The 57,499-nt window shown below is 66.3% G+C and carries 52 protein-coding genes (1 of these 52 running past the window's edge); 22 read left to right on the top strand and 30 right to left on the bottom strand.

All coding sequences use genetic code 11. The features are described from left to right. Positions 1–301 precede the first annotated feature (301 nt). Genes hisH through hisD form a run of 4 tightly spaced genes read right to left on the bottom strand, consistent with a single transcriptional unit; the run spans position 302 to position 4,039 of the window. A complete protein-coding gene (gene hisH, locus ACQPXH_RS22750; RefSeq protein WP_433598544.1) occupies positions 302–937 on the bottom strand; it encodes an imidazole glycerol phosphate synthase subunit HisH in 636 nt (211 codons plus the stop codon). Next, a complete protein-coding gene (gene hisB, locus ACQPXH_RS22755) occupies positions 934–1,548 on the bottom strand; it encodes an imidazoleglycerol-phosphate dehydratase HisB (RefSeq protein WP_433598545.1) in 615 nt (204 codons plus the stop codon). Before hisB ends, hisH begins: the two co-directional genes overlap by 4 nt. A 23-nt stretch (positions 1,549–1,571) precedes the next feature. Continuing rightward, positions 1,572–2,705: a histidinol-phosphate transaminase gene (locus ACQPXH_RS22760; protein ID WP_433598546.1), complete on the bottom strand. Its 1,134-nt coding sequence runs from the start codon at positions 2,703–2,705 to the stop codon at positions 1,572–1,574. After that, positions 2,702–4,039 carry a histidinol dehydrogenase gene (gene hisD / locus ACQPXH_RS22765; RefSeq protein WP_433598547.1) on the bottom strand — a complete coding sequence of 446 codons (1,338 nt, stop codon included), beginning with the start codon at positions 4,037–4,039 and terminating at the stop codon, positions 2,702–2,704. The genes ACQPXH_RS22760 and hisD overlap by 4 nt, the downstream gene beginning before the upstream one ends. A 188-nt stretch (positions 4,040–4,227) precedes the next feature. Between hisD and ACQPXH_RS22770 the strand changes: the two genes are divergently transcribed. Continuing rightward, on the top strand, positions 4,228–4,416 hold the full coding sequence (locus ACQPXH_RS22770; protein WP_433598548.1) for a hypothetical protein: 189 nt from the start codon (positions 4,228–4,230) through the stop codon (positions 4,414–4,416). On the opposite strand, the gene ACQPXH_RS22775 is transcribed toward ACQPXH_RS22770, so the two are convergent. The 3 genes from ACQPXH_RS22775 to ACQPXH_RS22785 form a co-directional block, all read right to left on the bottom strand. Next, complete coding sequence (locus tag ACQPXH_RS22775) at positions 4,413–6,065, bottom strand: protein kinase domain-containing protein (protein WP_433598549.1); 1,653 nt, start codon at positions 6,063–6,065, stop codon at positions 4,413–4,415. The two genes, ACQPXH_RS22770 and ACQPXH_RS22775, sit on opposite strands and share 4 nt — an antisense overlap. 114 nt (positions 6,066–6,179) lie before the next feature. Next, positions 6,180–7,922, bottom strand: a complete 1,743-nt coding sequence (locus ACQPXH_RS22780) for a penicillin-binding transpeptidase domain-containing protein (protein ID WP_433598550.1) — start codon at positions 7,920–7,922, stop codon at positions 6,180–6,182. Between the two features lie 55 nt (positions 7,923–7,977). Next, positions 7,978–8,835 carry an arylamine N-acetyltransferase family protein gene (locus tag ACQPXH_RS22785; RefSeq protein ID WP_433598551.1) on the bottom strand — a complete coding sequence of 286 codons (858 nt, stop codon included), beginning with the start codon at positions 8,833–8,835 and terminating at the stop codon, positions 7,978–7,980. Between the two features lie 53 nt (positions 8,836–8,888). Here ACQPXH_RS22785 and ACQPXH_RS22790 point away from each other — a divergent pair, with 53 nt between their 5' ends. Together ACQPXH_RS22790 and ACQPXH_RS22795 are read left to right on the top strand one after the other, a co-directional pair. Continuing rightward, complete coding sequence (locus ACQPXH_RS22790) at positions 8,889–9,122, top strand: TerB family tellurite resistance protein (RefSeq protein WP_433598552.1); 234 nt, start codon at positions 8,889–8,891, stop codon at positions 9,120–9,122. A gap of 16 nt (positions 9,123–9,138) precedes the next feature. Continuing rightward, entirely contained in the window at positions 9,139–10,317 is a 1,179-nt protein-coding gene (locus ACQPXH_RS22795; RefSeq protein WP_433598553.1) for a winged helix DNA-binding domain-containing protein, read from the top strand. Positions 10,318–10,320: 3 nt separating this feature from the next. Here ACQPXH_RS22795 and nadC read toward each other — a convergent pair whose 3' ends face one another. The 3 genes from nadC to nadA all read right to left on the bottom strand — a co-directional run bounded on the left by nadC (position 10,321) and on the right by nadA (position 14,124). Further along, the gene (gene nadC, locus ACQPXH_RS22800) at positions 10,321–11,181 is read right to left on the bottom strand and encodes a carboxylating nicotinate-nucleotide diphosphorylase (protein ID WP_433598554.1); all 861 of its coding nucleotides are present in this window, start codon (positions 11,179–11,181) and stop codon (positions 10,321–10,323) included. A gap of 42 nt (positions 11,182–11,223) precedes the next feature. Beyond that, entirely contained in the window at positions 11,224–12,966 is a 1,743-nt protein-coding gene (locus tag ACQPXH_RS22805; RefSeq protein ID WP_433598555.1) for an L-aspartate oxidase, read from the bottom strand. Positions 12,967–13,080: 114 nt separating this feature from the next. Next, the gene (gene nadA / locus ACQPXH_RS22810) at positions 13,081–14,124 is read right to left on the bottom strand and encodes a quinolinate synthase NadA (RefSeq protein ID WP_433598556.1); all 1,044 of its coding nucleotides are present in this window, start codon (positions 14,122–14,124) and stop codon (positions 13,081–13,083) included. A gap of 92 nt (positions 14,125–14,216) precedes the next feature. On the opposite strand from nadA, the gene ACQPXH_RS22815 reads away from it, so the two are divergent. Further along, on the top strand, positions 14,217–14,975 hold the full coding sequence (locus tag ACQPXH_RS22815; RefSeq protein ID WP_433598557.1) for an NUDIX hydrolase: 759 nt from the start codon (positions 14,217–14,219) through the stop codon (positions 14,973–14,975). Positions 14,976–15,055: 80 nt separating this feature from the next. Here the strand turns inward: ACQPXH_RS22815 and ACQPXH_RS22820 are convergent, their stop codons facing one another. Beyond that, positions 15,056–15,244, bottom strand: a complete 189-nt coding sequence (locus ACQPXH_RS22820; protein ID WP_397087997.1) for a hypothetical protein — start codon at positions 15,242–15,244, stop codon at positions 15,056–15,058. A gap of 1,084 nt (positions 15,245–16,328) precedes the next feature. Between ACQPXH_RS22820 and ACQPXH_RS22825 the strand changes: the two genes are divergently transcribed. Next, positions 16,329–17,234 carry a helix-turn-helix domain-containing protein gene (locus ACQPXH_RS22825; protein WP_433598558.1) on the top strand — a complete coding sequence of 302 codons (906 nt, stop codon included), beginning with the start codon at positions 16,329–16,331 and terminating at the stop codon, positions 17,232–17,234. Beyond that, positions 17,224–17,430 (top strand): DUF397 domain-containing protein, encoded by a 207-nt coding sequence (locus ACQPXH_RS22830; RefSeq protein WP_433603542.1) that lies wholly within the window; start codon positions 17,224–17,226, stop codon positions 17,428–17,430. Before ACQPXH_RS22825 ends, ACQPXH_RS22830 begins: the two co-directional genes overlap by 11 nt. 495 nt (positions 17,431–17,925) lie before the next feature. Here ACQPXH_RS22830 and ACQPXH_RS22835 read toward each other — a convergent pair whose 3' ends face one another. From ACQPXH_RS22835 to bioB, 4 genes are all read right to left on the bottom strand, one after another. Next, on the bottom strand, positions 17,926–18,459 hold the full coding sequence (locus tag ACQPXH_RS22835) for a DUF1353 domain-containing protein (RefSeq protein ID WP_433598559.1): 534 nt from the start codon (positions 18,457–18,459) through the stop codon (positions 17,926–17,928). Positions 18,460–18,551: 92 nt separating this feature from the next. Beyond that, positions 18,552–19,232 carry a DUF2567 domain-containing protein gene (locus ACQPXH_RS22840; protein ID WP_433598560.1) on the bottom strand — a complete coding sequence of 227 codons (681 nt, stop codon included), beginning with the start codon at positions 19,230–19,232 and terminating at the stop codon, positions 18,552–18,554. A gap of 50 nt (positions 19,233–19,282) precedes the next feature. Further along, complete coding sequence (locus tag ACQPXH_RS22845) at positions 19,283–19,498, bottom strand: hypothetical protein (RefSeq protein ID WP_174415049.1); 216 nt, start codon at positions 19,496–19,498, stop codon at positions 19,283–19,285. Positions 19,499–19,535: 37 nt separating this feature from the next. Next, on the bottom strand, positions 19,536–20,549 hold the full coding sequence (gene bioB, locus ACQPXH_RS22850) for a biotin synthase BioB (RefSeq protein WP_063042115.1): 1,014 nt from the start codon (positions 20,547–20,549) through the stop codon (positions 19,536–19,538). A gap of 180 nt (positions 20,550–20,729) precedes the next feature. On the opposite strand from bioB, the gene ACQPXH_RS22855 reads away from it, so the two are divergent. Then, positions 20,730–21,314 carry a TetR/AcrR family transcriptional regulator C-terminal domain-containing protein gene (locus ACQPXH_RS22855; protein WP_433598561.1) on the top strand — a complete coding sequence of 195 codons (585 nt, stop codon included), beginning with the start codon at positions 20,730–20,732 and terminating at the stop codon, positions 21,312–21,314. Positions 21,315–21,702: 388 nt separating this feature from the next. Here the strand turns inward: ACQPXH_RS22855 and ACQPXH_RS22860 are convergent, their stop codons facing one another. The 7 genes from ACQPXH_RS22860 to ACQPXH_RS22890 form a co-directional block, all read right to left on the bottom strand. Beyond that, complete coding sequence (locus tag ACQPXH_RS22860) at positions 21,703–23,046, bottom strand: LLM class flavin-dependent oxidoreductase (protein ID WP_433598562.1); 1,344 nt, start codon at positions 23,044–23,046, stop codon at positions 21,703–21,705. After that, positions 23,043–23,792: an ABC transporter ATP-binding protein gene (locus tag ACQPXH_RS22865; RefSeq protein WP_433598563.1), complete on the bottom strand. Its 750-nt coding sequence runs from the start codon at positions 23,790–23,792 to the stop codon at positions 23,043–23,045. Before ACQPXH_RS22865 ends, ACQPXH_RS22860 begins: the two co-directional genes overlap by 4 nt. Beyond that, a complete protein-coding gene (locus ACQPXH_RS22870) occupies positions 23,768–24,634 on the bottom strand; it encodes an ABC transporter permease (RefSeq protein ID WP_433598564.1) in 867 nt (288 codons plus the stop codon). The genes ACQPXH_RS22865 and ACQPXH_RS22870 overlap by 25 nt, the downstream gene beginning before the upstream one ends. Positions 24,635–24,636: 2 nt before the next feature. Beyond that, a complete protein-coding gene (locus ACQPXH_RS22875) occupies positions 24,637–25,725 on the bottom strand; it encodes an ABC transporter substrate-binding protein (RefSeq protein ID WP_433598565.1) in 1,089 nt (362 codons plus the stop codon). Positions 25,726–25,836: 111 nt separating this feature from the next. Further along, positions 25,837–27,003, bottom strand: coding sequence for an alpha/beta fold hydrolase (locus ACQPXH_RS22880; protein ID WP_433598566.1), 1,167 nt, complete (start codon positions 27,001–27,003; stop codon positions 25,837–25,839). 104 nt (positions 27,004–27,107) lie between these two features. Beyond that, complete coding sequence (gene bioD, locus ACQPXH_RS22885) at positions 27,108–27,776, bottom strand: dethiobiotin synthase (RefSeq protein WP_433598567.1); 669 nt, start codon at positions 27,774–27,776, stop codon at positions 27,108–27,110. Between the two features lie 73 nt (positions 27,777–27,849). Beyond that, the gene (locus tag ACQPXH_RS22890) at positions 27,850–28,998 is read right to left on the bottom strand and encodes an 8-amino-7-oxononanoate synthase (protein WP_433598568.1); all 1,149 of its coding nucleotides are present in this window, start codon (positions 28,996–28,998) and stop codon (positions 27,850–27,852) included. Positions 28,999–29,130: 132 nt separating this feature from the next. On the opposite strand from ACQPXH_RS22890, the gene ACQPXH_RS22895 reads away from it, so the two are divergent. Next, positions 29,131–29,451, top strand: a complete 321-nt coding sequence (locus ACQPXH_RS22895) for a hypothetical protein (protein WP_433598569.1) — start codon at positions 29,131–29,133, stop codon at positions 29,449–29,451. 4 nt (positions 29,452–29,455) lie between these two features. Here ACQPXH_RS22895 and ACQPXH_RS22900 read toward each other — a convergent pair whose 3' ends face one another. Continuing rightward, entirely contained in the window at positions 29,456–30,760 is a 1,305-nt protein-coding gene (locus ACQPXH_RS22900; RefSeq protein ID WP_433598570.1) for an adenosylmethionine--8-amino-7-oxononanoate transaminase, read from the bottom strand. Between the two features lie 156 nt (positions 30,761–30,916). Here ACQPXH_RS22900 and ACQPXH_RS22905 point away from each other — a divergent pair, with 156 nt between their 5' ends. From ACQPXH_RS22905 to treY, 4 genes are all read left to right on the top strand, one after another. Further along, entirely contained in the window at positions 30,917–31,849 is a 933-nt protein-coding gene (locus tag ACQPXH_RS22905) for a bifunctional helix-turn-helix transcriptional regulator/GNAT family N-acetyltransferase (protein ID WP_433598571.1), read from the top strand. Positions 31,850–31,984: 135 nt separating this feature from the next. Then, entirely contained in the window at positions 31,985–32,137 is a 153-nt protein-coding gene (locus ACQPXH_RS22910) for a hypothetical protein (protein WP_433598572.1), read from the top strand. A gap of 60 nt (positions 32,138–32,197) precedes the next feature. Next, entirely contained in the window at positions 32,198–34,318 is a 2,121-nt protein-coding gene (gene glgX / locus ACQPXH_RS22915; protein ID WP_433598573.1) for a glycogen debranching protein GlgX, read from the top strand. A 36-nt stretch (positions 34,319–34,354) separates the two neighbouring features. Then, positions 34,355–36,769, top strand: a complete 2,415-nt coding sequence (treY, locus tag ACQPXH_RS22920) for a malto-oligosyltrehalose synthase (protein WP_433603543.1) — start codon at positions 34,355–34,357, stop codon at positions 36,767–36,769. Here the strand turns inward: treY and ACQPXH_RS22925 are convergent. Next, positions 36,755–37,939, bottom strand: a complete 1,185-nt coding sequence (locus ACQPXH_RS22925; RefSeq protein WP_433598574.1) for a DUF2235 domain-containing protein — start codon at positions 37,937–37,939, stop codon at positions 36,755–36,757. The genes treY and ACQPXH_RS22925 overlap by 15 nt on opposite strands. Positions 37,940–38,346: 407 nt before the next feature. Then, on the bottom strand, positions 38,347–38,586 hold the full coding sequence (locus ACQPXH_RS22930; RefSeq protein WP_433598575.1) for a hypothetical protein: 240 nt from the start codon (positions 38,584–38,586) through the stop codon (positions 38,347–38,349). A gap of 85 nt (positions 38,587–38,671) precedes the next feature. On the opposite strand from ACQPXH_RS22930, the gene ACQPXH_RS22935 reads away from it, so the two are divergent. Together ACQPXH_RS22935 and ilvA are read left to right on the top strand one after the other, a co-directional pair. Continuing rightward, positions 38,672–39,106 carry a nitroreductase family deazaflavin-dependent oxidoreductase gene (locus tag ACQPXH_RS22935; protein WP_433598576.1) on the top strand — a complete coding sequence of 145 codons (435 nt, stop codon included), beginning with the start codon at positions 38,672–38,674 and terminating at the stop codon, positions 39,104–39,106. A gap of 84 nt (positions 39,107–39,190) precedes the next feature. Then, positions 39,191–40,549: a threonine ammonia-lyase IlvA gene (ilvA, locus tag ACQPXH_RS22940; RefSeq protein ID WP_433598577.1), complete on the top strand. Its 1,359-nt coding sequence runs from the start codon at positions 39,191–39,193 to the stop codon at positions 40,547–40,549. Positions 40,550–40,608: 59 nt separating this feature from the next. Here ilvA and ACQPXH_RS22945 read toward each other — a convergent pair whose 3' ends face one another. Together ACQPXH_RS22945 and treZ are read right to left on the bottom strand one after the other, a co-directional pair. Next, complete coding sequence (locus ACQPXH_RS22945; protein ID WP_433598578.1) at positions 40,609–41,859, bottom strand: serine hydrolase domain-containing protein; 1,251 nt, start codon at positions 41,857–41,859, stop codon at positions 40,609–40,611. Positions 41,860–41,958: 99 nt separating this feature from the next. Then, a complete protein-coding gene (treZ, locus tag ACQPXH_RS22950) occupies positions 41,959–43,683 on the bottom strand; it encodes a malto-oligosyltrehalose trehalohydrolase (protein WP_433598579.1) in 1,725 nt (574 codons plus the stop codon). Between the two features lie 110 nt (positions 43,684–43,793). Here treZ and ACQPXH_RS22955 point away from each other — a divergent pair, with 110 nt between their 5' ends. Then, positions 43,794–44,408: a class I SAM-dependent methyltransferase gene (locus ACQPXH_RS22955; RefSeq protein ID WP_433603544.1), complete on the top strand. Its 615-nt coding sequence runs from the start codon at positions 43,794–43,796 to the stop codon at positions 44,406–44,408. A gap of 71 nt (positions 44,409–44,479) precedes the next feature. On the opposite strand, the gene dnaE is transcribed toward ACQPXH_RS22955, so the two are convergent. From dnaE to ACQPXH_RS22970, 3 genes are read right to left on the bottom strand one after another with little or no spacing between them, the layout of a single operon-like run. Further along, complete coding sequence (gene dnaE / locus ACQPXH_RS22960; protein ID WP_433598580.1) at positions 44,480–48,031, bottom strand: DNA polymerase III subunit alpha; 3,552 nt, start codon at positions 48,029–48,031, stop codon at positions 44,480–44,482. A gap of 46 nt (positions 48,032–48,077) precedes the next feature. After that, a complete protein-coding gene (locus ACQPXH_RS22965) occupies positions 48,078–48,230 on the bottom strand; it encodes a hypothetical protein (protein WP_433598581.1) in 153 nt (50 codons plus the stop codon). Positions 48,231–48,245: 15 nt separating this feature from the next. Next, complete coding sequence (locus ACQPXH_RS22970; protein WP_433603545.1) at positions 48,246–48,644, bottom strand: DUF3052 family protein; 399 nt, start codon at positions 48,642–48,644, stop codon at positions 48,246–48,248. Positions 48,645–49,089: 445 nt separating this feature from the next. Here ACQPXH_RS22970 and ACQPXH_RS22975 point away from each other — a divergent pair, with 445 nt between their 5' ends. From ACQPXH_RS22975 to acs, 7 genes are all read left to right on the top strand, one after another. Then, positions 49,090–50,289, top strand: a complete 1,200-nt coding sequence (locus tag ACQPXH_RS22975) for a histidine kinase (protein WP_433598582.1) — start codon at positions 49,090–49,092, stop codon at positions 50,287–50,289. 262 nt (positions 50,290–50,551) lie between these two features. After that, positions 50,552–51,349 carry a LytR/AlgR family response regulator transcription factor gene (locus tag ACQPXH_RS22980; protein WP_433598583.1) on the top strand — a complete coding sequence of 266 codons (798 nt, stop codon included), beginning with the start codon at positions 50,552–50,554 and terminating at the stop codon, positions 51,347–51,349. Next, positions 51,346–51,711 carry a hypothetical protein gene (locus ACQPXH_RS22985; protein ID WP_433598584.1) on the top strand — a complete coding sequence of 122 codons (366 nt, stop codon included), beginning with the start codon at positions 51,346–51,348 and terminating at the stop codon, positions 51,709–51,711. The genes ACQPXH_RS22980 and ACQPXH_RS22985 overlap by 4 nt, the downstream gene beginning before the upstream one ends. Positions 51,712–51,881: 170 nt before the next feature. Then, positions 51,882–53,633, top strand: coding sequence for a cation acetate symporter (locus ACQPXH_RS22990; RefSeq protein WP_433598585.1), 1,752 nt, complete (start codon positions 51,882–51,884; stop codon positions 53,631–53,633). Between the two features lie 139 nt (positions 53,634–53,772). After that, positions 53,773–54,135 carry a DUF485 domain-containing protein gene (locus ACQPXH_RS22995; RefSeq protein ID WP_433598586.1) on the top strand — a complete coding sequence of 121 codons (363 nt, stop codon included), beginning with the start codon at positions 53,773–53,775 and terminating at the stop codon, positions 54,133–54,135. Further along, complete coding sequence (locus ACQPXH_RS23000; RefSeq protein WP_433598587.1) at positions 54,132–55,769, top strand: solute symporter family protein; 1,638 nt, start codon at positions 54,132–54,134, stop codon at positions 55,767–55,769. Before ACQPXH_RS22995 ends, ACQPXH_RS23000 begins: the two co-directional genes overlap by 4 nt. Positions 55,770–55,824: 55 nt before the next feature. Further along, on the top strand, positions 55,825–57,499 hold the 5' portion of the coding sequence (acs, locus tag ACQPXH_RS23005; protein WP_433598588.1) for an acetate--CoA ligase. The gene runs 254 nt beyond the window's last position; the window shows 1,675 of its 1,929 coding nt (coding positions 1–1,675); its start codon is at positions 55,825–55,827; the stop codon falls past the right edge of the window.

The raw sequence follows: 57,499 nt of genomic DNA on the forward strand, positions 1-57,499 counted from the left end.
CATTCATCGACACACTATTGAGTTCTCAAAGAACACACGCACACACATTCACTCCGGCATTAATCCGGGGCTTCAGTGAGGCAACTTGGTGAAGCTTAGCCCAGCCAGCTCCCGACACAAAATCAGGAACCTGCCGAACCAGTGTGATCGCCAGGCGTTCCTCGTCCTACCTCGTTTCCCAGGCCGCTGTGCTCAACGTTTCCGCTGCGCTTTGGGCTCCGGGTCGGTGTCCGTGTCGCTCTGACTCGAATAAAGTTACTTATCGGCGTGCACGATGTCAAATCGCCTGGCCAGCGGGTGTTTACAGCGAGTTCACCCAATTGCGGAGCAACTGCGCGCCCGCATCCCCGGACTTTTCGGGATGAAACTGCGTCGCCGACAACGGACCGTTCTCGACGGCCGCCAGGAATGGGACGCCGTGTTCGGACCAGGTGAGCTTCGGCGCGGCGAAGTGTTCGCTCGGCGGCAGGTCCCAGGTCTGCGCGGCATAGGAGTGCACGAAATAGAAACGGGTATCGCTTGCCATTCCGGCGAACAGGACGCTGTCGGTAGGAGCCGACACGGTGTTCCAGCCCATGTGCGGGAGCACAGGTGCGGACAGGCGCTCGACCACGCCCGGCCATTCGGCGCACCCGTCGGTTTCCACACCGAATTCCACCCCGCGCTCGAACAGGATCTGCATGCCGACGCAGATACCGAGCACCGGACGACCACCGGCCAGCCGCTGACCGATGATGCGCTCCCCTTTCACCTCGCGCAGTCCGGCCATGCACGCGGCGAACGCACCGACACCGGGGACGACGAGGCCATCGGCAGCCAGCGCGATATCGGCATCGGCGGTCACCTCGACGTTCGCGCCCGCGCGGATCAGCGCGCGGTGCGCGGAGTGCAGATTGCCGGAGCCGTAGTCGAGCAGAGCGACGGATTTCGTTGTCACAGTGTCCCCTTCGTCGACGGCACACCGCTCACCCGCGGATCCGGTTCGACCGCGGCGCGCAGAGCCCGCGCGACCGCCTTGAATTCGGCCTCGGTGATGTGATGCTGGTCGCGGCCGTACAGCACGCGCACGTGCAGTGCGATGCGGGCGTTCAGCGCGATCGACTCGAAAACGTGCCGATTGAGCACTGTCGAATACGGGGCACCAGGGCCGGAACCGGGAATCACCGCGTGCAGCAGGTGATCGGGTTCGCCGGTGTGGACGCAGTACGGGCGACCGGAGACGTCTACCGCCGCGTGTGCCATGGTCTCGTCCATCGGTATGAACGCATCGCCGAAGCGACGGATGCCGGACTTGTCGCCCAGCGCCTTACCCAGCGCCTGGCCGAAGACGATGGCGGTGTCCTCGACGGTGTGGTGCGCCTCGATCTCGATATCGCCCTCGGCGCGCACCGTCAGATCGAAGCTGGCGTGTGCGCCGAGCGCGGTCAGCATGTGGTCGTAGAACGGGATACCGGTGGAGATGTCGGTCTTGCCGGTGCCGTCGAGGTCCAGTTCGACGACGATATTCGATTCCTTGGTGACGCGCTCCACCCGCGCGGTGCGATTCATCTTTGCTTCCTCCACAGGCGGATTCATCGGATGGTGAGGTCGGTGTCTGCCAATGTGCCGCTGACGCGCAGGAATTCGTCGTTCTCGGCGGCGAGACCGATGGTGGCGCGCAGATATCCCGGAATTCCGACGTCGCGGATCAGCACGCCGCGGTCCAGGTAGTGCTGCCAGGCGCGGGGGGCGTCGGTGAAGCGACCGAAGAGCAGGAAGTTGGCGTCGCTTGGGATCACCTCGAAACCCATGGCGGCCAGCGCTGCCGCGACCCGGTCCCGCTGTGCCGCCAGTTCGGCGACGCTGGCGAGGGTTTCGTCGGCGTGGCGCAGGGCCGCGCGGGCGGCGGCCTGGGTGACCACCGACAGGTGATAGGGCAGTCGCACCAGCAGCATCGCGTCGATCACCGCCGGGGCGGCGACCAGATAGCCCAGACGGCCGCCCGCGAAGGCGAAGGCCTTGCTCATGGTGCGGCTGACCACGAGTTTCGTCGGATACCGGTCGATCAGGGCGATCGCGCTCGGCTCGGCGGAGAATTCGCCGTATGCCTCGTCGACGACCACGATGCCCGGTGCGGCGGCCAGGATCCGGGCCAGGTCGGCCTGCGGAATGCTGTGTCCGGTCGGGTTGTTGGGGCTGGTCACGAAGACCACATCGGGTCGGCGCTCGGCGATGGCGGTGAGCCCGTAGTCGATATCGAGGGAGAAGTCGGCATTGCGCGCGGCCTCGACCCACTCGGTATCGATGCCCTCGGAAATGATCGGGTGCATCGAGTACGACGGCACGAAACCCAGCGCGCTGCGGCCTGGTCCGCCGAAGGCCTGTAGCAGTTGCTGCAGGATTTCGTTGGAGCCGTTGGCCGCCCAGACATTGGCGGTGTGCACCGCGGTGCCGGTCTGGCGAGTCAGGTATTCGGCCAGGTCGGTGCGCAGGGCGACGGCGTCGCGGTCGGGATAGCGGTGCAGGTCGGTGGCGGCGGCGCGAATGGATTCGGCGACGTCGTCGATGAGGGCCCGGCTCGGCGGGTGCGGGTTCTCATTGGTGTTCAGCTGTACCGGCACCGTCAGTTGTGGTGCGCCGTAAGGCTTTTTGCCGCGCAGATTCTCGCGCAGCGGCAGGTCGTCCAGGCTGATGTCGGAGCCCGGCACGGTGATCTCGGGGGTCATGCCAGTGCCTCGAATCGCGCTTGTACCGCCTGGCCGTGTGCGGGCAGGTCCTCGGCAGTGGCCAGGGCGACCACGTGACCGGCGACATCTTTGAGTGCGGTCTCGGTGTACTCGACGACGTGGATTCCGCGCAGGAAGGTCTGCACGCTCAGGCCCGAGGAGTGCCGCGCGCAACCCGCCGTCGGGAGTACGTGGTTGGAGCCCGCGCAGTAGTCACCCAGGCTGACCGGGGCATACGCACCGACGAAGATCGCGCCGGCACTGCGCACTCGGGCCGCGACACCCGGCGCATCGACGGTCTGGATCTCCAAGTGTTCGGCGGCGTAGGCATTCACCACCCGCAGGCCCTGCTCGATATCGTCGACGAGCACGGTGCCGGATTGCTTGCCGGACAATGCCTCTCGCACCCGATGCGCGTGCTTGACCACTGTCATCTGGGTGGTGAGCGCGGCGTCCACCGCATCGGCGAGTTCGACGCTGTCGGTGACGAGCACGCTGGCCGCGAGCACATCGTGTTCGGCCTGGCTGATCAGATCGGCGGCGACGTGGACCGGATCGGCGGCGGCATCGGCCAGAATCGCGATCTCGGTGGGGCCCGCTTCGGCATCGATGCCGACCAGGCCGCGGCACAGCCGCTTGGCGGCGGTCACGAAGATATTGCCGGGACCGGTGATCAGGTCGACCGGCTCGAGCTGCGCTCCATCGGTATCGATACCGCCGTAGGACAGCAGCGCGATGGCCTGCGCACCGCCGACGGCCCACACTTCCTCGACCCCGAGCAGCTTCGCGGCCGCCAGAATGGTCGGGTGCGGCAGCCCGCCGTGCTGCGCCTGCGGCGGCGAGGCCACCACCAGCGAGTCGACACCGGCCGCCTGCGCGGGCACCACATTCATCACGACGCTCGACGGGTAGACGGCATTGCCGCCCGGCACGTAGAGCCCCACCCGCTCGACCGGAACCCACCGCTCGGTGACCGTGCCGCCGGGCACGACCTCGGTGGTGGTATCGGTGCGTCGCTGATCGGCGTGCACCTTGCGGGTCCGTTCGATCGCGACCTCGAGTGCACTGCGCACGGCCGGATCCAACTTCTCCAATGCGGCTTCCAACTCGGCTGAGGGCACCCGCACACTCGCCGGAATCACGCCGTCGAACTGCTCGCTGAACTCCAGCGCCGCGGCGACCCCGCGATCCCGGATCGACTCCACCACCGGTCGCACCTGATGCAGCACCGAGTCCACGTCGACTCCCCCGCGCGGCAGCGCGGTGCGCAGCTCGGCAGCGGAGGGAGTACGGCCGCGCAGATCAACGCGGGCGAGCTCGATGCGGGATGTCATGAGGTCTGCGATCCTGTCTGTCCTGATCCTTGGACGCCGTGCCCGACGCCGAGCGGTCGGTATTCTCCGCTCCGCTCCAGCTACCAGCCTATCGGTCCGGTGCCACCCGTTATCCGCTGCGGTCGCCGGATGTGGCGCGGGGTGCGGCCGCCCTGGCTCGGTCCCGATAGTGGACCGGGGCGCGACGGGTGTCAGGCCGACTCGATCTGGGCTGCGAAACCCTGCGCCTGCCCGACGATCCGGATCAGGCGCTGATCATGCCCACCACCGAAGCGGATTCGCCGAGCGCCACCGCCCTTGCGCTGCTGGCCAATTGGGCGCAAGACCTAGGTGCGGTCCGTTGCCCGATAGCGCACCGCACCCGCCGCCGTGACTAGCGCGCGTCGCCGCTGCGGGTGTCGCTGTCGATGAGTGGGGAGCCGCTGCCAGGGTTGATCAACCGCAGCGTCACCGACCTGTTCTGGCCCGCATAGGTCACGCTGGCCACATTGACTTCCATCGAACCGTCTGGGTTGGTACCCGTACCACTGCCGGCCGCATCAACAGTGTTGAAGCCCGTGACCCGATTCTGCGTCCAGTAATCCTGGAAGGCCGACTGACTGCCGTAGACCCGCTGGGCAGCGGGAGTCAACTGTTTCCATGCAGACGCGAAACTCATATAGGTGAGGTTGTTGTAGAAATCCACCACTTGATCAATGGATTGGCGCGAGTCTGCCGTGCCGACGCTCTTCGTTTGCCCCGGCGCGCCCGCGGCAGCCGTGGAAGTGGTCCCCTTGGACACCGACGACGAAGGCGGACTCGCTTGCACCGACGGCGTATTGGTGCCCGACTGATTCAGCGCACCGATCAGGATGGCCACGACCGCCACCACCGCACCGATGCTCGCACCGACCAGTACGGCCTTGCGCTTGCCACCGGACTTGCGCTGCGCCGGACGCGGCTGCGTCGCCGTCCGCGGATGTGCGGCGGCCGTCGGATGCGATGCACTGGAGTTGGCGGGACGGACAGAATTTCGCGGCGGCGGCGCCGGACGTGGCTGCCGTGCGGTCGCCTGGTGCTCCGGCATCGGATCGGCCGGTGGCCGCAGCGTACGGGTTGCGGATTCGCCGCGCCGGCCGAAAGCCTCACTGGCCGGTACGAATCCGGCGGTGACCGGTCCGGAATCGGCGAGCGCGGAAAGGTGTTCGCGGGCCGCACGCATGGTCGGCCGCTCGGCGGGATCCGGGCTGAGCAGATCGAGCAGGAAGTCGGTTGCGGGGCCGGCGTGCCGAGGTTCGCTCACCTGGCCGTTCGCCGCGGCGTAGAGCACGGCGAGCGGGTTGGCGCTGGCACCGTACGGCGGTTCGCCCTCGAGAGCGTGGAAAAGCGTTGCACCCAAGGCGAATACGTCGGCGGCCGGTGTCGGGTCGGCGCCGCGCGCGACCTCCGGCGCGAGATAGGCGGCGGTACCGCAGATCAGACCGGTCTCGGTGAGGGTGACGTCACCGGTGGCGCGGGAGATGCCGAAGTCGGTGATCTTCACCGTGCCGGTGTCGTCGAGCAGGATATTGCCCGGTTTGACATCGCGGTGCACGATCCCGGCGTGATGTGCGGCGATGAGCGCCGAGGCGACCTGTTCGCCGATCCGCGCGACCTGGGTCAGCGGCAGCATCCCCTGCGCGGAGATCACTCCCGCCAGACTCTTCGACTTCAGGTACTCCATCACCAGGCACGGGTCGCCGTTGTGCTCGGTGATATCGAAGACGACGATCGCATTCGGATGCTGGAAACGCGCCGCATTGCGCGCCTCGCGGATCGCGCGCTGTCGCACCACGTCGCGCTCGGCTTCGGGCAGGCTGGGCTTGATGTGGATCTGCTTCACCGCGACCGAGCGCTGCAGGCGTTCGTCGATGGCACGCCAAACCACACCCGTGCCGCCGCTACCAATCCGCTCGACCAGGCGGTAGTGCTCCGCGATCAATTGACCGGTATCGATGGCGCCTACTCCGAACCTTCTCGAAATCGTGACATCACGCGTATTGACCATCAACGCGTTCCGCCGACGAGTGTAGCGGGGCGCAATCCTCTGCACGCGGCAGCGGGGTATGTTCGCCGCCCACACGCGCCGAACGCTGATGCCGTGCTGATTCGGCAGTGACGCTCAATGTCTTGCACGCAGCATACGGCCTGCGGCCTCCACGGCCGGACCCGAGCTGTTGGCATCGCTGACGAATACGGCGAAGGCCAGGTCACCGTCGATGCCGACGAACCAGCCGTGGGCGTGCTTGTCATCGATGTACTCGGCGGTGCCGGTCTTGCCGATCAGCCCCGGAATATCGCGCAGTGCGGTGGCGGTGCCGCCGGTTATGGTTTCGCGCATCATGGTTTTCAGCTGCTCGTCGGTGGTCGGCGGCAGCGGCGCCGGAGTGTGGTCGGCCACGCCGGGCTGCCCGTCGACGACCATCGGCAGCGGCATCGATCCGCGCGCGATGGATGCGGCGACCAGCGCCATACCGAACGGTGACGCCGTCACCTTGCCCTGGCCGATACCGGATTCGACGCGCAGCGCCGGGGTGTCCGCGGTCGGCACCTTGCCGGTGACGGTGGTCAGACCGGGTGTGACGAAGTCGATGCCGATGCCGAGTTGTGCCGCGGCATCGGTGAGGCCGTTCGGTGCGAGATTCACCGCGAGTTGGCCCATGGTGGTGTTGCAGGACTGGGCGAAGGCGGTGTGCAGCGCGACATTGCCGAGGTCGAAGTTGTTGTCGTTGGGGATGCGGCGGCCCTCGATATTCGCGGTGGCCGGGCACGGCAGCACGGTGTCGGGTGTCACCGCGCCGGATTGCAGAGCGGCCGAGACCGTGACGGTCTTGAAGGTCGAACCCGGCGGATACAGGCCGGTGAGCGCGATCGGTCCCTGAGCGTCGGCGGCCGCGTTCTGCGCGACGGCGAGCACCTTTCCGGTGGACGGTTGCATTGCGACGATCGCGGCGGGCTGTGTGATCGGCGTCAATGCGCTCTCCGCGTAGCGCAGCAGATCGGTGTCGAGTGTGGTCACGATATCCGCGGTGGGTTTCGGATCCTGACCGGCGACGCGTTCGGTGCCGTCGGCGGTCTGCGCCCGCACCGCCCAGCCTGCCGCCGCGTCGGCGGAGTTCTGCCACAGGTCGGCGAGGCCGGACAACACCGGTGACGCGAGGGATTTGTCGGTCGCGAGCAGGCGGGTCTGCGGCGCGAGGGTGACGCCGGGGACTGCGGCCAGTGCCGTCTGGATCGGAGCGATATCAGCGTCGCGCAGCGTGACCGCCGTGATCGACTTGCCCTGGGCCGCAGCCAGATCCGATTGCAGCGACTGCGCGGTGATGTCGGCGGCGACGGGAGCGAGCACCGCGGCGAGCGCGGCGGTATCGGCACCGGGGGCGACGTTCACCAGGGTGACCACCTGCTGGGTCATCAACTCACCGCCCGATGACTCCAGAATGCGCGCGGGCTTCGGATAGGTGGTGGCGTAGCTCAGCGGGCCGAGGGCGAGACCGGGTGCGATGGCATTGGGATCCCATTTGATCTTCCAGCCGTCGCCGAAATCGCCTGCGGAACCGTTGGTGGTGTAGCTCCACTCGTTCTTGCCGAACTTCCAGGTGGCGGCGAGGGTGAAGGAGTTCTTGTCCGCGCTGCGGACCTCGTATTTCACATCCTTGCCGAGTCCGTCGTAGAGCTTGCCCAGCGCATCCGATGCTTTGGTCGGGTCATCGGTGAGTGCGGCAGCCGCGGCGATGTCGTCGCGGCTGAGCGCATCGGCGAACTGCCCGGCGACGGTATCGGGCTGGGCCCGCCCTGGGCTGCAACCACTCAGGGCCAGGGCGGAGGCTGCGAACAGAACGAGAAGATTCCGGTAAGCACGCACCTGGCCGACTCTAGTGCCGCAGGGCAACGAGCCTGGGTAACCGCACGGAGCGAATTCAGGCGAGCCAGTGCCCCTGAGCGAGGGCGGTGGCGTCGGGTTCGGACAGGTCGATGTCGAAGACCTCGGTGAGGATTTTCGGAAGTTCGGCGAGTTCGAGTTCGCGGGTTTCGCTGGAGCCGTTCGGATATTCGGTGATGAGGGTGAGGTTGTCCAGCACGTGGTGGACGTCCGGGTGGAAGCGCTGCACGAACGGCCGGGCCGTGAACGGTGAGCGCGGCGAGGTGGAGACGAAGTGGTTACCGACCGCGAAATCGATGCGGTACTGCGGATTCAGCGTGAAGGTGTAGCGGTCGATCCAGCCGTCGCGGCCGAATTGGTGCAGCACCCACAGATCGCTGTCGAGTTCGCCGGTGGTGTGTTCGAGCCGGAAACGCCATTCGCCGAGGCTGAATTCACCGCCCTCGACCAGTTCATAGGGTGCGAGCGGTCCGGCACCGAAGCCGACATCGCAGATCCGGACGCGATCGTCATCGCTGGTGGTGACGCGCAGCAGGGCGTGGGTAGCCGGACGCAGACCCTCGGAAACGCCCATCGTGACCCGGCCGCTGAGACCGGTCACCCCGAAGCCGAGCCGTTCCAGCGCGGCGGCGAACAGGCCGACGTTCTCGTAGCAGTAGCCTCCGCGCCGGTGCCGGATCATCTTGTCCTGCAAGGATTCCAAATCCAGCGGCACGGGGCGGCCGAGAATGGACTCCAGGTTCTCGAACGGGATCGTGGTGGTGTGCGCGTGGACGATGGCGCGCAGGGTGGCCAGCGTCGGGGTGCGGTCGCCGGTGTAACCGACGCGCGCCAGGTACGCGTCGAGGTCCAATTCCGCGCCGCTCCAGTGGTAAGCGGGGTCATTCGGCTTCATCGCACCTCTCCTCGTATCCGATCCTGCCCGAATAAACCACAACGCACCGACAGGTGTTCCCTACGCGGCGCATTTGGCGTTCGGCGGGGCCGGGGCGCGGTCACGATGGGGCGCATGTACTGCAGCAGATCGCCAAGGCGGCGGGGAAGCAGACCGAGGCGCATGCGGTCGTCCAGATCGGCATCATGATCGGCAATGCGGACGGGAATTTCGATCAGAACGAGATCGCGGCGGTACGGGAGGCATGCCAGACGCTGGGCGTGGATCCGCAGCAGTTCGGCATCTGACCGCTAGTATTCGCATATGCGTTCGATTGATGCGGCAGAACGGCGGGCGCGGCTGGCGCGGCGGCATCGGCTGACACCAGCGTGTCGCACCGATGACGTTGCCGATATCGTCCGATCCCTCGTCGTCCTGCATGCGACCGATCCGGCAACGGTGTACCTGTCGGTGGGCGCGCGCAGTCTCACCGCTGAGCCCGCACATGTCGAGAAGGCGCTGTACGACGATCGGACGCTGCTGCGCCTGCTGGCGATGCGGCGCACGATGTTCATCGCACCGGTCGAATTGCTGCCGGTATTGCAGGCGTCGTGCGCGGATGCGTTGGCGGACAAGCAACGTCGCACCTACGGGAGGTTCATCGAGCAGGCCGGTGTGGTCGACGGGGATGTGCGCGCGTGGCTGGCCGATGTCGAAGACGAAACGCACAAGACGCTATTGGCGCGCGGGGCGGCGACCGGCGCACAGCTGAGCAAGGACGTGCCCCGGCTGCGCACGCAGGTGAATCCCGCTCCGGACAAGGCATATTCGCGCCCCACCAGCATTACCACCTGGGTGCTGGTGATCCTCGGTGTCGAGGGGCGCATCGTGCGCGGACGGCCGAACGGCAGTTGGACGAGCAGCCAATACACCTGGGCGCCGATAGAAACCTGGCTGCCGCAAGGTGTTCCGACCATGCCCGCCGATGCGGCACGCGCCGAACTCGTCCGGCAGTGGCTCTACGCCTTCGGACCCGCGCCCATCACCGATATCAAGTGGTGGACCGGCTGGACACTCGCGGAGGTCCGCAAGGCCCTCGCCGAACTCGATGTGGTGGAGGTCGATCTCGACGGCACCACCGGTCTGCTACTCGCCGACGACCAAGACCCGACCCCCGAGTCCGAACCCTGGGCTGCCCTGCTCCCCGCACTCGACCCGACCCCCATGGGCTGGCAGTCTCGCGATTGGTACCTCGGGCCCCACGCTTCAAACCTCTTCGACCGCAACGGAAACGTCGGTCCCACCATCTGGTGCGACGGGCGCATAGTCGGCGGCTGGGCCCAGCGCAAAGACGGCGAAATCGTCTACCGCCTACTGGAAGACATCGGCTCGGAAGCGGAATCTCTCATCGAAGCCGAAGCCGCCCGCATCACCACCTGGTACGGCGACGTTCGCGCCATCCCCCGCTTCCGCACGCCGTTGGAACGCGAACTCACCGCCTGACGGTCACATGTCCAAGCCGAGGTCGAGGACGCGCACCGAGTGGGTCAGTGCGCCGACAGCCAGGTAGTCGACGCCGGTGCGCGCGTAGTCGGCAGCGTCGGCGAGGGTCAGCCCGCCGGAGGATTCGAGTTTGGTGGTGGGGGCCTGGGCGTTGCGGCGTTGGACGGCGGCTTGGGTTTGCCAGAGGGGGAAGTTGTCGAGCAGGACCAGTTCGACGTTTTCGGCCAGGACGGCGTCCAGCTGTTCGAGGCTGTCCACTTCGACCTCGCAGGCGATATCGGGGGCGAGTTCGCGCACCGCGCGGAGGGCGGCGACCACCGAACCTGCGGCTACCACGTGATTGTCCTTGATCAGGGCGGCATCGCCGAGGCCCATGCGGTGGTTGACGCCACCGCCGACGCGGACCGCGTACTTCTGCAGGGCACGCAGGCCGGGCAGGGTTTTGCGGCTGTCGCGGATGCGGCAGTCGGTGCCCGCGACCTCGTCGACCCAGGCGGCGGTGGCGGTCGCGATGCCGGAGAGGTGGCAGACCAGGTTGAGCATGGTGCGTTCGGCGGTGAGCAGGCCGCGGGTCGGCGCGACCAGCCCGAGCACCGACCGGCCCGGCTCGACCCGGGTGCCGTCGGCGACCCGATCGGTGATTTCGTAATTGCCCGCACCGATCACCTCGTCGAGCACGAGCAGGCCGATATCGAGCCCGGCCACCGTGCCCGGTTGGCGCGAAACCACCGATGCCTTCACCGCCGCATCGGCGGGAACCGTTGCCGCCGTGGTGATATCGGGGCCGTAGCGCAGATCCTCATCCAGTGCGGTGCGAATCAGGGCCAGCACCTCGTCACGATCCAGGCCGGTATCCAGTCCCATCAGTGCACTCCTCGTCCTACTTGTTCTCGTGCATTGCCGCGGTCATGAGGCGCTGGGGATGGCGTCCTGGGTCCAGGTGGTGAGGTCGAGACCGTCGGGGGCGGGGACGGGGTGACCTTCTGGGCCCAGACGTGCTGCGCGGCTGCGGCGTTGGTGATCGTCGGGGGTCGGGTGATCGGAGCGGGTGTGCGAGCCGCGGCTTTCGGTGCGGGCTGCCGCGGCGAGCAGGAGCACCTGGGCGGTGAGGGTGAGGGCGGCGTCCTCGAACGCGGTGATGCGTTGTGCCGCAGCCGCACCCTTGCGGTCTTCGGTGTCGTGCGACGCCGCACCGGTATTCACCGCCCCGCCGCTGTTCAGTGCCGAGAGTTCGATCGCCGCACCTGTCAACCGCTGTTTGACAGTGGTCAGCTCGGCACGCAAGCGACTTGCCGCACTGTGTGACACCGCATCCCGCAACCGCACGGCCGCCTCCGCCAGTCCGGCGGCATCGCGAACCACGGAGGCATGCGATGTCATCGACTGCTGCACCAAGGCTCGGGCGGCACGCGGAATGGTGTGGAAGGACACGTCCGTCACGTGCGCTTCCTCGCCGAGGCGTTCGGCAGCGGCCACCCCGGCCCGCTCACCGACCACCAGTCCCTCGAGCAGACTGTTCGAGGCCAGCCGGTTGGCACCGTGCAGTCCCGTACGCGCCACCTCGCCCGCGGCATACAGACCGGGAACCGCGGTCCGGCCGTGGGTGTCGGTCACCACCCCGCCGCATTGGTAGTGCGCGGCGGGTGCGACCGGAATGAGCTCGGTATGCGGGTCGATCCCGGCGGCCAGGCAGGATGCGGTGATCGTCGGGAACCGTTGCGGGAAGCTTTCGATCGCTCGGGCGTCGAGGTAGACGTGATCGGTGCCGAGGGCGCGCATCCGCGCGGCGATCGCACGCGACACCACATCGCGCGGTGCCAGATCACCACGCGGGTGCACACCCGCGGTCACCGAATTCCCTTCGGAATCGACCAGTGTCGCGCCTTCGCCGCGGACCGCCTCGCTGATCAACGGTCGTCTGCCGAGTCCGCCGGGGGTGTACAGCACCGTCGGATGGAACTGCACGAATTCGAGATCGGCCACCGTGGCGCCGGCCCAGAGCGCCAGCGCGATGCCGTCGGCGGTCGCACCGGGCGGATTCGTGCTCAGCGCGTACAGCTGACCGAGCCCGCCGGTGGCCAGCAGCACCGCCGGTGCGTGCACGACCCCGAATCCGTTCTCCGACACCGCGATCACACCTTGCACACCGCTGCGCCCGGTGACGACTTCGAGTGCCGCGGCACCGAACAGGACCGGCAGCCCGGCCGCGTTCAACGCGCGCTGTACCTCGGCGCCGGTGGCGTCACCTCCGGCGTGAATGATCCGCCGCGTGCTGTGACCGCCTTCGCGGGTGCGTGAGATCTGGCCGTCCCGAGCGAGATCGAAGACCGCACCCAAATCGGTCAGTGCGGCGACGGCGGCTTGACCGCCCTCGACGATCGAACGCACCGCCGTCTCGTCACACAGTCCGGCACCGGCCTCGACCGTGTCGCGCACATGCGATTCCACCGAATCCTCATGCGGCGCAACGACGGCGATACCGCCTTGGGCGTACTGGGTTGCGGTATCCGTCGGGCCGCCCTTGCTGAGGATGAGCACCCGTAGTCCGCGCAGCGATGCCGTCCGTGCCGCGGTCAACCCGGCGACGCCCCCGCCGATCACGACCAGATCGGCGGCGGCCTCCCAGTCGATTCGCGGCGCGGCGCTCATGCGCCTCGCCCCTTCTCGACCTGGTCGGCAGTGATATCGCTACCGACCACCCCGGCGATCACTCCGCACCGCCACTCCGGACGAGCGCGCAAGTCGCGCTCCGTTCGCGGCCGTTCATTCGCCACCGCCCGGGTTACCGATTTCGATCATGCGCTGCACCGAATTACGGGCCAGCGCGGCAGTTTCCAGGTCGACGTGCACCTCGTCGGTGTTCTCCACGAGCGAGCGCAGCAGCGCCGCCGGGGTGATCATCTTCATGTACTTGCAGGATGCACGATCGTTCACGGCCTGGAAGTCGATGCCGGGAGCGGCCTTGCGCAGCTGGTGCAGCATGCCGACCTCGGTGGCCACCAGGACCTGATTCGACTTCGCTGCCTTGGCGGCGTCGATCATCCCGCCGGTCGACAGAATGTGCACCCGGTCGGCCGGGAACGAGCCCTCGCCCGCGAGGTACAACGCCGAAGTGGCACAACCGCATTCGGGGTGCACGAACAGCTCGGCATCCGGGTGGGTGCGGGCCTGTTCGGTCAGCTCGTCGCCGTTGATCCCGGCGTGCACGTGGCATTCGCCCGCCCAGATGTGCATGTTCTCGCGGCCGGTGACCCGCTTGACGTGCGCGCCGAGGAACTGATCCGGCAGGAACAGCACCTCGCGGTCGGGATCGATGGAGGCGACCACGTCGACGGCATTCGAGGAGGTGCAGCAGATATCGGTGAGCGCTTTCACCGCGGCGGTGGTGTTCACGTACGAGACGACCACCGCATTCGGGAACTCGGCCTTCCAGGCCCGCAATTCGTCGGCGGTGATGGAATCGGCCAGGGAACAGCCCGCCCGCTGGTCCGGAATGAGTACGGTCTTCTCGGGGCTGAGGATCTTGGCCGTCTCGGCCATGAAGTGCACACCGCAGAACACGATGGTGTCCTCGGTGGCCTCGGCCGCGATGCGGGACAGCGCCAGCGAGTCACCGACATGGTCGGCCACGTCCTGGATCTCGGGCAACTGGTAGTTGTGCGCGAGAATCGTCGCGTTGCGCTCCCTGGCGAGGCGCTTGACCTCGGCCGCCCACTCCGGTGTGGCCTCGACACCGGAGAATCCGGTCGGACCGTCGACTACCTGTCCCATCAGCGGGGGCGCCAGCTTCACACCCATCGTCGCCATGATGGCTCCTCTCCTCGTGCGCTCGGCCCTTGTGCCTTTTCACATGCCGGCCGATTCGCACCAAACCAGGTTTTCGACTTACAATCGAAAACGTGGCCCATAGTAGCACCATCCACGAAACGCTCACCGCGGTGTTCCAGGTTCGGCGCTTCTCCGACGACATCACCGCAGGTAGTGGCCCTGCGCGTATGACAGATGAGCTGATTCGATCATGTCCGCCCGGTCAGCGGACCGAACTCGCGGTGCTGCTGTGGGAGCGGGCACTCGACCCGCAGAAGGACACCTGGTCGCTACCCGGCGGGCGACTGCGCGACGACGAAGACCTCAACGTCTCGGCCCGTCGCCAGCTCGCCGAGAAGGTCGATGTGCGCGAGCTCGCGCATCTGGAGCAGCTGTCGGTATTCAGTAGTCCGGACCGCGTGCCCGCCCCGCGGCGAATCGCCTCGGCCTATCTGGGTTTGGTGCCGCTGACCGCGGACCCGCAACTGCCCTCGGACACCACATGGCATCCGGTTTCCCAGCTGCCGCGCATGTCGTTCGATCACGGCACGGTCGTCGAGCACGCGCGCACCCGGCTCGCCGCGAAACTCTCGTACACCAATATCGCCTTCGCGCTGGCCCCCGAGTGGTTCACCATGTCCACGCTGCGCGAAATCTACTGCGCCGCACTCGGTTACGATGTCGACACGACGAATCTGCAGCGAGTTCTCACCCGCCGCAAGGTGATCATGCCGACCGGCGCGACGGCATCCCCCGGCCGGGCGGGTGGGCGCCCCGCGGCGGTCTATCGGTTCACCGACTCCGAAATCCGAGTCACCGACGAATTCGCCGCACTGCGCCCACCCACCTGACCTCCCGCGATCGCCTGCCCCACGATCGCCCCTCCCGGTTCGGCGAGCGCTCCCCCGAAGCGATCACACGGGACGCGACCTCAATCCCGCTCCCGCCCCTTGTGTTTCGCCTTCCGCCGATACCGCCGCGCACTGGGTATCGGCTGCGCAGCACTGGACCGGCGCAACGCATCCCGCCGCCGCCACGCCACCAGATCCGCCCGCTCCGACTTTCCGACCTCCGGAACCAGCACCCCCTGCCCATGCCTGGTCAACACATCCTCGCTCATCGCCACCTCCTTCCCACGCTCGACCTTGTGCACCAACGGTATCCGCGCCCCCGACACCGCCACCAGCGATTTTCACCCGCACGGCGGTTCGTACGGGAGCTGCGGCGCGTGATCCCGCCACACTGTGGTGTCAGCACATCGCGGGTGATATCGCAGACGCGATCCGCGGCGTGCTGGAAGTCCAGATCCACTGTCGGACGCCGCCCGGCCAGCTCGCGGTCATCAGGTACCCGCCCGCAGGATGGAATGCCAACTTCCGCAGATCATTCGGATACCGCATGGATTGATTCATCGGGGCGTCGAGTGTGCCGCTGGATTACTCTTGATGGCCTTCGAATAACTCCGCGCCAGTCATCTGAGCGCCTGTCACCAGCCCAGCAGACGTGAGCGATTCCAGGACTTCACCTATATCTTCGCCGCGAATAGCGAGCATTTGTGCGAATGAGAACGGTTCGCCGACCACGCCGTCCGGGTAGACAGCCGACCATGTCCCATCGTCGCGCCGAAGCCAAGACGACGGGACATCGTCGGGTTCCGGGTCGCGCGGCGGCAGCTTCCGCAACTCCTCCGCCAGCCGGGTCAACTCATCCGGAGACATCATCAGAACCCGAAGCGTGTACGCGGAGTCGACTGGGGCACAAGCCGTTTGGTGTGGACAAGGAACGTCTTGGCTTGCAACTTGACCGCGCACACCGTGATCGGGCAGCCGATATGCTGCTGCATGACTTGGTGCGCGAGTTCGCGGGTCATCTCGCCGCACGGGTTGTGGTCGAGAAGGTGATCCATAGTCGGCCTTCCAAAGGTGTTGGAGGCACCCAGAACCGGGGCGGAGGAGGTCGCCACTAGCCAGCGCGCTCCATGTGCGCTGGCCGGTGTGCCCTAGCAGACTGCGGCGGCGGATAGCTGGAGCCTTTCCCGGTTCTGGGTGCGCGTCCAGGGTGTGCCAAGAGCCAAGGTGGGTGCGTACCAACATGATGACTTGGGAAAACTCGCCCAAATCACCTGATCGGGTTGTACAACGCCATCTATGATCGTCGCGTTCTGCAACATGCAAGTACTTCAGCGTGCAACGAGAGGGGGAGACGTGACCGATGACGACGAGTCAGAGGCGGTAGGCAGCACATTGCCGCGCAGACAGCTCGGCCGGTATCTGAAAGATGCGCGTGAGGGTGCCGGGCTCACTATGGAACGGGCCGCCACGCTCATGGAGTGGAACAAGTCCACCCTGAGCCGTCTGGAACGTGGATTGACCGAAAAGGTCAGAGTCCGTGATGTTTTGGGCCTGTGCGAGGTGTACGGACTCGATCAAGAGAAGATCGCCGCGGCCAAAGAACTGGCCGGGCAGACCCCGGCCCGTTCGTGGTGGCGAAGCTATGGTGACGTTATCGCAGCGAAGTTCAATACGTACGTCGGGTTGGAAGGTGGCGCTAGCGAATTGGCGATCTTCCAGCCGCTGATCGTGCCTGGAATCCTTCAAACCGCTGATTACGCGAGAACCCTTGATAAGCAGTACTTTCCGAACGATTCGGATGAGGAACTGGAACGTCGCGTAGCGCTCCGAATGCAGCGGCAGCACAGCGTCACGCGCCAGCGTCAGCCGATGCAGCTCTTGGTCATCCTGCACGAGAATGTGTTGCGGACCGTCGTCGGAGGGCCGCGAGTTATGGCTGCCCAGTTGCGCCACATCGCGGACCTGAGCACTCGAGAAAACGTCCAGGTGCGAGTCCTGCCGTTCCGTGCAGGCTTCCCCACCGGCATCGTGGTGTCCCAGTTCATCATCATGACGTTTCCCAAGGACAGCAGGGGCAAGCCAGTCGAGCCGACCATAGTGTTTGCCGAGAGTTTCACCGGAGACGTCTACCTTGAAGGCATGGACGACGTACGTAGGTGTCGTCAGACGTTCCGTAGCCTGCTGGCAGCGACGCTGGACGATCGCCCGAGCAGAGACCTAGTGAGAGAGATAGCAAGGGAGTATGAGCGTGAAAACTGACCTGACCGGGGCGCAGTGGTTCAAGTCCAGCCACAGTTCCGGGGGGAGCGAATGCGTTGAGGTCGCCTTCCTCGACGGGGACATGGTCGGCGTGCGCGACTCCAAGAATCCGACCGCTCCGGCGCTGGTCTTCACTCCCGGTGAGTGGGACGCCTTCACCTCTGGCGTGAACGATGGCGAGTTCGAGCGTCCCTGAGAACACAACCAAGCCCGGCACCGTTGGATTTGGTGCCGGGCCTTCTCGTGTCCTTGGGAACGCCGAAGGAACGGGCTTGCGGAACAAGCCCGTGACCTTCGTCAATACAGGGCCCTCGGCAGGATTCGAATGTGGCGGGCACATTGCGGACCGCCTTCCAATCGCTGATGCGCTGAACCGATGCGCCGCACTTCTGGCCGGCCGCTCGTGCCGCCCGCGTCCGCGCCTCCGCCCACTCGCGTCCGCGCCTCCGCCGCAGCCGCCACCCGACGCAAGGTCGGATTGCTCGCGGCCTCGAACAGCGCGGCGAAATTGCTGTGCGAAAACGGTTCTCGGCGACGGTCGCAGACGCGATTCCATCTGTCCTCCTGCATGTTCCGATAGCGGGAGCGACACCCCCTTGGTGTGCAATGAGATCAAGACAGGTCGCGAACCTCGATGAGGACATGCGAATGCGCAGGTTGAACTGCTGGAAGAGAGTTCCGGGCCGGACGGTCAGGCGGTCTTCATCTGGGGTTGTGGTGGCGGGGCTGCGGTGCGCTGTCCGACGCGCGCCGCAGCCCAGAACACCAACTCCACCAACCAGAACAACCACAGGAACACCTGCACCACGACGACCGGGATAGCCAGGAACAGGATCGAGGGGATCGCGATGAGCAGAAAGCGCGCGATATCACCGAGAGTGGCGCCGCGCAGTCCGCTCCCCAAACGCACTGCGGCCCACATCATCCAACGACGCGGTACCGATACGTTGAACTCGTGCAGGCAGCGGCGGAACAGGCCGTCCGCGTCGCCGGCGCTCACCTCGTGCGAGCTGAGCAAATAGTCGTGCAGGATGGCGGCGCGGGTATAGGCGCCGTAGCGGGGTATCAGCCAGACCAATGCTCGTGGCACCGACGCGAAGTCGGTGCGGAAGCCCGCTGGGATGACGAATTCCTGTGTGGCACCGTGATAGACGAGCGGCTCGACGACCCGCCAGAATTTCGCGTCGAGTTCTTCGACCACTGGCCCGCTACCAACGAACGCCATGATCCGTTCCTCTCTGAACGCACAGCGTGTCCCACAATTCTAGGCCATTCTGGTACGTCTGTGCCGCCGCGCGGGCAACGGTTCGGATAACGTCAGCGCGCACGATCCGAACCGGGCGGTCCGAAGCCGCCATACGGCACACCATAGGGCACCGGCCCGCCGTTCGCAGCGCCACGAATCGAATCGGCATTGTCGACGGACGCGAATCCGCTTGCCGCAGTGAAGTATGGCCGCGAATCGCCGAGCGGGCCGCTGAAGCCGGTGCCGAGATCCTCTGTGGGACTGAGCGCAGCGAGGAACAGCACGATCAGCGAGGCGAGCAGCGGTTGCACGAGCAGCGCCAGCCAACTGCCGACCTCCACCGGCAGCCGAACGATCTGGCCGACCGCGGGGTCGTAGGGCATCGGATGCTGCCACTGCACGATCTGCTCGCCGACCTTCGACATCACGTAAGCGCCTGCGCCGGAACCGATCAGCAGCCCCAGTTGCAGCAGCGGTCCGCGCACGCGACGCCAACGCCATGCGCCGATCGCCGTCAGCACACCCAGCACCGCGCCGATGCAGACGAAGATCGCCAGCGCGTCGAACTGGTGCACGCTCTCCCCGGTCAGGGCCGCGCCCTTGGCCGGTTCCGCGCCTGCACGCGCCTTGACCACCAGATACTGCTCGGTGGGTGCCACGAAGGCCCACACCACACCGCCGAGCACGCCGAGCAGCACCACCCCGACCGCGATCAGCGCGGATGCCCGCAGCTCACGCCGCACGCCCGCCATCCGGGCCGATCCTGTCGGCGCGGTGACGACGTCGCCGTATTCGGCCACCACTAGCGGTGTTCCAGATTCTTCGAATCCAGCACGCCGTGTCGCGAGCACTTCGCCCACCAGCCATCCGGGCTGACCTGCACGATCATGCGCCGACCGCACTGCTCGCAGAAGCGCGGCGGCTCCAGTCCCAGTGCCGCGGCGGCCGGGACCGGATCGTCGAGCCCCGGCACGATGCGTTTGCCGGTGAACGGGTTGTAGCGCTCGTCCATATCCATGACAGTACTCACGGCGCCAGCCTCTTTCGTGACCGATTCAGAGTGTTTCGTTGAGCGCCTTGATCGGCATCTTCAGCTCACCGAGCAGATCCAGGTCCGCTTCGGCGGGCCGACCGAGGGTGGTCAGGTAGTTGCCCACGATAACAGCGTTGATACCGCCGAGGATGCCCTGCTTGGCGCCGAGGTCGCCGAGGGTGATCTCGCGACCGCCCGCGAAGCGCAGGATGGTGCGCGGCAGCGCGAGCCGGAATGCGGCAACGGCGCGCAGTGCGTCGGCGGCGGGCAGCACCTCGAGGTCGCCGAACGGGGTGCCCGGACGCGGGTTGAGGAAGTTCAGCGGCACCTCGTCCGGCTCGAGCTCGGCCAGATTCGCCGCGAATTCCGCACGCTGCTCCAGGGTTTCGCCCATGCCGAGGATGCCGCCGCAGCAGACCTCCATGCCGGCCGCGCGCACCATGCGCAGGGTGTCCCAGCGCTCTTCCCAGGTGTGCGTGGTGACGACGTTCGGGAAGTGCGAACGGGAGGTCTCCAGGTTGTGGTTGTAGCGGTGCACGCCCATGGCGGCGAGCTGGTCGACCTGCTCCTGGGTGAGCATGCCGAGCGAACAGGCGACCTGGATGTCGACCTCGTTGCGGATGGCCTCGACACCGGCGGCGACCTGCGCCATCAGCCGCTCGTCCGGACCGCGCACGGCCGCGACGATGCAGAACTCGGTAGCCCCGGTCTTCGCCGTCTGCTTGGCGGCTTCGACCAGGCTGGGGATATCGAGCCAGGCCGCGCGCACCGGCGACTGGAACAGGCCCGACTGCGAGCAGAAGTGGCAGTCCTCGGGGCAGCCGCCGGTCTTGAGGCTGATGATGCCCTCGACCTCGACCTCGGGACCGCACCACTTCATGCGCACGTCGTGCGCGAGGGCGAGCAGTTCCTCGAGCCGGTCGTCGCCGAGCCGCAACACCTCGAGGGTCTGCTCCTGCGTGAGGCCTTCGCCGCGCTCGAGCACCTGCTCGCGGGCGGTCGCCAGAATGTCGGTTTGGACGGGTGCCTGGGTCACTGCACGAATCCCTTCGTCCGGCCGAGGTGGCCGTGCAACTTGAACGGTGTTCAGGCTAGGGTAGCGGTAACAAGTGAGTCAAAGCACGCGCGGTATGAGCGACGGGCCTGGAGGCGGCAGCGAGCGTAACCACGGAAGGCCCCGGGAATGCCGCAATCGAATACAGCGGAAGGAAACAGCGTGCAGCTGCACCGCGCGGACGTGGTCGACGGCGCCATCGCCATTCTCGACCAGTACGGTCTCGCCGACCTGACCATGCGCAGGCTCGCCGGTTCACTCCAGGTCCAGCCCGGTGCGCTGTACTGGCACTTCCCCAATAAGCAGGCGCTGCTCGGCGCGGTCGCCGACCGGATTCTGGCCCCGATGGAGGATCCGATCGAAGCCGAGGACTGGTCGGGCCAGATCACCGAATTGGCGCACCGATTGCGCGGTTGCCTGCTCGCCTATCGCGACGGCGCCGAATTGGTCTCGGCGACCTATGCCTCCCGACTCACCACGAGCAAGGGGCGGGAACGACTCGTCGGCGCCGCGATCCGGGGCGGGGTGCCGCGGCCGGAAGCGGAACTCGCGGCATACACGCTGCTGTACTACGTGCTCGGACAAACCGTGGACGAACAGTCCAGAATGCAGATGGATTCGGCCGGTGCGCTCACCGACGACGCCTCACCGCTCAACGAAACCCCCGACGCGACAGCACGTTTCGACTTCGGTCTGCAACTGTTCGTCGGCGGCGTGCGTCATCTGCTCGGCACCCGCGTGCGCTGAATCCTTCGTCGGCGCACACGCCTGGAAGGAACGTCCAGATGCCTGATTCGGATGTTGGCCATCCGCTCGCTCACAGCGCCGGCGCCGATGGAAGCCGGCATCGGAGCGTCCGCACACGAAGATGCCGCCGGGCACCTTGCGTCAGCGCTTCGAGATGCTCATCGCCGACGGTGCGGACGACGCCGGTACGCACGCGCTCGACGCGCCGATGGCCCCGCGCCCGGCGACAATGGCCAGGTCGCTTACTCCGAAAGTTCACGCCGCACCCGCCACGGTCGACCGGCTTCCGCAACGGCCGCCGGACCCCGGCTGGCAGCGTTTTCCTGCCGGAGCCTGGGCCGACGACGCCGATCATCGCGCCGGGCTCGATGCGGACCGATACAGTCGCTCACCGCGCGAGCGCCGGTCGCCGGGCATGCCGGCTCTCGGGTCGCGGCAGACCGAAGTGGTCGCGCAGTGTCGTTCCGGTGTATTCGGTGCGGAACAGGCCGCGCCGCTGCAGGATCGGGACGACCTGCTCGGCGAAGACCTCCAGACCACCCGGGTAGTAGGGCGGCATCACATTGAAACCGTCGGCGGCGCCATTGCGGAACCATTCCTCGATGGTGTCCGCGACCTGCTCCGGCGTGCCGGCGAAGACTCGATGTCCCCTCGCACCGGCAAGGCGATGCAGCAGCCCGCGCAGGGTGGGCCGCTCCCGCTGCACGATTCCGGCGACTACCTGCCGACGGCTGCGCTCGTTGTCGGTGACATCGCCCGCATCGCTGAACAATTCGAGCGGCACCGGTTCATCCAGCGGCAGGTTCCGCAAGCTCTCCCCGGCGATGCCCTCCAACTGCTTCAGCCCGTATTCGGGCACCGTGAGCTCGTTGAACTCCCGCTCCAACTGTTCGGCCGCCGCCTCGGTATCGCCGATGAACGGGCTGATACCGGGCAGGATCTTGATCTGCTCGGCGTCCCGGCCGAATTCGGCGGCCTTGGCCTTGATATCGGCATAGAACGCCTGCGCATCCTCGAGCCGCTGGTGTGCGGTGAAGATCGCCTCGGCGTACTGGCCCGCGAAGGCCCGGCCGTCATTCGACGCACCGGCCTGTACGAGCACCGGATGTCCCTGCGGGGTGCGCGGCGCGTTGAACGGTCCTCGTACGCTGAGGTATTCGCCGACGAAGTCGATCGGGTGAATCTTGTCCGGATCGGCGTAGATGCCCGCCTCCTGGTCCAGCAGGATGGCGTCGTCCTCCCAGCTGTCCCACAGCGCGACGACCGCATCGACGAATTCTCGCGCCCGCGCGTATCGCGTCGCGTGATCGGGATGTTTGTCGAGCCCGAAATTCGCCGCGGCGAGATCGGTTCCGGTAGTGACGATATTCCAGCCCGCCCGGCCACCGGAGATGTGATCGAGCGTGGAGAACAGCCTGGCCAGGTTGTAGGGCTCGTAGTAGGTGGTGGACGCGGTGGCGATCAGACCGAGATGGGTTGTGGCCGTCGCGATCGCGGTCAGCAGGGTGATCGGTTCCAGACCAGAGGCCGCATTGTGCTTGACATTGGTGCGCAGCGCGGGCCCGTCGGCGAAGAACACCGCGTCGAGTTTCGCGGCTTCGGCCGTGCGGCCGATCTCCTGGTAATAGGCGACATCGTAGATCCGGTCGGGTCGGCTCTGCGGATGCCGCCAGGCCGCCTCGTGATGTCCGGAAGGGTAGATGAACGCATTGAGGCTGAGTTGGCGGGTCATGAGGCCTTCTTCTCATCGTGCAGGACCGCGGCATCGACGCCGAGGCTGGCGAGCAGCAGCTCGCGCAGGCGATTGAAGTCCGGATCGAGGTGGCGGCGTGGACGTTCCAGATCGATGCGCTGGTCGACGGCGATGCGTCCGTCGTCGAGGACGAGTACGCGGTCGGCGAGCAGCACCGCTTCATCGACATCGTGGGTCACCAGCAAGACGGCCGGCTTGTGCCTGGCGCACAGATCCTGCAGCAGCACATGCATTTTGATGCGGGTAAGCGCATCCAGCGCACCGAAGGGCTCATCGGCAAGCAGCAGCTCCGGTTCCCGGACCAGGGAGCGCGCCAAGGCGACGCGCTGTTGCTCACCTCCGGAAAGCTCCTTGGGCCAGGCCTTTTCCCGCCCGGCGAGGCCGACTTCGGCCAGCGCGGTGCGACCGCGCTCGGCGGCATCGGCACTCTTCAAGCCGAGAGTCACATTGTCCAGAACCCGATTCCACGGCAGCAGCCGCGAGTCCTGGAACACGACCGCACGTTCGGTCGGCACCCGCAACTCACCCGAGCCGAGGACGTCGCGATCCAACTCGGCCAGCGCGCGCAGCAAGGTGCTCTTACCCGAACCGCTGCGCCCGAGCAGTGCGACGAATTCGCCACGCGCAATATCGAGATCGATACCGTGCAACACGACGCGGTCGCCGAAACCCCTGCGCAGACCGCGGGTTCGGACCACATTCAGTCCGCGATCGTCTGCCGCCATGACAGCGCCCTCCGTTCTGTCGCGCGCACGGCGAGATCGCCGAACAATCCGAGCAGGCCGTAGATCACCAGGCCGACCACGATGACGTCGATCTGGCCATAGGTACGCGCCTGCGTCATCAGATAGCCGATGCCGCTGGTGGCATTCACCTGTTCGACCACGACCAGGGCCAGCCAGGAAATGGTTACCGCCAGCCGCAGTCCGGTGAAGAATCCGGGCAGCGAAGCGGGCAATGCGATCCGGCGGATGAATCCCCATCGCGAAAGACCCACCGTTGCGGCCAATTCCACATACCGGCTGTCGACGCCGCGCAGTTGCGCGTGGGTATTGATGTAGATCGGAATCGCCACACTGGTCGTGATGACGATGAGCTTCATGTCCTCACCGATGCCGAACCACACGATGAACAGCGGGATCAGCGCCAGCGTCGGAATCGAGCGTTTGATCTGAATCGGCCCGTCCAGCAGGGCTTCACCGACGCGGCTCAATCCGGCGATCAACGCGAGCACCACACCGATCACCACGCCGAGGCCGAGGCCCCAGGCCGCGCGCTTCAGCGAGGTCAGCAGGTTCGACTGCAGCCTGCCGTCGGCGAGCAGATCGCGTGCGGTCTCGGCGACCGTCCACGGCGCGGGCAGTGTCTGCTCATCCAGTGCGCCCGAGGCGGATCCGATCACCCATGCCGCGATCAGCAACACGGGTCCGATGGCGATGCCGAACGGAATCGGGCGGCCGGGGCCGAGTCGGGGCCGAGTCGGCTTGCGGCGGGCGAGAACCGGCGCCGCGGCGGTGTGTGAACTTCGTCCGAGCCGGCCGAGTACACCGGCATCCAAGGTAGCCATTGCTATTTCGCCTTCGGTTCGAATGCGGCGCCGCTCTCGGAGACGGCCTGGGTGATGACGGCGTCGAAGCGCAGATCGAAATCGTCCGCTGCGCGGACCTTCTTGGGCAGTTCGCCCGCGTTGTCGATCGCGTCGATGGTGCCCTGCTGGCGATCGATGAGCTGCTGATCCAGATGCGGGAAGGTGTAGGTGCCGGACGAGTCGACGATGCGTTTGGCATCATCGGCGCTGACCTTCTGGTTCTCGACGTAGTACTTGCGCGCCCACTCCTCCTGGTGGGTATTGACCCACTGGTAGGCGCGAATATAGGCGGCGACCACCGCCCGAGTCGCCGCTGCCTTGGCCGGATCGGTCACTGCGGCACGGCGCGCGTACAGGTAGCCGACACCGCCGTAGATGCCGGTGGTCTCCGAATCCGGGATCAGCGAGGCGCCCGGGGTACGCAACAGCCGGGTGACGTTCGGTTCGGCCAGCGGCGCGATATCGACCTGGCCGGTGCGTACCGCGTCGAGGAATTCCGCGAGCTGCAGCCGGACCAGTTGCACATCAGTGGGTTTCAGCCCGGCCTTGGCAATCGCCCGCAGTACTGCGGCCTGCTGGGCGGTGCCCTCCGCGTAGGCGATCTTCTTGCCCTTCAGGTCGGCGAGCGTGGTGGCCGTCTTGCCCGGCGCCACCGCGAGTTTCAGTGCGTTGGGATCGGATTGGTAAGCCGCGACGATCGGCACATCCTGACCGGCGACCTGTGCATGGATCGGCGGGACATCGCCGACGATCGCGACATCGGCGGCGCCGGCCCGGAATGCCTCCAGGATGGCCGGTCCACCGATGAAATTGGCGAACTCCACCGTGAACGGCAGCTTGTCGAGCTCGCCGGAGAACTGGAGGACCGACTTGAACCGCTCTTGTTGATCGGCGAGCACGAGCTTTGTGCCCGCGGGGATTTCGGTGGGCAGCGGAGCGTCGGTTTTACCGACCGGCTTGTCGTCGCTCGCGCAGCCGGTCACACCCAAGCTCGCAACGGTCACCGCAGCGAGCAAGGCGGCGATAGCGCGGCCGCGCGGGCCGGTCAGGAACGTACGTGGTCGGAACATGCGGTGATTCAATCAAGACGAAACCGGCACGCATACGGTTTGCCTTAGCCTGATTCCAACGCAGCGCCCGATGCCGACTGTGTTCACCCACCCCGCCGGCTGCCATCCCCCTCAGCGCGGCGCCGCCGCGGAAGTCGTCGCGCGCACCTGTTCCTGATATCGCTCGATGAACGGCAGGATCTGCTGATCGATGATTCGGTTGTACTCCTCGGGACGCTGCATCGGATTGGCGTGCCCGGTATTTCGCGGCATGACGACCAATAGCGAGCCCTCGACGCCACCGGCCCGCTCGATGAGTACCTGATGGGAGTACTCGACATCCACCACCCGGTCATTATCCGGATTGCGCGGGCGGATGAAGACGATGGCCGGGCGTGGTTTGCCGTCGGCGGGCCGGGACAGCGCGCGCAGATCATTGATCGCACCGCCCGCCACGATCGCCAGGAACTGTGTCTCGATCAGGCCGTTGCTCGCCACGTCTTTGGAGAAGACCTTCTCGCGCAACACTTCTTCGACGACATCGCGCAATGGCTCGAGCCGGACCCCGGGCAACCCGTTGGCCCCGCGATCGACGAATCGGTCACGGCGCGCGTAGGTTTCGACCGCCAGCCGCAGGGTACGGCTTTCCCGCGCCCCCGGCAGCCAGCCCATCCAGCGCACCATATCCTCGCCCGCACCGCGACTCTCCGGACGCACCGCATTCAAATCCACCGGCGTGCAGTCCAGCATCACTCCCGCCAGGCGCAGGTCGCTGTCGAGATGGATATGCCGCGCGACCTCGAGCGCGATGACCCCGCCCATACTGTGTCCGACCAGCACAACGTTCTTCAGCCCCGACATCTGGGCGGCGCGGATGATCAGATCCGCGATCACCTTGGTGTCGATACCTTGATTGTCGTATTTGATGGCCCATACCACTCCCATATCGCTGAGGGCGGGCAGCGCGGCCGCGGTATTGCTGGCATTGAGTCCACCGAGACCGACCATATCGACGACGACCGTGTCCCAGTCGCGATCGTGCGCGGGGGTTGCGATCGGCAGGACGGCGGGTTCGGTGCGCGCGAGACGATCGCGTTCCGGGGTGACGTCGTGCACCCAGTACTGGGCGAACACGATGAGCCCAGCGAGCAATATCAAGGCGACCCGCAGCAGCGCCAACCTGGTACGGCGCAACGTCTGCCACCCGTGCCCGAGACGAGTGTCCCGAAGCCGGGCCCTCCGTCGCGCGTCGTCCCAGTCCGAGACGGTGGACGGGTGCCGATCGTCCAACGGCGACATCTTCTCCACTGTAGGTACGGTTCGCGAGTGCTGCCAGGCGAGTGCGCGTGACGATCACCGAGTCGGCGGCGGAAATGTTCGCCGACTACTGGGCCCGATTCGGGTCAGTTCGCCCAACCGGGAGTGAACCAACCGGGTGCGGCGGCAGAGAACCGCTCGCGATCCCACCCACCCGCACCCGCAGGCACCGCGCCGACCAACTCGACTCCGGTAACCCGAGGTAGATCAGTACGATTGCACTCGTCCGCCAACCCCGGCTCGTCCGGCCAGGAGCCGATAACCAGCCCGGCACAGCGGACACCGGCGGATGACAGTGCACGCGTGGTCAATTCGCTGTGGTTGAGAGTCCCGAGCCCGGCCGCCGCGACAACGAGCACTGGAGCGTCGAGCTTTTGCGCCAGCTCGAGCAGGGTGAATTCGCCGAGGCGGACCAGCAATCCGCCTGCGCCTTCGACCAGCGTCAGATCGGCATCGGCGAGTGAGTCGATGGCGGTGGCGGTTTCACTCAACGTCAGCAGCGGCTGCCCGCACCGCCGCGCGGCGGTATCCGGAGCCAGCGGATCTGGATACCGGGCGATCTCGACCGTTCTCGTAACACCGGTGAGGCGTTCGACCTCGGCTAGATCGCCGGGTTCCCCCGGCGCCACACCGGTTTGGGCCGGTTTGCACACCGCCACCGACCGACCGGCGGCCAGCGCGGCCGCGGCGAGCGCGGCGGTCACCACGGTCTTGCCGACCTCCGTCGAGGTACCGGTGACGAACAGCACGCTCATGGCTCGCCTCGCCGACGCTCGGCGACGCCATGCGCGAGGCGCGCTGTGTCGATGATTCGCTCACTTCGTTGGCTCATGCCGTCACCAATCCACGGGCCTGCGCCAGCACCTCGCCGAGGACCGTTGCGATGGTGTCGAGTTCGCCAGGAGTCAGATTCGCCCGTGCGGTGAGCCGCAGTCGCGATGTCCCCTCGGGCACGGTCGGCGGACGGAAGCATCCGACATCGAGTCCCAGTGCGCGGCACGCCTGCGCGGCGTCATACGCGACCTGCGCCTCGCCGAGCACCACCGAGACAACCGCCGAATCCGGTTTCGCCACACCGGCAATGCGTGCGATATCGGCGGCCCGCTCCAACACCCGACCCGCCATCTCGGGTTCTCGACGCAACAACCGCAGCGCCGCCCTGGCCGCACCGACCGCGGCGGGTGCGAGTCCGGTATCGAAGATGAACGTGCGCGCCGCATCGATCAGATGCGCACGCACCCGCTCGCTGGCCAGTACCACACCGCCCTGCGCGGCAAGGGCTTTCGACAGCGTGGCGGTGACGACGAGATCCGGTTCCCCGGCCGAGCCGACCTCGTGCACCAGCCCGCGCCCACCCACGCCGCGCACACCGAGCCCATGCGCCTCATCCACGATCAATACCGCGCCATTCGCCCGGGTAACCCGGTGCAGCTCGGCCAGCGGGGCCATATCGCCGTCGGCGCTGAATACCGAATCGGTAAGTACCAGTGCCCGTTCCTCACTCCGCTCGGCCAGCAACCGCTCGACCGCCTCGACATCACGATGCGCGGCGATCTCCACGCGCGAACGCGAGAGCCGACAGGCATCGACCAGCGAAGCGTGGCTAGCCGCATCGGAGACGACCAGCGCGCCCCGCCCGGCGAGTGCGGTCACCACTCCGAGATTGGCGGCGTAGCCGGAGGCGAAGACCAAACCGGCCTCGGCACCGACGAATTCGGCGAGTTCGGTCTCGAGCTGCTCGTGTTCGGCGGTGGTGCCGGTGACGAGCCGAGATCCGGTGGACCCGGTGCCCCAGCGTCGCACGGCCTCGATCGCGCCCTCGACGACCTCTGGATGACGTACCAGCCCGAGGTAGTCATTGGAGGCGAGGTCGATCGACGGCGACTGTGCCGCACGGGGTCGCAGCTCACGGCGCAGCCCGACGCGCACGCGCTCGGCGGCGCGTTCGTCGAGCCAGCCCAACGGATCGGTAGTCACAGCTCCGCAGCGTACTTGAACACCGTTCAAGCCGCATGGGCAGGGTCTGGTGCTGGTACCGTTGGAGCCAATCGTTGAAGGTCGCCACCGACCGACGGTGGCGCGGCATTTCGCCAGAGGGAGTAGGGCCGAGTGCCACGGTGGGCGATAGTCGTCGAAGAGACAACAGGTTCCGGCGAGCACAAGCGTTGGTCGCCGCGGGTTCTGGCGGAGGTAATCGGCACGCGCGAGCAGGCCTTGGCCAAATTGCACTCGCTCGTGCCCACTTTCACTCCGCAGCATCCGAGACTTCCGGGACGCCGTGTCCTGCTGCGCGACGGCGACACCTATCTGTTGATCGCCTCCGGCTGGGCCGACGACTACCACTGCGTCTTCCGGGTCTGGGAGATCGTCTCCGACACAGACCGTCCCGAGAACGCCGAAACCGCGCCCGACGCCCGCAGGCGCGCCTGACATGTCAGGCCTGGGCGGCGGCGACCATACCGGCGGTGATGCTTTCGATGTCCTCGGTCGTACTGATGAAGGGCGGCATGGTGTAGATCAGATCGCGGAAAGGGCGCAGCCAGACGCCGGCTTCGACGGCGGCGTGGGTGGCCTTGCGCATATCCACCGGATGATCGAGTTGCACGACGCCGATCGCCCCCAGCACCCGCACATCCGACACCCCGGGTAGCGAACGCGCCGGGGCCAGACCGGCATTCAGCTCCGATTCGATACGGGTCACCTCGGCGCGCCAATCCCGTTGCAGCAGTAGCTCGATCGAGGCCACCGCGACCGCACAGGCCAGCGGATTACCCATGAAGGTCGGACCGTGCATGAGCCCGCCGTGCTCGGCGCTGATGGTTTCCGCGATCCGGGAGGTGCAGAGCGCGGCGGCCAAGGTCAGATACCCGCCGGTGAGCGACTTGCCGACACACATGACATCCGGGCTCACCCCGACGTGATCGGCCGCGAAAAGCGCTCCGGTGCGCCCGAATCCGGTCGCGATCTCGTCGAAGACCAGTAGCACCCCGTACTCGTCGCTCAGGCGCCGCAGATCGGTCAGATACCGCGGATCGTGCCAGCGCATCCCGCCCGCGCCCTGCACGACCGGCTCCACGATGACGGCCGCGAGTTCCGCCGCATGCGCGGCCAGCAACCGCTCGAACTCGGCCACGTACTCGGTCGAATACTCACGCGGCGGCGCCGGTGCGAAGATCTGCTCGGCGAGCACATCGGTCCACAGCGCGTGCATGCCACCCTGCGGATCGCACACGCTCATCGGCGTGAAGGTATCGCCGTGATACCCGCCGCGCCAGGTGAGCAGCCGCCGCTTTCCCGGCTTACCCGCCGCGCGCCAATACTGCAGGCACATCTTCACCGCGACCTCGACCGATACCGAACCGGAGTCGCACAGGAATACCTTGTCCAGACCGCCGGGCGTCAATTCGACGAGCAATGCGGCAAGCCGAGCCGCCGGTTCATGGGTGAGCCCGCCGAACATCACATGACTCATCCGCTGCGACTGCGCCACCAGCGCGGCGTCCAGTACCGGATGCCGATAACCGTGGATGGCCGCCCACCACGAACTCATCCCGTCGACCAATTCCCGACCGTCGGCGAGGGTGAGCCGGGTTCCGGAAGCACCGGAAACGACCAGCGGTTCGGTCGTCGCGGGAAAGCCGCCGTAGGGATGCCAGACATGTTCGGCGTCGACGGCGGTGATCTCGTGCGGGGTCAGGGGGGTGGCAGCCGGCGGAGCCGACGGGGTGGGTGAACTCATGCCACAGGATTCCTCGCGGTCGCGTGACAGCCCAGATGGGCTTGAACGGTGTTCAAGTTACCACTCGAGCTGGGCGCACACGATCCCCCGTCGAATTCCACACCGACACGACCGTTCCGACGTATTCTTTGACTCAGTCAAAGAATAGGAGCCGCCGTGACCACCGTTGCCGCCACCGATATCGACGCTGTGCGCGAATTCAACCGCCGTTACACCCGAGTCATCGGTGTGCTGCGCGAGGGCCTGCTGGACAGCGAATATTCACTCACCGAAGCGCGAATCATGTTCGAACTGGCCAACTCCGGCGCGAGCGAGGCCGTCACGCTGCGCCGCACACTCGACCTGGACCCCGGCTATCTGAGCCGCATCCTGGCTCGCTTCGAAAAGGACGGACTGGTCCAGCGCAATCGCTCCGAAAGCGATGGGCGACGCCAAGAGGTTCGGCTGACCGACCGCGGCAGGGAGATCTTCGCCGTGCTCAATCAGCGCTCGAGCGCCGAAGTCGGCCACCTCCTCAATGCGCACAAACCGGCCGAGCGCGCGCGACTGATCACCTCCATGCGCACCATCCAGCGCATTCTCGACGGACCAGGCCTCGGCGAATTGGTGCTCCGCGCGCCGAAACCCGGCGACTACGGCTGGGTCATCCAGCGCAATGCCGCGCTCTACACCGCCGAATACGGATGGGACGCCAGCTACGAAACGCTCGTGGTCCGCATTGTCGCGGACTATCTGGACGACCACGACGAGCATCGCGAACAGGCCTGGATCGCCGAATACGACGGCGAGCCGGTGGGCTGTGTTTTCTGTGTCGCGGAGAACGAGACCACGGCCCGACTGCGGCTATTGCTGGTCGAGCCGACCGCGCGCGGCCTCGGCGTCGGCTCCGCACTGGTCGAGCGCTGCGTGCGATTCGCCACCGAGGTCGGCTACCGCGACATGGTGCTGTGGACCAACGACATCCTGACCTCCGCGCGGCATATCTATCGGCGCGCGGGTTTCGAACTCGTCGCATCGAATCCGCACCACAGCTTCGGCCACGACCTGGTCGGCCAGACGTGGCGACTGACGCTGCCCGCGCGGCAGTGAAACTCAGTCGCTCAGCGCCTCGTGTACGCGGCTCAGCGATTGTCGCGGCTCAGCCAGCCCTCGAGATGTTCCAGCTCTGGCACGATCTCGACGCCGCACACAAGACCACCGTCCGCTCCCGGATGCCGCGACCCGTTGGCGCCCGCATTGCTGTGGAATTACCAGGACGGCCATCTCGCGGGCATCCCGGTCCGGCTGCAGCATGGGGTATTCGGCGGACTCGCCCGGCTGTCCACCCGGATCGGCTACCGACGGCGCTGGCTCGAAACCGGCCCCGACCAGGACTGACTCGCCCCGGCCGCAACCACCCGCACGGAGCGCCTTCCGGCTGACGCTAGTGTCGTTGACATGGCTCAGCCCGACGCAGCGCCCGGTGAGGTGACACCCTTAGGTGTCTGGCCCGGCACCGCCTACCCACTGGGCGCGACCTACGACGGCGCAGGCACCAATTTCTCGGTGTTCTCCGAGGTTGCCGACGCGGTCGATCTGTGCCTGATCGCCAGGGACGGCACCGAAACCAGAGTGCCGCTGGAAGAGGTCGACACCTACGTCTGGCACGCCTATCTCCCGACCATCGGACCCGGCCGGCGCTACGGCTTCCGGGTGCACGGGCCCTACGATCCCGAGCACGGATTGCGCTGTGATCCAAGCAAATTGCTGCTCGATCCCTACGGCAAGGCGTTCGACGGCGAATTCGACAACGACTCCTCGCTCTACACCTACGGCGAGGATTCGCTGGGACACACTATGACCGGCGTGGTGATCAACCCGTTCTTCGACTGGGGCGCCGACCGTCCACCGAATCGGCCCTACCACGAGACGGTCATCTACGAGGCGCACGTCAAGGGCATGACGATGACGCACACCGACATTCCAGAGGAATTGCGCGGCACCTACGCCGGTATCGCACATCCGGCGATCGTGGAACATCTGAAGGAACTCGGCGTCACCGCGATCGAGCTGATGCCCGTGCACCAATTCCTGCACGACCGCGTCCTTTTGGATCAGGGCCTGCGAAACTACTGGGGTTACAACAGCTTCGGCTACCTAGCCCCGCACAACGAATACGCGGCCAGCCCGCGCGGCGGTGCGGCGGTCACCGAATTCAAGGCCATGGTGCGCGCACTGCATGCCGAGGGCATCGAGGTGATCCTCGATGTCGTCTACAACCACACCGGCGAGGGCAATCATCTCGGGCCGACCCTGGCCTTCCGCGGGATCGACAATGCGGCCTACTATCGCCTGGTCGACGAGGACCCGTCGCACTACATGGACTACACCGGCACCGGTAACAGCCTGAACGTGCGCCACCCACATACGCTGCAGCTGATCATGGACTCACTGCGCTACTGGATCCTGGATATGCACGTCGACGGCTTCCGCTTCGATCTCGCCGCCACGCTGGCCCGCGAACTGCACGATGTGGACCGGCTCTCGACCTTCTTCGATCTGGTGCAACAGGATCCGGTAGTCAGCCAGGTGAAGCTCATCGCGGAGCCCTGGGACGTCGGCGAGGGCGGCTACCAGGTCGGCAATTTCCCCGGCCAGTGGACCGAATGGAACGGCAAGTACCGCGACACCGTCCGCGACTACTGGCGCGGTGAACCCGCCACCCTCGGCGAATTCGCCTCCCGGCTCACCGGATCCTCGGATCTGTACGAGGCCACCGGGCGCAGGCCGAGCGCGAGCATCAACTTCATCACCGCACACGACGGCTTCACGCTGCGGGATCTGGTGTCCTACAACGAGAAACACAACGCGGCCAATGGTGAGGGCAATCGCGACGGCGAGAGCTACAACCGCTCGTGGAACTGCGGGGTGGAGGGTCCCAGCGACGATCCGGAGATTCTCGCGGTGCGCGCCAGGCAGAGTCGCAATCTGCTGGCCACGCTGGTGCTCAGTCAGGGCACCCCGATGCTCGCCCATGGCGACGAGATGGGCCGCACACAGCAGGGCAACAACAATGTGTACTGCCAGGATTCACCGCTGGCCTGGATGGATTGGTCGCTGATGCAGACGAATTCGGACCTTTTCGAATTCACCAAGCGGGTGATCGCACTGCGCACAGCGCATCCGATATTCCGGCGCCGCCGCTTCCTCGCGGGCCGGCCGATCCGCTCGAAAGAGCACGCCCGCGACATCGCCTGGCTCACCCCGGCGGGTGAGGAGATGACACCCGCCGATTGGGACAGCGGTTTCGGCAAATCGCTGACGGTCTATCTCAACGGCCTCGGCATCAACGAACCCGGCCCGCGCGGCGAGCGCATCACCGACGATTCGTTCCTGCTGTGCTTCAACGCCCACGACAGCGGTCTCGACTTCGTACTGCCCGATCCGGATTACGGTGCCGAATGGACTGTCGCACTGAATTGTTCGGTGCCCGACGGCCGCGCCGATGCCACCTATCCGGCGGCGAGCACCGTCGCCGTCCCGGCCCGCTGTCTGCTCGTCCTCCACTGCCCCGCATAACCGAAACCGCCGATGACCGAGACGCCCGAGTCCGATATGCAGACCCACCACACCGACCCCATCTCCCGTGGCCGCACCCCGGCCCGGCAGACGACGGTCCGCAGCACCTACCGACTCCAGCTGCGCCCCGACGTGTTGACCTTCACCGATGCCCGCGCGATCGCGGAATACCTACAGCAGCTGGGTATTTCACATCTGTACCTGTCGCCGATCCTCACCGCGACGGTCGGTTCGACGCACGGGTACGACGTCACCGATCCCACCACGGTTTCGGCGGCCCTCGGCGGGCCGGCCGGACTCAAGGCACTCGCGGACGAAGTGCGCAGTCGCGGTATGGGTTTGATCGTCGATCTGGTGCCCAACCACGTCGGCGTGGCCGATCCCCGGCAGAACCCGTGGTGGTGGGATGTGCTGCGCAACGGCCGCGAATCCCAGTTCTCGCATTTCTTCGATATCGACTGGAGCGCCGGCAATGGCGCGGGCGGCCGGCTGGCGCTGCCGGTGCTGCAGAGCGAAAACGATCCGGCCGCACTGACGGTGGACCGGACCGGTTCGGAACCGATGCTGGCACTGCACGATCTGCGCTTCCCCATCGCGGCGGGCACCGACGGCGACAATGCGCTGCGCATCCACGACAAACAGCACTACCGGCTGGTCAGCTGGAAGGCCGGGTTGTGCACCTACCGGCGGTTCTTCGCGGTCGGCAGCCTAGCCGCGGTGCGCCAAGAGGATCCTGAGGTCTTCGAGATCACCCACCGCGAACTGGCCGCATGGTGCGAACACGATCTGATCGACGGCGTCCGGGTCGACCATCCGGACGGATTGTCCTATCCCACCGCGTACCTGACGAAGCTGCGTCGGCTCATCGGCCCGCACCGGCTACTACTCGTGGAAAAGATCCTGGCCAACCGCGAACCACTGGACAAGACGCTGCCGGTCGACGGCACCACCGGCTACGATGCCCTGTCCGACTACGGCGGCGTACTGATCGACCCCGACGGCGAACAGGCGCTGACCGAACTGTCGCGCAAAGTCGCCGGGCACGGCAGCGACCGCGCCTGGATCGGCGAAACCGAACACCGCATCAAACGCGCGGTGGCGGAGAACATCCTGGCCCCGGAGATCCGGCGCCTGGTCGCCGCGATCAAGCGCGACGCGCATGCCGAAAGCTTCGACACCATGGCATTGACCAATGCCACCATCGAGGTGCTGGCCTTCATGCCGGTCTACCGGGTGGACTACGCGCCGCTGGCCGGTATGACCGGCGCGGTGGTCGCCGAGGTGGAGAAGCGCAATGGCGAACTGACGGTGCCGCTGAGCGTGCTGGTGGCGGCGCTGGCGTCCGACGGCGAGGCGGCCGTTCGATTCAGCCAGGTCTGCGGTGCGATCACCGCGAAGGCCGTCGAAGACACCATGTTCTACCAGGCGGCGCGGCTGGTATCGCTGCAGGAGGTGGGCGGCAATCCGGCCCGATTCGGCCACTCGCTCAACGAATTCCACCTGTCCAATAGCGAACGCGCGCAACGCTGGCCCGCCACCATGACCACACTGTCGACGCACGACACCAAGCGCGGAGAGGATGTGCGCGCCCGGATCGGGTTGCTGTCCCAGGCCGCGGAGACCTGGGCGCGCGCCGTCGAATCCTGGCAGGAGATCACCCCGGGTCCTGACGGCGCGACGACGTTGTTCCTGCTGCAGAACATGTTCGGCGTCTGGCCCGCCGACGGCCGACCGGCTTCGTCCGTGGCCGGACTGCGCGAGCGACTGCATCTGTTCGCGGAGAAAGCGATTCGCGAGGCCGATGTCCATACTTCCTGGGAGGAACCGGATGTCGGATTCGAGAAGAAGGTGCACGGCTGGCTCGATGCGGTGATCGACGGGCCGGTCGGCTCCGAGATCGGTGATCTGGTGCACGAACTCGCCCCGCACGCCTGGTCGGATTCACTGTCGCAGAAGCTGCTGCAGCTGTGCGGGCCGGGAATTCCCGATATCTATCAGGGCTGCGAGCTATGGGAGGACACGCTCGTCGATCCGGACAACCGCCGCCCCGTGGATTTCGCGGCCCGTGCCGGACTGCTGCAATCACTCACCGGTACACCGGCTCTGGATACCACCGGCGCGGCCAAGATGTGGATCGTCGCCTATGCGCTGTGGTTGCGCCGCGAACGGCCGGACTGTTTCGTCGGCGGCACCTACCTGCCGCTGTTCGCCACCGGCGAGCAGGAAAGCAGGCTGGTCGCCTACGCGCGCGGCCGGGCCGGTGAAACGCCCGAGGTGATCGTGGCCGCCACCCGGCACAGCCTCGGCCTGGCCGAAACCGGGTGGGCCGATACCACTTTGGAGTTGCCACAGGGCAACTGGACCGACCGCCTGACCGGCCACACCTTCCAGGGCCGGGCGCGATTGGAAAAGCTGTTCGCCCGGCTGCCGGTGGCGCTACTCGTGCGCTGAGGGCTCCTCCGGTGTGATGGCCGTTATCGTGCCGGTCTTCTCGATCAGCGTCTCGGGCACCATTCCGTCGTTGTCCTTCAACCAGCGCCGCAGATTCGCGGGTCGGTAGTCCGTGGCGTCGTGCGCGGTGGAGGCCAGGCGCACGCCACGGTCCCCGTCGGTGTACAGCCGCCGCCAGGAATCCCAGTAGAATCGCGGGTTCCTCGGCTGGCGAATGGCGCGCAGCACATTGAGGATTCGGTATCCGATGCCGAGCGAGCGATGCAATTCCATATGCTTCGCACCCGAGGCAGCGCACCGCTGGGACAGGCCCTCGAGCCGCTCGCGGTCGAAGACGAGTCCGACCGCCTCGGCCTGTTCGACCATCCAGCGCAGCGTGATATCGGAGAGTCCGCATTCCTTGTAGCCGCCGCCGACATCGCTGTGCACGCCCTCGAACCAGACCTGCTTCACCCGGTCGTAGTCGTGGGAGTACTTCACATCCGGTTCGATCGGCACATCCCAGAGGCACGGTTCGAAATTGCGTCGCCGCTCATCGAGTGCCAGGGCCTGCCGCGCGCAGTAGACATTGCGCCCGAGCTTCACATCGTGGAACCGGTGTCGCAGCGACGTCAGTCCGGGCACGCCGAGTGCGCCGACGGTATCGAAAACCCCGATGAAGTCGATCTTGGCCGGAGCGTCCCAGCAGTTCGTCTTGCGGAAGTCGATCCACTCCTGCGGCTCCTTCGGATCCGGATTCTCCGGGGTCCGCGGTGGCGCGGGCTGATGATGAATCCGCAAGGCCTCCGGGTACTTTCCCTCGATCATCGCATCGGGTGTCATGATTCCGATGCGGCCGATCAGACCGGCCAGGCTACGCGCGGTGTACGCACCGCGGCTGAATCCGAAGATATAGATCTCGTCCCCCGGCTGCCAGTTCAGTGCCAGATGCCAGTACGCAGAGGACAGATTCGCCTCGAGTCCGAGTCCGAACGCACCACCCATCAGGCGGTCGGCCAGGAAGCCGCGTGCGCCCGGCCCGGATACGTAGCTGACCCACTGCGGGATCGACTCCCCCGAAGGTCCCGGCGCCTCGTACCGGATCGTCTGCGCGATCTTGATGATATTCGATACCGTGCTGCTGGATTCGGCCTTCCAGGTGCCGTCGCAGCAGACCACCAGTCGTTTCATGAGTAGATCCTCCGCCCCGATTACCGTCGAATCCTGCGTACTCGACTACCCGAATCATCGAGGCGTCTGCGGCGGATGTTAATTAAAATGTTGTCTTTCAACGCATAAGGCCCGCTCCGAACGGGATCTTCGCGAGTCCCTGGCGCGGATGCGTTGGTGCCGCACCTGGCCTACCTTCCGCAGTCGCGTGGACAGGCCCGCAGCTTCCAGCTCAGTCGACCGGCTGTGGTTGCCGTTCTCGGGCATAGTCGAATGGTCGTTGGTGGGTGGGGTTATGGGCCACCAATCGACTGCGCTCGATGAACTCGGGCAGCCATTTGACTCCCTCGGTGGGCGCGCCGGCTGTTCGATGGTTCCGGCCCGCGGAGAGCGGAACTGCTCAGGGACAACTGCTCAGGGACAACTGCTCAGGGACGATGCACCGTTTGCCTAGGTGTGCCGCGCGCGGCTACTCGGCCGATGACCCAGCGGCCGGTTCCGACTCCGGCAGCGACCAGCACGGCGACCTGCAGCGACCCCGTGATCAGCGCGAGGACAAGGCAGATGACCAGACCGAGGGCCATCGCCTCGAGTTTGTACATCGGCCACGCGCTGCCGGCGATATCCACCGCCGCCGTGGGGCGAGCCTGAAGGGGGACCACTGCCATGTCGTCAGGCTACTCGGATGGGGAAGTTCGGGCTACCTAACATTTCGACGGGAACAGAGGCCGGTGCCGCGTTGTTGCCGGTGTCATGCCATTGACAGGTGAGTACGCACCGAGCACATCCGATTGGGCCCGTGAGCAGGCCGAGCTGATCGAGAATTCCGGCGGCACCGAGGGACTGACTCTGCAGGGCAAGCCCGTCATCGTCCTGACCACCAAAGGGGCGAAGACCGGGCTGCTGCGCAAGACCGCACTGATGCGGGTCGAGCACGACGGCGAGTACGCGGTCGTCGCCTCGCTCGGCGGCGCGCCGAAGCATCCCGTCTGGTACTGGAACATCAAGGCCGAGCCGCATGTCGAGCTGCGTGACGGCACCGTGCACAAGGACTACACCGCGCGCGAAGTCCTCGGCGAGGAGAAGGCGCTGTGGTGGGCGCGGGCGGTCGAGGTCTGGCCCGATTACGCGAACTACCAGACCAAGACGACCCGCGAGATTCCGGTTTTCGTACTGACCCCGCGGTAGCTCCGGCGGGGAAACCGACCGAAGCACTTCTCCGACGCCCACCCGCCGCGTCCGCCCGACGCGGCGGGTGGCACCATATTTCGGGTGTCCAATCCGCTCGAGCTCCTCGACGACCAGTCCACTTCTCGTCCCGCGCTGAGCGCACACGAGATCGACGCCGCCGCCAAGCGAATTGCCGACATTATCGAGCCCACCCCGCTGCAGCACAGTCCCCGGCTGTCCGCGCTGACCGGGGCGCAGGTCTACCTCAAGCGCGAAGACCTCACCGCCGTCCGTTCCTACAAGCTGCGCGGCGCCTACAACCTGATCGTGCAGCTCACCGACTCCGAGAGAGCCGCGGGCGTGGTCGCGGCCAGCGCAGGCAATCACGCCCAGGGCGTGGCCTTCGCCTGCAACGCGATGGGCATCAAGGGCCGCATCTATGTGCCGACCACGACACCGAAGCAGAAGCGCGACCGCATCCGAGTGCACGGCGGCGAGTTCATCGAGTTGATCGCGGTGGGGGAAACCTACGACGCCGCCGCGGCCGCCGCCGCCGAGGAGGTCGAGCGCACCGGCGCGACCATGGTGCCGCCGTTCGACGATCCGCGCACCGCGGCGGGACAGGGCACCATCGCGCCCGAATTCCTGGAACAACTCGGCGGTCGGACCCCCGACCTGGTGGTGATCCCGGTAGGCGGCGGCGGTTGCCTGGCGGGCATCGGCACCTACCTGCGGGAGCGCTCGCCGAGCACCGGGATCCTCGGTGTGGAGCCGGCGGGCGCGGCCTCGATGACCGCGGCTCTGGTCGCGGGCGGCCCGGTAACGCTGCCGGAGATCGATCCGTTCGTCGACGGCGCGGCCGTGCGCCGGATCGGCCGACTGCCCTATGCGGCGATCGCCACATTCGGCGGCCGGGTGGTCTCGCACGGCTCGCTGCCGCTGCTGACCGCGACCGAATCACCAAGTGGTGCAGGCGCTTTCCGCATGATGCAGGTCGACGAGGGCGCGATCTGCACCACCATGCTCGAGCTGTATCAGAACGAGGGCATCATCGCCGAACCCGCGGGCGCGCTGTCGGCGACGGCGCTGGCCGAAATCACGATCGAACCCGGTTCGACGGTGGTGTGCCTGGTCTCCGGCGGCAATAACGATGTGTCGCGCTACGGCGAGATCATCGAGCGCTCGCTGGTGCACCGCGGCCTGAAGCACTATTTCCTGGTGGATTTCCCGCAGGAGCCGGGCGCGCTGCGGCGCTTCCTCAACGAGGTGCTCGGTCCCGACGACGACATCACCCTGTTCGAGTACGTCAAGCGCAACAACCGGGAAACCGGTGCAGCGCTGGTCGGTATCGAACTCGGTGCGCCGGAGGGGCTCGGCCCACTGCTGGAGCGGATGGAAGACTCGCCGATCCAGTGCGAGCAACTGGATCCCCGCTCCCCGGCTTACCGCTACCTCACCTAGAAAACGCGCTCACCCCCGAACCGGCCGCGCGATATTGTCCGCGCGGCCGGTTCAAGCGTTTACGCAGCCTCTGGGGTCTCCACCACGGTGACGGACCGGCGGGACGTTCGCACACCCGTCATGACCATCGGCAACAGCCAACCGGCCGCGGCCTGGTCGAAGCTCAGCTGCGCGGCCGAGAGGCGATTGTGGACGAATCCGACCGATAGGCCGAGGCGGGGTTCGGCCCAGCCGAACGAGCCGCCGAGGCCGATATGGCCGAAGCCGCCGCGTGCGCCCGGCATCGGCAGTGAGTGATAGCCGAGCCGCCAGAGCATCGGCGCGTAGAACAAGGTGCGGTCGAGCCGGTAGGTCCGAATTCGACTGAGCGCCTTGATGGTTTGCGGCGTCAGATACTGCACGCCGCCCACCATGCCGCCATTGGCCAGTGCGCCGTACATGGTGGCCAGTGCCGGGGCGGTGCAGACGCCGTTGCCAGCACCGAGTTCGGTATCGAGAATCGGCGGGATTTCGCCCTCCAGGATGGTCTCCAATCCGGGCAGGAACAGGCACCGCGCGGCCGCGCCGAGCGCACCGGGCAGACCATAGCTGCGACCCAGAACCCTTGTGCTGACCGGCTTCCCGATCAGACTCAGCTGGGATCCCGCCAACGGCGCATAGACGGTCGACGATTGCGCGGACGGCTTGCCCAGGTGCAGCCCATCGATGCCGAGCGGTTCGGCGACCTCGGTGCGGAACAGCTCCGCCATCCCCTGGCCGGTAATGGCGCGGGCCAATCCGGCGAGCAGCCAACCGAAGGTGAGCGCGTGGTAGGCCGGAGTGCCGAGCAGACGATCGGGTTTCGCGGCGGCGAGACGCTGCTCCATCAGCTGGTGGTCGAGCACATCCTCGAGCCCGGCCGCGATCGGGTTGAGACCACCGAGTCCCGCGCTGTGCGTCATCACCTGACGAATGGTGATCTCGCCCTTGCCGTTCTGGCCGAACTCCGGCCAGAACTCGGCCATCGGCGCTTCGTAGTCGAGCAGACCCCGATCGGCCAGCCGATGGATGACCGTCGCGGTGATGCCCTTGGTGGCGGAGAAGATGATCGCGCCGGTGTCCTGGCTCCAGGGTTTGTCACCCGCGCTCCCGGTCCAGATATCGACCAGCGGCTCACCGCGCAGATGGACGGCCAACGCGCCGCCCGCCCCCCGACGGCGCCCGAAGACCTTCGCGAATGCGCGTACCAATGGTGCGAATTCGGCGGCGGCGCTGCCACCCACCCCATCGGGGAGATTCGCTAGGTCCCCGGGTGAAGCCACGTTGCTCATATTCCAAAGGTAATGGCGCTGGTCACACTCGGCAATATCGTGTCTCGGACAGTTATGTTCAGGAGGTTTTCGGTAACCGTGTTCCGACCTGGGGTTCTGCTATGCGCCCGTGAGTATCACGAACGAGTGGCCCGGTATCTCCGTCGCGGAGACGCCTTCGGTCGCGGGTTCCCAAGACAGCAGCGAAAGACCAGCAATAGGCACGGTGACCTGCTCTTCGGAGAGATTGCACACCAGCGTCAGCGGGCCGCGGCGCACCGCGATCCAGCGGGCATTCTCGTCATAGTCGACAGATACATGCGTGAGTCGCGGGTCCGTTATCTCGGGTCGCTCGCGTCGCAAACCGATCAGCTTTCGGTAACAGGACAGCAGCCGAATGTGGCGATCATGTTCGAGTTCGGACCAATTCAGCTTCGACCGCAGGAAGGTTTCGGGGTCCTGCGGGTCCGGAATCTCGTCGCTGTCCCAGCCGTGTTCGGCGAATTCCTCCTTGCGGCCGGTGGCGGTGGCGGCCGCGATCACCGGATCGGTGTGCGAGGCGAAGAACTGGAACGGGGTGCGCGCGCCCCACTCCTCCCCCATGAACAGCATGGGCGTGTATGCCGAGAACAGCACCAATGCGGCCTTGATCGCCAGTTGTCCGTCGGTCAGGTAGGCGCTGGGACGGTCCCCGATCGCCCGATTGCCGATCTGATCATGGGTGCAGGTATACGCGAGCAACGCGCTCGCCGGGATGAGCCGGGTGTCGATCGGACGGCCGTGGACGCGACCGCGGAAGCTGGAATACATTCCGGCGTGAAAGAACCCACGCGTCAGTGTCTGGGCCAGACAGCGCAACGAACCGAAATCGGCGTAGTAGCCCTGGCGTTCACCGGAAACCGCGGTGTGCACCGCATGGTGCAGGTCGTCGTTCCATTGACCGGTCAGGCCATAGCCGCCTGCCGCGCGTGGGGTGATGAGCCGCGGATCGTTGAGGTCGCTCTCCGCGATCAATGTCAGCGGCCTACGCACATGTGCGGCAAGGGATTCGGTGTCGGCGGCCAGTTCGGCGAGCAGGTGGGTGGCGGTGCGGTCGACGAGTGCGTGCACCGCATCGAGTCGCAGTGCGTCGATATGGAAATCGCGCAGCCAGCGCAGTGCGTTGTCGATTATGAAGCGGCGCACCGGATCCGAGTACGGACCGTCCAGATTGAGGCTCTGCCCCCAGGTATTGCGACCTTCGGTCAGATAGGGCGCGAAGCGGGGCAGATAGTTGCCGGAGGGACCGAGATGGTTGTGGACGACATCGAGGGCGACCGCCAAACCCCTTGCATGGCAGGCATTCACGAAGCGCTGCAAACCATCGGGTCCGCCGTAGGGCTCGTGGACCGCATACCAGAGTACACCGTCGTAGCCCCAGTTGTGGCTGCCGTCGAAGGCATTGACCGGCATCAACTCGACCACGGTTACGCCGAGTTCGACGAGGTGGTCGAGGCGCTCGACGGCGGCGTCGAAGGTGCCCTCGGGGGTGAAGGTGCCCAGATGCAGTTCGTAGATGATCGCGCCCGCCAGTGGGCGGCCGGTCCAGTTCGCATCGGTCCACCCGGCCGGATCGAGGGCGTGCAGCGCCGAGCGGCCGTGCACGCCGTCGGGCTGGCGCGCCGAGCGCGGGTCGGGCAGGACGGTCGGGTCGTCGTCGAGCAGGTAGCCGTAGCGCGTGCCCGGCACAGCGTGCACATCTGCCCGCCACCAACCGTCAGGAGACCTTGTCATCGGATGTAGGGCGCCATCGACCTCGATGCGCACCCGTTCCGGTAGCGGGGCCCATACCTCGAACAAGGTCACCGAGCCAGCATCGCATGTCGGCGATCGCACGGCCCGCCGACACAGGACCGCCCGCCCTTTCGGCAGCTGACCATTGCCTGCGGCACGCCGACCCTGACAGAGTGGAGTACGTGGGCATCTACAACGATCAGTTCGTGCCGCGGCTGGTGAATCTGGTCTGCGGGGCCAAGATGAACAATCCGCAGCGTGAGCGCGCCTGCGCCGGACTGCACGGGCGGGTGATGGAGCTCGGCTTCGGATCGGGACTGAATATCCCGTTCTATCCGGCTACCGTCGAGTCGATCAGCGCCGTGGAACCCGCCGACCTCGGTTGGCGCCTGGCGGACAAGCGGCTGGCCAAAGCCACCGTGCCGATCGAACGCGCCGGACTCGACGGCCAGTCGCTGCCCTTCGCCGATAACAGCTTCGACTCCGCACTCTCGACCTGGACTATGTGCACCATTCCGGATATCGCGGCCGCGCTGGCCGAGGTGCGCAGGGTGCTCGTTCCCGGCGGAACCCTGCATTTCGTCGAACACGGGCTCGCGCCGGATCCGGGCGTCCAGGCGTGGCAGCACCGGTTGAATCCGATCGAGAAGGCGATTGCGGGCGGCTGCAATCTCGATCGCGATATTCGCGGCACCGTCGAGAGCGCCGGATTCGAGATCCGCGAGTTCGACGAGTTCTATGCGGACGGACCCAAGTTCCTCGCCGCGCTGTCGCTCGGAGTCGCGATCTCGCCGTAGCCAGATCCATATTGGACCGATTAATTCAGATGGGCGGCCGCGCTCCATCGTCGGGCTCACGAGTCGAGAAGTCAGCCCGCGAGACAGCTTGGACCGAGCAGCGCCTTGAGGTCGCCCATCAGGGCCGAGGACGGTGAAACCCGCAGGCTGTCATCCAATTTCCACAGCGTCGTATTGTCGCGCGCACCCACATGGCGGACATGGACGTCCGCGGTGCCCGGATGTCTGGACAGGATGCGCTTGAGTTCGCCGATTTTGTCGGGAGTGCACAGCCGCGTCGGCATGACGACCGCCAGCGGCTTGGCCACACCGATCGAAGAGAGGTCGGGGACGGCGAGATCGTTGGCGATCAAGGACATCCGGTCATCGCGCACCGACACCCTGGCCTTCACCAGGACGACCGCGTCCTCCACCACATCCGCGCCGTACACCGAATAGGCCTGCGGGAAGAACAGCACCTCGATACCACCGGTCAGATCCTCGATCTGCGCCGAGGCCCAGGCCAGGCCGTTCTTATTGATGCGACGGTTGACCGAGGCGAGGATGCCACCGATGGTCACCTGGGCGCCGTCCTTGATATCACCTTCGAGAATGGCCGGAATCGCCGTATCCGCCTGTGCCGCAAGCACATGTTCGACGCCGTTGAGCGGATGCCCGGACACGTACAGGCCGAGCATTTCCCGCTCGAGCGCCAGCTTGTGCTTGGTCTCCCACTCGTCCTCGGGCACCTTCACATTGAAGACCGAGGCCACCGACTCGTCGCCGTCGTCCAGCCCGCCGAACAGGTCGAACTGGCCGATCGCCTCGGCCTTCTTGGTGGACATCACCGCATCGATGGCATCGGAGTGGATCAGCAGCAGACCCTTGCGCGGATGTCCGAGCGAGTCGAATCCGCCTGCCTTGATGAGGGATTCGGTGACCTTCTTGGTGCAGGCGATGGCGTCGATCTTGTTCAGGTAGTCCGAGAAATCGGTGAACTTCGACTTCTCCTTGCGCGCCTGGATGATCGAAGTGACGACATTGGCGCCGACATTGCGCACCGCGCCGAGGCCGAAGCGGATGTCCTTACCCACCGAGGCGAAGTTCATCTCGGATTCGTTGACATCCGGCGGCAGCACGGTGATCGCGAGGCGGCGGCAATCGGAGAGGTAGACCGCGGCCTTGTCTTTATCGTCACCGACGGAGGTGAGCAGGGCCGCCATATATTCGGCGGGATAGTTCGCCTTGAGATATGCGGTCCAGTAGGAGATCAGGCCGTAGGCGGCGGCGTGCGATTTGTTGAACGCGTAACCGGCGAACGGAAGGATGGTGTCCCACAGCGCCTTGATGGCCGCCTTGGAATATCCGTTGGCCTGCATACCCTCCTCGAAGCCCTCGAACTCCGCGGCCAGCACCTCGGCCTTCTTCTTGCCCATCGCGCGGCGCAGAATATCTGCTCGACCGAGCGAGTAGCCGGCCACTTTCTGCGCGACGTGCATGATCTGCTCTTGGTAGACGATCAGGCCGTAGGTCTCGCCGAGGATGTCCTCGAGCGGCTCCGCCAGCTCCGGATGGATCGGCTTGACTTCCTGCCGGTCGTTTTTGCGGTCGGCATAGTCGTTGTGCGCGTTCATGCCCATCGGGCCGGGGCGATACAGCGCGCCGACGGCCACGATGTCCTCGAACGCGGTCGGCTGCATGCGCCGCAGCAGATCGCGCATGGGCCCACCATCGAGCTGGAATACGCCGAGAGTGTCACCGCGCGAAAGCAATTCATAGGTGCGCGAATCGTCGAGCGGCAGCCGGTCCATATCCAGGTCGACGCCACGGTTGGCCTGGATGTTCTCCAGTGCGTCACCGATCACGGTCAGGTTGCGCAGACCGAGGAAGTCCATCTTCAACAGGCCGATGGCCTCACACGACGGATAGTCCCAGCCGGTGATGAGCGCACCGTCCTGGGGCCGCTTCCAGACCGGGATCGCATCGGTGAGCGGATCACAGGACATGATGACCGCGCAGGCGTGTACACCCGCATTGCGGATCAGGCCCTCGAGGCCGCGTGCGGTTTCGTAGATCTTCGCGACATCCGGATTGCTCCCGATGAGTTCGCGCACCTCTGCGGCCTCTTTGTACCGCTCGTGCTCCGGATCGGTGATACCGGACACCGAGATGTCCTTGGCCATGATCGGCGGCGGCAGCGCCTTGGTGATCTGGTCGGCGATGGCGAATCCGGGCTGGCCGAACAGCACTCGCGCCGAGTCCTTGATGGCGGCCTTGGTCTTGATGGTGCCGAAGGTGATGACCTGGGCGACCCGGTCGGTGCCCCACTTCTCACTCGCGTAGCGGACCATCTCACCGCGGCGGCGATCGTCGAAGTCGATATCGATATCGGGCATCGAGACGCGCTCGGGATTGAGGAAGCGCTCGAAGAGCAGACCGTGCGGAATCGGGTCGATATTGGTGATGCCGAGTGCGTAGGCGACCAGCGAACCGGCCGCCGAACCACGGCCGGGACCGACGCGGATGCCGACCTCGCGAGCGTGGTTGATCAGGTCGCCGACGACGAGGAAGTAGGCCGGGAAGCCCATCTCCAGGATGACGCCGATCTCGTACTGGGCGCGGTCCAGATAGTCCTGGGGCGCGCCGTCCGGGAAGCGGCGCGCCAGCCCGAGGTCGACCTCGCGGCGCAGCCAGCTGGCCTGGTCGTGGCCCTCCGGCACCGGGAAGATCGGCATCCGGTCGCGGTGCTGCCACACCGCGTCGTAGGACTGCACCCGCTCGGCGATCAACAGGGTGGAATCGCAGGCGCCGGGCACTTCCATATCCCAGATCGCCCGCATCTCCTCCGCGGACTTCAGGTAGTAACCGTCACCGTCGAACTTGAAACGCGTTGGGTCACTGAGTGTTTTACCGGTCTGGATGCACAGCAGCGCCTCGTGGTTGGTCGAGGCGTCCTTGGTGACGTAGTGGCAGTCGTTGGTCGCCAGTGGCCGGATCCCGAGCTTCTTACCGATCTCGAGCAGTCCCTCGCGGACCCGGCGCTCGATGGACAGACCGTGGTCCATGATCTCGAGGAAGAAATTGTCCGGTCCGAAGATCTCCTGCCATTTGGCCGCGGCCTCGAGGGCCTCGCGGTCGTGGCCGAGGCGCAGGCGGGTCTGCACCTCACCCGAGGGGCAGCCGGTGGTGGCGATGATGCCCGCGGCGTGCTCGGCGATGATCTCCTCGTCCATGCGCGCCCACTTGCCGAGCTGACCTTCCAGCGAGGCGAGCGAGGACAGCTTGAACAGGTTGTGCAGGCCGGTCGCGTTCTCCGCGACCATGGTCATATGCGTGTAGGCGCCGGAACCGGAGACGTCGTCGCCCTTCTGGCTGGGATCACCCCACTGCACGCGCTTGGTGTCGAACCGGGAACCCGGTGCGATGTAGGCCTCGATGCCGATGATCGGCTTGATACCGGCCTTCTTGGCGGAGTTGTAGAACTCCGAAGCCCCGTACATATTGCCGTGGTCGGTCATCCCGACCGCGTTCATTCCCAGCCGGTTCGCCTCGGCGAAGAGTGGAGAGATTTTGGCCGCACCATCGAGCATGGAGTACTCGGTGTGGTTGTGCAGGTGAACGAACGATCCGGACGAGGCGGCCAAGACGGTCCTTCCTCCCAAGGTCTCGACGGGGGTTGGTGTAGCGATTCTAGGGGTCCCCACCGACGAGTTCGGCTTCCCGCGCCGCGCTGACGCAGGTGCTCGGCGTGTCGGTGGTGAAGATCACCGGCGCGTCTCGCGACCCGGCATTGCGGCTGTCCGATTTCCGCGACAGTGGGGTGGTCCGCGGATCGCTCGACACTACGCGAGCCCTCGATCAAGCGCGCTTGCGCCAGACGAATTTCAAACCGGACCAATCGTTGTCGAGCGCGGCCACCTTCACATCGACGACGCCGACGGGGAGCAGCAGGTCGCGCAGATCGTTCTCGGCGATATCGCTGACGTGCCCGCCCGCTTTGCGCGGCCAGGCGATCCACAGCATTGCGCCCGGCCTCAGTGCAGCCGCCAGTTCCGGGACCTCGTCGGCGAGGTCGGCGAGTTCGCGAAAGAAAGCGAGGACGACATCCGCGGACTCGGGCATATCGGTGGCGATCGCGACGTCCGGTGGTAGATCCGGAATCCGCCAGCCTGCGGGCGCATGCCGCAGCAGCACACGGTGGCCGGATTTGATTCCGATCTTCTTCGCCAGCGGCGTCCCGGAGTAGCCCGCGTTCATGGACACGACTGTATCCGGCAAGGTCCCTTGGCACCCAAAGTCGGCAACCTGCCCGAAGGGATGCGGATTCGGGTGGCGCCGTCAGCTCGATCGGCGCTGTCGGGCGCGGATTCTGCAGGCGCTGTATGACCGATCGGCGCGGATTCTGACGGTGCTGCAGGACCGATCGACGCGAATTCTGCCAGTGCTGCAGGACCAATCGACGCGAATTCTGCCAGTGCTGCAGGACCAATCGACGCGAATTCTGACGGTGCTGCAGGACCAATCGACGCGAATTCTGCCAGTGCTCCAGGACCAATCGACGCGAATTCTGACGGTGCAGTTGGGTCGATCGACGCGAATTCTGCCGGTGCCGTTGGGCCGATCGGCACCGTTGGGCGCGGATTCGGTGGGACCGCCGCGATAATCAGGCGATGAAGTGGCGGAGACGTTCGGGGAGCCCGCGATGACGACCGCCGGTGTCGCGGTTGTCGTTGGGGCGGTATTGATCGTCGGCGCGCTGGTGGTCTGGTCGCGGACCCGGCGAGTGGTGACCACTCCGGCCGAGCGGGCGGTGTACAGCGCACTGCATACGGCGTCGCTGGCCGCGCGGCCGTTGCGGCAGGGGTTGAACGATCGGTCCGCCCAGGAGGCCGCACCGCATCTGCGGACACTCACCGGGGCCGACGCGTTGGGCGTTGCCGATCCGGACGGCACGCTGCTGGCTTGGGACGGACCGCATTCGGATCTGGCCGAGCCGTTCGCCGATGCGGCCAGACGGGCGGTGGCGACCGAGCGGCCGGTGCTGGTGTCTGGGCCTGGTCGCAGTGAACATGCCGGGCGAACACTGATCGCGCAGCCACTGCTCATCGAAAACGGCGGGGTGGCCGGGGCTTTGGGGGTGGTGACCACCGGGAAGCCGGAGCCCGGACGGCTGGGGGCGGTCGCCGAGGTGGCGCGATACGCCTGCGGGCAACTGGAATTGGCGGAATTGGACGCCTCGCGGGCCCGCCTCGATCGAGCCGAGGTGCGTGCGCTGCGGGCCCAGATCAGTCCGCATTTCATCTATAACGCACTCAATACCGTTGCGTCCTTTGTACGCACCGACCCCGATCGGGCGCGCGAACTGATCCTGGAGTTCGCGGACTTCACCCGATATTCCTTCCGTGCCGCGGGCGAATTCACATTGCTCTCCGACGAACTGCGCAATATCGAGCGGTATCTGGCGCTGGAACGCGCCCGGTTCGGTGATGCCTTGCAGGTGCGGTTGCAGATCGCACCGGAAGTGCTCGGCGTCGTACTGCCGTTCCTGGCGCTGCAACCGTTGGTGGAGAACGCGGTTCGGCACGGTTTGGCCGGGGCGACGCGCGGCGGCACGGTGACCATCGTCGCGATCGATGCGGGTACCGACTGTGTGATCAGCGTCGAGGACGACGGAATCGGGATGGATCCGGATCTGCTGCGCTCCGGCGCCCTCGATGCCATCGAAACCGGAACCGGCCCAGCGGGTTCCGGAGAATCCGCCCATGTGGGCCTGGCCAATGTCGACGACCGGCTGCGGGCGACCTTCGGCAACGACTACGGCCTGATCGTGGAGACCGCCCCCGGCGCGGGCACCAAAGTAAGCCTGCGCGTGCCCAAATTCCGCGCGGGCATCCAGGCTTGACCACGCACGCCTGGTTCTCCCTGCACGCCGCTCCGCACGACACCTGCGTGATCGCACGGATGCACTGACGAGCAGGCGTGTGCAGTCGCCCCCCGATTCAGCCCGGTGAAGGCATCCGGACCGACGGTCGAGGGGCTGCCCCGGCAACCCGTCGCCACACGGTAGACGGAGCGAGTTCCCGTCACAACCACGCTCGGCGCGTCGTTGACGCGTTTCCTCCCCGGCCCTGTGGGACAGGGGCCATCCACGCTACGTTTCTCTGGTGCCCCGGACCACCGACCAGTCCGCCGCCGCACTGCGCGTGCTCGCCGTGGACGACGAGAAGCCCGCTCTGGACGAGCTGGTGTATTTGTTGCGCGCGCAGCCGGGGGTTGGTGAAATCCACAACGCTGGCGATGCGACCAGCGCATTGCGGCTGATGCGAGCACACCCGATCGACGCGGTATTCCTCGATATCAATATGCCCGGACTGGACGGCATGGAATTGGGGGGCATCCTGTCCGAGTTCGCCAACCCGCCCGCGGTGGTGTTCGTGACGGCCCACGATGACCAGGCGATCGCGGCCTTCGATCTGGGTGCCGTCGACTATCTGCTCAAACCGCTGCGAGAGGCGCGGTTGGCTGAGGCGGTGCGGCGGATCGTCACGGCACGCACCACACCGGCCCCGGCCGTCGCGGCCCCGCGCACCGACCCGAATGAGGTGATTCCGGTCGAGCTGGGTGGGGTCACCACGCTGGTGCACCGGTCGAGTGTGAGCTGGGTGGAGGCGGAGGGCGACTATGCCCGGCTGCACACCAGCGGCGGTTCGCATCTGGTGCGGATTCCGTTGTCGGCGTTGGAATCCCGGTGGGAGAACGCCGGATTCCTGCGGGTGCACCGGTCCTATCTGGTGGCGCTGCGGTTGGTGACCGGTCTGCGCACGGTCGGCACCGGAACGGTGGTGCGGCTGCGGGCCGACGGCACTGCCGCGGCCGTGGAGTTGCCGGTCAGCCGTCGGCAGGTGCGCGAGCTGAAGCAACGGCTGGTGCACGGGCCACGACAGCAGTGGACGAATCCGTGACCACTCCGCAGCGTCCGACCAGACAGCGCGTCGTGCTCGCCGAACGCCGCGGTGCGCGACGCGCGCGCACCCGCACGGAGGTGGTCGAGCAGACCGAGATCGGCGAGGCACTGATCGGCGGGCTGATTCGGGCACAGTTGGGGTTGGCGGTGCGGGTCGGGCTGGTCATGGTGCTCGTATTGTGTTCGCTCCCGATGCTTTTCCGGCTCGGATCGGTAGGATCGTTCGTTCTGCTCGGGGTACGGCTGCCGTGGTTGCTGCTCGGTGTCGCGGTGTATCCGGTGCTGTACGGCGTGGGCCGGCTGTATGTCCGCCTCGCCGAACGCAATGAGCAGTATTTTCTGGAATTGGCCGAGGACTGACAGATGTCCGGCACCGCGACACAGCTCGCCCACCACCGCTCGGCAGCGGGTCCACCCGCCACGACAAGTCGGAACGCGGTCGGCGGCGACAACAGCGCCCATATCGCCGCATCACGGCCCGCCGTGCACCAGCGCTGCCGAACCGATGCCGGAAAAGATCGGGGCATGCCGTGAACACGGCCCCAGCGCTCACGGTGCTCGCGCTACTGTTCGCCGCGCTCGCGACGGTCGCGATCGGCGTCTACGGTGTCCGGTTGGCGCGCACCACTTCCGACTTCCTGGTCGCCTCACGCAGCGTCGGGCCGCGGTGGAATGCCGCGGCGATCTCCGGCGAATACCTCTCGGCGGCGTCATTTCTCGGGGTCGCGGGACTGATCGCGAAATACGGCGCGGACGCGCTCTGGTATCCGGTCGGGTTCACCGCCGGATATCTCGGCCTACTGCTGTTCGTCGCCGCGCCGCTGCGCCGGTCGGGCGCATACACGGTGCCCGATTTCGCGGAGTTCCGGCTCGGCTCGCTGCGGCTGCGCAGGCTGGCGGCGGTCGTGGTGGTGCTGGTCTGCGGGGTTTATCTCATTCCGCAGTTCCAGGGTGCGGGTCTCACACTGCACATCCTGCTGAATGTGCCGACATGGGTCGGCGCGGTGGCGGTCGGCGCGATCATCATCGCGAATGTGGCGGGTGGCGGCATGCGGTCGATCACGCTGGTGCAGGCCTTCCAGTACTGGCTGAAGCTGACCGCGGTGGCGATTCCGGCACTGGTGCTGCTCGGACATTTCCTGGCCGAGGACCGTGAACTCGGCACCCCCGCGCCGCCGGTGGTCACCGAGCGCACCACGGTGGATGTCAGCACCGGCGTCATCGTGCAGGTCGGTGCGCCGCAACAGGTTTCGATCACCGGAACGCTCGACGATCGCACGGTAGACGGTCCGGTTCTGCTCACACCCGGCGCACACGAACTTTCGGCGGGCACCGAACTGACCCTGGATGCGGGCTCAACCGTCCCGGTGGTGGCCGGAGCGCCGCCGGACGGCGCGGCCTGGCTGGCGCCCGGCGGCGGATTCGGTGGCTCCCATCCCACCTACCAGGTGTATTCGCTGATCATCGCCACTTTTCTGGGTACGATGGGACTTCCGCACGTTCTGGTGCGGTTCTATACGAATCCCGACGGCCGCGCGGCGCGCACGACCGCACTCGCGGTGATCGGCCTGGTCGGAGTGTTCTACCTCTTCCCCATTTTGCTGGGGGTTTTCGCGCGGCTGTACGTGCCGCAGTTGCTGATCACCGGCACCTCCGATGCCGCCGTGGTGCTGCTGCCCGGATCAGTGCTGGCGGGGCTGCCGGGACAACTGCTGGCGGCACTGGCCGCGGCGGGCGCGATCGCGGCCTTCCTTTCCACTTCGTCCGGGCTGTTGGTCAGCATCGCGGGTGTGCTCAGCACGGATATGCTGCGCGGACGGATTCGCGACTTCCGGGCCGCCGCGGTGTTCGCCGGTGCTGTGCCCCTCGCTGTTTCGATCATGGTGGTCTCACTGGATCTGTCCCGCGCTGTCGCCCTTGCCTTTTCGGTGGCCGCCTCGACACTGTGCCCGCTGCTGGTACTCGGCATCTGGTGGCGTGGTCTGACGGCGAAGGGCGCGGCCACCGGACTGATCGCGGGCGGTCTGGCAGCGGGCGGTGCGACGGCGGTTTCGGTGACCGGCGGCATCTCCGACGAACTCGCGGACGGCTGGCTCGCGGCCGTACTCGGCTATCCGGCGGCGTTCAGCGTACCGCTGGCATTCGTATCGATGATCCTGGTCAGCGTCCTGACGCGCGGTCAGGACGCGCGCACGGTCGGGCGCGTCTTCGTTCGAATGCACGCGCCGGAGCGGCTGGGCATGGGCGCGGACCGGGAGCGCGCCATCGGGCTGAGCCGCTGACCGTTCGTCGCGGCAAGCCGACCGCTCACCGCACAAATCGGCGCCTTCACAGAGTGATTCCCGCCACATCATGAATACCGCACAAGGGTGCCCTTATGGTCGGCGGACGGCAACTCACGTCACACGCTAGGACCCTGCGATGACCAGTATCGACCTCGACAAAGATGGCACGCCACCGCGGCGCACGCCGACAGCGGAGGATTTCACCGCCGTCCAGTCGAGTCCCCAGTTCCAGGAATTGCGAAGCCGGTTGCGCCGATTCATCTTTCCGATGACCGCACTGTTCCTGGTCTGGTACCTGAGCTATGTGTTGCTCGGCGCCTACGCGCACGACTTCATGGCCACGCAGGTCATCGGCAATATCAACCTCGGCCTGCTGCTCGGCCTCGGGCAATTCGTCTCGACATTTGTGATCACCTGGCTGTATGTCCGGTTCGCCAATAAGGAACTCGATCCGCGCGCCGCGTCGATCCGCAACTATCTCGAGGGAGACCAGGCGTGAGTACGCAATATCTGTCCGCCGCGGAGAAGGTCGGCAACCCGGCGGCGAATATCGCCATTTTCGGCCTGTTCGTGGCGATCACGATGATCGTGGTGATCCGGGCCAGCCGCAATAACCGCACCGCCGCCGACTACTTCACCGGCGGCCGCGGCTTCTCCGGCCCGCAGAACGGCATCGCCATCGCGGGCGATTACCTTTCCGCCGCCAGCTTTCTCGGTATCGCGGGTGCCATCGCGGTATACGGATACGACGGGTTCCTTTACTCGATCGGCTTCCTGGTGGCCTGGCTGGTCGCACTCCTGCTGGTCGCCGAAATGCTCAGGAACACCGGCAAATTCACCATGGCGGATGTGCTGAGCTTCCGACTGAAAGAAGGTCCGGTCCGCACCGCGGCCGCGCTGACCACCCTCGCGGTTTCACTGTTCTATCTGCTCGCGCAGATGGCGGGTGCCGGCGGTCTGGTCGCGCTGCTGCTCGATATCTCCGATAAGACCGGACAGAGCATCGTCATTGCCGTCGTCGGCGTGCTGATGATCGTGTATGTGCTGGTCGGGGGCATGAAGGGCACCACATGGGTGCAGATCATCAAGGCGGTGCTGCTCATTACCGGCGCGGCGCTGATGACGGTGATGGTGTTCGCCAAGTTCGGCTTCAACTTCTCCGACATCCTCGGCTCGGCACAGGACGCGGTGCACGGTTCCAAGACCAAGGGCGTGGCCGCCCGTGACGTGCTCGCTCCCGGCGCCCAGTACGGCGGCAGCGCGACCTCCAAGCTGAACTTCGTCTCGCTCGGCTTGGCACTGGTGCTCGGCACCGCGGGTCTGCCGCATGTACTGATGCGCTTCTACACCGTGCCGACCGCGAAAGAGGCACGGCGCTCGGTGGTTTGGGCGATCGGCCTGATCGGTGCGTTCTACCTGTTCACACTGGTGCTCGGTTACGGTGCGGCCGCCATTGTCGGACCGGATCGCATTCTCGCCGCGGCGGGCGGGCAGAATTCCGCGGCGCCGCTGCTGGCCTTCGAACTCGGCGGCGTAATCCTGCTCGGAATTATCTCCGCGGTCGCCTTCGCCACCATTCTCGCGGTCGTCGCGGGCCTGACCATCACCGCATCGGCATCGTTCGCGCACGACATCTACGCGAGCGTGATCAAGCAGGGGCAGGTCGACGAGAACAAGCAGGTCAGGGTATCCCGGATCACCGCCGTGGTGATCGGTGCGCTGGCCATCGGCCTCGGCATCCTGGCCAACGGCCAGAACATCGCCTTCCTGGTGGCGCTGGCCTTCGCGGTCGCGGCGGCGGCGAATTTGCCGACCATCGTGTATTCGCTGTTCTGGAAGCGGTTCAACACCACCGGCGCCCTGTTCAGCATGTACGGCGGCCTGATCTCGACCATTGTGCTGATCGTGTTCTCCCCGGCGGTATCCGGGACGAAGACCTCGATGATTCCGGGCTCGGATTTCGATTGGTTCCCGCTGTCGAATCCGGGAATCGTCTCCATCCCACTGGCTTTCGTACTCGGTGTGGTCGGCACCTTCCTGGGCGGACGTAAGCCGGAGGATCCGGCGAAGCAGGCCGAGATGGAGGTTCGCTCGCTCACCGGTGTCGGCGCGGAGAAGGCGGTGGTGCACTGACCCCGCATCCGAGGAGAACTTGCCGCCCTTGTTATTTCGAGAGGATAGATCGACGTTGACCAATGCAACCACCGACCCGACCACCTACCCGCCGGATGCGGCATTCGCCGCGAGTGCCAATGCCGATGCGGCACTGTACGATCGCGCCGCCGCCGATCGGCTGGAGTTCTGGGCCGAACAGGCTCGGCGGTTGCACTGGCATCGGCCGTGGACCCGGGTCCTCGACTGGAGCGACGCGCCGGTCGCGAAATGGTTCGTCGACGGCGAACTCAATGTCGCCTACAACTGTGTGGACCGGCACGTACTCGACGGATACGGCGAGCAGGTGGCCATCCATTGGGAAGGCGAGCCGGGCGACTCCCGCGATATCACCTACGGCGAGTTGCTCGCCGAAGTATCCAGGGCGGCGAACTACTTCACCGAGCTCGGGCTGCGGTCCGGCGATCGCGTCGCCATCTACATGCCGATGGTGCCGGAGGCGATCGTCGCCATGCTGGCCTGCGCCCGGCTCGGGCTCACCCATTCGGTGGTATTCGCCGGATTCTCGCCGACTGCCCTGCGCCAGCGGGTCGACGATGCCGGGGCGCGACTGGTGATCACCACCGACGGGCAATGGCGCCGCGGTACCGCCGCGCCGCTGAAGGCCGCCGTCGACGAGGCGCTTGCCGATGGCGAGCACACCGCCGAGCACGTACTCGTGGTGCGGCGCACCAACATCGAGGTGCCGTGGACCGAGGGCCGCGATCTGTGGTGGCACGACACCGTCACCGACGCATCCCCCGATCACGAGGCGCAGGCCTTCGATGCCGAACATCCGCTGTTCATCCTCTACACCTCGGGCACCACCGGAAAACCCAAGGGCATCCTGCACACCACCGGCGGCTATCTCACCCAGGCCGCCTACACCCACCACAACGTCTTCGATCATCGTGCGGGACAGGACGTCTACTGGTGCACCGCCGATATCGGCTGGGTCACCGGACACAGCTATATCGTCTACGGGCCGCTGGCCAACCGCGCGACCCAGGTCGTCTACGAGGGCACCCCCAACTCCCCCGATGAGCACCGGCATTTCGACATCATCGAAAAGTACGGCGTCACCATCTATTACACCGCACCCACCCTGGTGCGGACCTTCATGAAGTGGGGTCGCGCGATTCCGGACGCGCACGACCTGTCCTCGCTGCGACTGCTCGGCAGCGTCGGTGAACCGATCAATCCGGAAGCCTGGCGCTGGTACCGAGAGGTATTGGGCGGCAATCGAACTCCCATCGTGGACACCTGGTGGCAGACCGAGACCGGCGCCATCATGATCTCCCCGCTGCCCGGTGTGACGGCGACCAAACCGGGTGCGGCAATGACCCCGCTGCCCGGCATCTCCGCGAAGATCGTCGACGACGCCGGCGCCGAACTCGCGCACGGCCGCTCCGGACTGCTGGTGCTGGATCAACCGTGGCCATCGATGCTGCGCGGCATCTGGGGTGATATGGACCGATTCCGCGAGACGTACTGGGACCGATTCGCCGATCGCGGCTGGTATTTCGCCGGTGACGGCGCCAAGTTCGACGACGCCGGCGACCTCTGGGTACTCGGCCGGGTCGACGATGTCATGAATGTCTCCGGCCACCGCATCTCCACCGCGGAGGTCGAATCCGCACTCGTCGGACATGCCTCTGTTGCCGAGGCCGCGGTGGTCGGCGCGAACGATGCGACCACTGGACAGGCCATCG

This window comes from Nocardia sp. CA-135953, assembly GCF_050955735.1.
In the GTDB taxonomy this organism is placed as follows: Bacteria; Actinomycetota; Actinomycetes; order Mycobacteriales; family Mycobacteriaceae; genus Nocardia.

Excerpts from the sequence above, each read along its gene's own strand:
- hisB (WP_433598545.1), bottom strand. The coding sequence starts at position 1,548 with ATGAATCGCACCGCGCGGGTGGAGCGCGTCACCAAGGAATCGAATATC.
- ACQPXH_RS22760 (WP_433598546.1), bottom strand. The coding sequence starts at position 2,705 with ATGACCCCCGAGATCACCGTGCCGGGCTCCGACATCAGCCTGGACGAC.
- hisD (WP_433598547.1), bottom strand. The coding sequence starts at position 4,039 with ATGACATCCCGCATCGAGCTCGCCCGCGTTGATCTGCGCGGCCGTACT.
- ACQPXH_RS22775 (WP_433598549.1), bottom strand. The coding sequence starts at position 6,065 with ATGGTCAATACGCGTGATGTCACGATTTCGAGAAGGTTCGGAGTAGGC.
- ACQPXH_RS22785 (WP_433598551.1), bottom strand. The coding sequence starts at position 8,835 with ATGAAGCCGAATGACCCCGCTTACCACTGGAGCGGCGCGGAATTGGAC.
- ACQPXH_RS22795 (WP_433598553.1), top strand. The coding sequence starts at position 9,139 with ATGCGTTCGATTGATGCGGCAGAACGGCGGGCGCGGCTGGCGCGGCGG.
- nadC (WP_433598554.1), bottom strand. The coding sequence starts at position 11,181 with ATGGGACTGGATACCGGCCTGGATCGTGACGAGGTGCTGGCCCTGATT.
- ACQPXH_RS22805 (WP_433598555.1), bottom strand. The coding sequence starts at position 12,966 with ATGAGCGCCGCGCCGCGAATCGACTGGGAGGCCGCCGCCGATCTGGTC.
- nadA (WP_433598556.1), bottom strand. The coding sequence starts at position 14,124 with ATGGCGACGATGGGTGTGAAGCTGGCGCCCCCGCTGATGGGACAGGTA.
- ACQPXH_RS22820 (WP_397087997.1), bottom strand. The coding sequence starts at position 15,244 with ATGAGCGAGGATGTGTTGACCAGGCATGGGCAGGGGGTGCTGGTTCCG.
- ACQPXH_RS22835 (WP_433598559.1), bottom strand. The coding sequence starts at position 18,459 with ATGGCGTTCGTTGGTAGCGGGCCAGTGGTCGAAGAACTCGACGCGAAA.
- ACQPXH_RS22840 (WP_433598560.1), bottom strand. The coding sequence starts at position 19,232 with ATGGCGGGCGTGCGGCGTGAGCTGCGGGCATCCGCGCTGATCGCGGTC.
- ACQPXH_RS22845 (WP_174415049.1), bottom strand. The coding sequence starts at position 19,498 with ATGGATATGGACGAGCGCTACAACCCGTTCACCGGCAAACGCATCGTG.
- ACQPXH_RS22860 (WP_433598562.1), bottom strand. The coding sequence starts at position 23,046 with ATGACCCGCCAACTCAGCCTCAATGCGTTCATCTACCCTTCCGGACAT.
- ACQPXH_RS22865 (WP_433598563.1), bottom strand. The coding sequence starts at position 23,792 with ATGGCGGCAGACGATCGCGGACTGAATGTGGTCCGAACCCGCGGTCTG.
- ACQPXH_RS22870 (WP_433598564.1), bottom strand. The coding sequence starts at position 24,634 with ATGGCTACCTTGGATGCCGGTGTACTCGGCCGGCTCGGACGAAGTTCA.
- ACQPXH_RS22875 (WP_433598565.1), bottom strand. The coding sequence starts at position 25,725 with ATGTTCCGACCACGTACGTTCCTGACCGGCCCGCGCGGCCGCGCTATC.
- ACQPXH_RS22880 (WP_433598566.1), bottom strand. The coding sequence starts at position 27,003 with ATGTCGCCGTTGGACGATCGGCACCCGTCCACCGTCTCGGACTGGGAC.
- bioD (WP_433598567.1), bottom strand. The coding sequence starts at position 27,776 with ATGAGCGTGCTGTTCGTCACCGGTACCTCGACGGAGGTCGGCAAGACC.
- ACQPXH_RS22900 (WP_433598570.1), bottom strand. The coding sequence starts at position 30,760 with ATGAGTTCACCCACCCCGTCGGCTCCGCCGGCTGCCACCCCCCTGACC.
- glgX (WP_433598573.1), top strand. The coding sequence starts at position 32,198 with ATGGCTCAGCCCGACGCAGCGCCCGGTGAGGTGACACCCTTAGGTGTC.
- treY (WP_433603543.1), top strand. The coding sequence starts at position 34,355 with ATGCAGACCCACCACACCGACCCCATCTCCCGTGGCCGCACCCCGGCC.
- ACQPXH_RS22925 (WP_433598574.1), bottom strand. The coding sequence starts at position 37,939 with ATGAAACGACTGGTGGTCTGCTGCGACGGCACCTGGAAGGCCGAATCC.
- ACQPXH_RS22930 (WP_433598575.1), bottom strand. The coding sequence starts at position 38,586 with ATGGCAGTGGTCCCCCTTCAGGCTCGCCCCACGGCGGCGGTGGATATC.
- ACQPXH_RS22935 (WP_433598576.1), top strand. The coding sequence starts at position 38,672 with ATGCCATTGACAGGTGAGTACGCACCGAGCACATCCGATTGGGCCCGT.
- ACQPXH_RS22945 (WP_433598578.1), bottom strand. The coding sequence starts at position 41,859 with ATGAGCAACGTGGCTTCACCCGGGGACCTAGCGAATCTCCCCGATGGG.
- ACQPXH_RS22970 (WP_433603545.1), bottom strand. The coding sequence starts at position 48,644 with ATGAACGCGGGCTACTCCGGGACGCCGCTGGCGAAGAAGATCGGAATC.
- ACQPXH_RS22975 (WP_433598582.1), top strand. The coding sequence starts at position 49,090 with ATGACGACCGCCGGTGTCGCGGTTGTCGTTGGGGCGGTATTGATCGTC.
- ACQPXH_RS22995 (WP_433598586.1), top strand. The coding sequence starts at position 53,773 with ATGACCAGTATCGACCTCGACAAAGATGGCACGCCACCGCGGCGCACG.